The organism is Roseateles sp. SL47, from assembly GCF_026625885.1.
In the GTDB taxonomy this organism is placed as follows: domain Bacteria; phylum Pseudomonadota; class Gammaproteobacteria; order Burkholderiales; family Burkholderiaceae_C; genus Roseateles.
Window position 1 is genome coordinate 513,836 of sequence record NZ_CP113068.1, and the last position, 56,845, is coordinate 570,680.

Annotated in this window: 49 protein-coding genes and 1 pseudogene (1 of these 50 only partly in view); 18 read left to right on the top strand and 32 right to left on the bottom strand. The window is 66.3% G+C overall.

Going from position 1 to position 56,845, the window contains the following annotated elements:
• The 7 genes from tsaB to purE all read right to left on the bottom strand — a co-directional run.
• On the bottom strand, window positions 1-731 hold the 5' portion of the coding sequence (gene tsaB / locus OU995_RS02155; RefSeq protein WP_267833701.1) for a tRNA (adenosine(37)-N6)-threonylcarbamoyltransferase complex dimerization subunit type 1 TsaB. 73 nt of this gene lie to the left of the window's left edge; only the first 731 of its 804 coding nucleotides appear in the window; it begins with the start codon at window positions 729-731; its stop codon lies beyond the left edge, outside the window.
• A gap of 49 nt (window positions 732-780) precedes the next feature.
• A complete protein-coding gene (locus tag OU995_RS02160; protein ID WP_267833702.1) occupies window positions 781-1,479 on the bottom strand; it encodes an OmpW/AlkL family protein in 699 nt (232 codons plus the stop codon).
• A 28-nt stretch (window positions 1,480-1,507) separates the two neighbouring features.
• Window positions 1,508-2,884, bottom strand: coding sequence for an alpha/beta hydrolase family protein (locus tag OU995_RS02165; protein WP_267833704.1), 1,377 nt, complete (start codon window positions 2,882-2,884; stop codon window positions 1,508-1,510).
• Between the two features lie 483 nt (window positions 2,885-3,367).
• A complete protein-coding gene (locus OU995_RS02170; RefSeq protein ID WP_267833705.1) occupies window positions 3,368-4,306 on the bottom strand; it encodes an SGNH/GDSL hydrolase family protein in 939 nt (312 codons plus the stop codon).
• Window positions 4,303-5,358, bottom strand: coding sequence for an L-threonylcarbamoyladenylate synthase (locus OU995_RS02175; RefSeq protein WP_420714796.1), 1,056 nt, complete (start codon window positions 5,356-5,358; stop codon window positions 4,303-4,305). The genes OU995_RS02170 and OU995_RS02175 overlap by 4 nt, the downstream gene beginning before the upstream one ends.
• Window positions 5,359-5,372: 14 nt before the next feature.
• Complete coding sequence (locus OU995_RS02180; protein ID WP_267833706.1) at window positions 5,373-6,533, bottom strand: 5-(carboxyamino)imidazole ribonucleotide synthase; 1,161 nt, start codon at window positions 6,531-6,533, stop codon at window positions 5,373-5,375.
• On the bottom strand, window positions 6,533-7,057 hold the full coding sequence (gene purE / locus OU995_RS02185) for a 5-(carboxyamino)imidazole ribonucleotide mutase (protein WP_420714797.1): 525 nt from the start codon (window positions 7,055-7,057) through the stop codon (window positions 6,533-6,535). Before purE ends, OU995_RS02180 begins: the two co-directional genes overlap by 1 nt.
• 200 nt (window positions 7,058-7,257) lie before the next feature.
• On the opposite strand from purE, the gene OU995_RS02190 reads away from it, so the two are divergent.
• On the top strand, window positions 7,258-8,214 hold the full coding sequence (locus tag OU995_RS02190) for a tetratricopeptide repeat protein (protein ID WP_267833707.1): 957 nt from the start codon (window positions 7,258-7,260) through the stop codon (window positions 8,212-8,214).
• Window positions 8,215-8,218: 4 nt separating this feature from the next.
• Here OU995_RS02190 and OU995_RS02195 read toward each other — a convergent pair whose 3' ends face one another.
• Window positions 8,219-8,986, bottom strand: coding sequence for a DeoR/GlpR family DNA-binding transcription regulator (locus tag OU995_RS02195; protein WP_267833709.1), 768 nt, complete (start codon window positions 8,984-8,986; stop codon window positions 8,219-8,221).
• A 241-nt stretch (window positions 8,987-9,227) separates the two neighbouring features.
• On the opposite strand from OU995_RS02195, the gene OU995_RS02200 reads away from it, so the two are divergent.
• The 7 genes from OU995_RS02200 (at window position 9,228) to OU995_RS02230 (ending at window position 17,924) form a co-directional block, all read left to right on the top strand.
• Window positions 9,228-11,486, top strand: a complete 2,259-nt coding sequence (locus OU995_RS02200) for a TonB-dependent receptor (protein ID WP_267833710.1) — start codon at window positions 9,228-9,230, stop codon at window positions 11,484-11,486.
• A 74-nt stretch (window positions 11,487-11,560) separates the two neighbouring features.
• On the top strand, window positions 11,561-12,772 hold the full coding sequence (locus OU995_RS02205; RefSeq protein ID WP_267833711.1) for an alkaline phosphatase D family protein: 1,212 nt from the start codon (window positions 11,561-11,563) through the stop codon (window positions 12,770-12,772).
• Window positions 12,769-13,860 (top strand): ABC transporter substrate-binding protein, encoded by a 1,092-nt coding sequence (locus OU995_RS02210; protein WP_267833712.1) that lies wholly within the window; start codon window positions 12,769-12,771, stop codon window positions 13,858-13,860. The genes OU995_RS02205 and OU995_RS02210 overlap by 4 nt, the downstream gene beginning before the upstream one ends.
• 245 nt (window positions 13,861-14,105) lie before the next feature.
• Complete coding sequence (locus OU995_RS02215) at window positions 14,106-15,083, top strand: alkaline phosphatase family protein (RefSeq protein WP_267833713.1); 978 nt, start codon at window positions 14,106-14,108, stop codon at window positions 15,081-15,083.
• Window positions 15,080-15,910: an ABC transporter permease gene (locus OU995_RS02220; protein WP_267833714.1), complete on the top strand. Its 831-nt coding sequence runs from the start codon at window positions 15,080-15,082 to the stop codon at window positions 15,908-15,910. The genes OU995_RS02215 and OU995_RS02220 overlap by 4 nt, the downstream gene beginning before the upstream one ends.
• A complete protein-coding gene (locus tag OU995_RS02225) occupies window positions 15,907-16,794 on the top strand; it encodes an ABC transporter permease subunit (RefSeq protein WP_267833715.1) in 888 nt (295 codons plus the stop codon). Before OU995_RS02220 ends, OU995_RS02225 begins: the two co-directional genes overlap by 4 nt.
• An 86-nt stretch (window positions 16,795-16,880) precedes the next feature.
• Window positions 16,881-17,924 carry an ABC transporter ATP-binding protein gene (locus OU995_RS02230; RefSeq protein ID WP_267833716.1) on the top strand — a complete coding sequence of 348 codons (1,044 nt, stop codon included), beginning with the start codon at window positions 16,881-16,883 and terminating at the stop codon, window positions 17,922-17,924.
• A 22-nt stretch (window positions 17,925-17,946) separates the two neighbouring features.
• Here OU995_RS02230 and OU995_RS02235 read toward each other — a convergent pair whose 3' ends face one another.
• Genes OU995_RS02235 through fba form a run of 4 tightly spaced genes read right to left on the bottom strand, consistent with a single transcriptional unit; the run spans window position 17,947 to window position 21,574 of the window.
• Window positions 17,947-19,086, bottom strand: coding sequence for a hypothetical protein (locus tag OU995_RS02235; RefSeq protein ID WP_267833717.1), 1,140 nt, complete (start codon window positions 19,084-19,086; stop codon window positions 17,947-17,949).
• Between the two features lie 13 nt (window positions 19,087-19,099).
• Window positions 19,100-19,996 carry a phosphoribosylaminoimidazolesuccinocarboxamide synthase gene (locus OU995_RS02240; RefSeq protein WP_267833718.1) on the bottom strand — a complete coding sequence of 299 codons (897 nt, stop codon included), beginning with the start codon at window positions 19,994-19,996 and terminating at the stop codon, window positions 19,100-19,102.
• A 51-nt stretch (window positions 19,997-20,047) separates the two neighbouring features.
• Window positions 20,048-20,485 carry a gamma-glutamylcyclotransferase family protein gene (locus OU995_RS02245; protein ID WP_267833720.1) on the bottom strand — a complete coding sequence of 146 codons (438 nt, stop codon included), beginning with the start codon at window positions 20,483-20,485 and terminating at the stop codon, window positions 20,048-20,050.
• Window positions 20,486-20,509: 24 nt separating this feature from the next.
• Window positions 20,510-21,574: a class II fructose-bisphosphate aldolase gene (fba, locus tag OU995_RS02250; RefSeq protein WP_267833721.1), complete on the bottom strand. Its 1,065-nt coding sequence runs from the start codon at window positions 21,572-21,574 to the stop codon at window positions 20,510-20,512.
• A gap of 349 nt (window positions 21,575-21,923) precedes the next feature.
• Between fba and OU995_RS02255 the strand changes: the two genes are divergently transcribed.
• Window positions 21,924-22,943: an STAS-like domain-containing protein gene (locus OU995_RS02255; protein WP_267833722.1), complete on the top strand. Its 1,020-nt coding sequence runs from the start codon at window positions 21,924-21,926 to the stop codon at window positions 22,941-22,943.
• A 492-nt stretch (window positions 22,944-23,435) separates the two neighbouring features.
• Here OU995_RS02255 and pyk read toward each other — a convergent pair whose 3' ends face one another.
• Together pyk and OU995_RS02265 are read right to left on the bottom strand one after the other, a co-directional pair.
• Complete coding sequence (gene pyk / locus OU995_RS02260) at window positions 23,436-24,866, bottom strand: pyruvate kinase (RefSeq protein ID WP_267833723.1); 1,431 nt, start codon at window positions 24,864-24,866, stop codon at window positions 23,436-23,438.
• Between the two features lie 132 nt (window positions 24,867-24,998).
• Window positions 24,999-27,317, bottom strand: a complete 2,319-nt coding sequence (locus OU995_RS02265; RefSeq protein ID WP_267833724.1) for an NADP-dependent malic enzyme — start codon at window positions 27,315-27,317, stop codon at window positions 24,999-25,001.
• A gap of 301 nt (window positions 27,318-27,618) precedes the next feature.
• On the opposite strand from OU995_RS02265, the gene pstS reads away from it, so the two are divergent.
• A complete protein-coding gene (pstS, locus tag OU995_RS02270; protein ID WP_267833725.1) occupies window positions 27,619-28,725 on the top strand; it encodes a phosphate ABC transporter substrate-binding protein PstS in 1,107 nt (368 codons plus the stop codon).
• Window positions 28,726-28,867: 142 nt separating this feature from the next.
• Here pstS and OU995_RS02275 read toward each other — a convergent pair whose 3' ends face one another.
• From OU995_RS02275 to def, 8 genes and pseudogenes are all read right to left on the bottom strand, one after another.
• Window positions 28,868-30,061 carry a phosphoglycerate kinase gene (locus OU995_RS02275; protein ID WP_267833726.1) on the bottom strand — a complete coding sequence of 398 codons (1,194 nt, stop codon included), beginning with the start codon at window positions 30,059-30,061 and terminating at the stop codon, window positions 28,868-28,870.
• Between the two features lie 84 nt (window positions 30,062-30,145).
• A complete protein-coding gene (locus tag OU995_RS02280) occupies window positions 30,146-30,475 on the bottom strand; it encodes an AzlD domain-containing protein (protein ID WP_267833727.1) in 330 nt (109 codons plus the stop codon).
• Window positions 30,472-31,215: an AzlC family ABC transporter permease gene (locus OU995_RS02285; protein WP_267833728.1), complete on the bottom strand. Its 744-nt coding sequence runs from the start codon at window positions 31,213-31,215 to the stop codon at window positions 30,472-30,474. The genes OU995_RS02280 and OU995_RS02285 overlap by 4 nt, the downstream gene beginning before the upstream one ends.
• A 173-nt stretch (window positions 31,216-31,388) precedes the next feature.
• Window positions 31,389-32,177 (bottom strand): head GIN domain-containing protein, encoded by a 789-nt coding sequence (locus OU995_RS02290; RefSeq protein WP_267833729.1) that lies wholly within the window; start codon window positions 32,175-32,177, stop codon window positions 31,389-31,391.
• 143 nt (window positions 32,178-32,320) lie between these two features.
• Window positions 32,321-32,857, bottom strand: coding sequence for a hypothetical protein (locus OU995_RS02295; RefSeq protein ID WP_420714798.1), 537 nt, complete (start codon window positions 32,855-32,857; stop codon window positions 32,321-32,323).
• Window positions 32,858-32,895: 38 nt separating this feature from the next.
• Window positions 32,896-33,741 (bottom strand): zinc metalloprotease HtpX, encoded by an 846-nt coding sequence (gene htpX / locus OU995_RS02300; protein ID WP_267833730.1) that lies wholly within the window; start codon window positions 33,739-33,741, stop codon window positions 32,896-32,898.
• A 212-nt stretch (window positions 33,742-33,953) separates the two neighbouring features.
• On the bottom strand, window positions 33,954-34,919 hold the full coding sequence (gene fmt / locus OU995_RS02305; protein WP_267836152.1) for a methionyl-tRNA formyltransferase: 966 nt from the start codon (window positions 34,917-34,919) through the stop codon (window positions 33,954-33,956).
• A gap of 89 nt (window positions 34,920-35,008) precedes the next feature.
• A pseudogene (gene def, locus OU995_RS02310) lies at window positions 35,009-35,528 on the bottom strand (peptide deformylase).
• A gap of 213 nt (window positions 35,529-35,741) precedes the next feature.
• Between def and OU995_RS02315 the strand changes: the two are divergent.
• The 3 genes from OU995_RS02315 (at window position 35,742) to OU995_RS02325 (ending at window position 38,655) form a co-directional block, all read left to right on the top strand.
• Window positions 35,742-36,899, top strand: coding sequence for a LysM peptidoglycan-binding domain-containing protein (locus tag OU995_RS02315; RefSeq protein WP_267833731.1), 1,158 nt, complete (start codon window positions 35,742-35,744; stop codon window positions 36,897-36,899).
• Between the two features lie 170 nt (window positions 36,900-37,069).
• A complete protein-coding gene (gene dprA, locus OU995_RS02320; protein ID WP_267833732.1) occupies window positions 37,070-38,110 on the top strand; it encodes a DNA-processing protein DprA in 1,041 nt (346 codons plus the stop codon).
• Between the two features lie 92 nt (window positions 38,111-38,202).
• Complete coding sequence (locus tag OU995_RS02325) at window positions 38,203-38,655, top strand: DUF494 family protein (protein WP_088454524.1); 453 nt, start codon at window positions 38,203-38,205, stop codon at window positions 38,653-38,655.
• A 270-nt stretch (window positions 38,656-38,925) separates the two neighbouring features.
• Here the strand turns inward: OU995_RS02325 and OU995_RS02330 are convergent, their stop codons facing one another.
• The 4 genes from OU995_RS02330 to yajC all read right to left on the bottom strand — a co-directional run bounded on the left by OU995_RS02330 (window position 38,926) and on the right by yajC (window position 44,911).
• Window positions 38,926-41,379, bottom strand: coding sequence for a DUF1631 family protein (locus OU995_RS02330; RefSeq protein ID WP_267833733.1), 2,454 nt, complete (start codon window positions 41,377-41,379; stop codon window positions 38,926-38,928).
• Between the two features lie 34 nt (window positions 41,380-41,413).
• Window positions 41,414-42,445: a protein translocase subunit SecF gene (gene secF, locus OU995_RS02335; RefSeq protein ID WP_267833734.1), complete on the bottom strand. Its 1,032-nt coding sequence runs from the start codon at window positions 42,443-42,445 to the stop codon at window positions 41,414-41,416.
• A gap of 41 nt (window positions 42,446-42,486) precedes the next feature.
• Complete coding sequence (gene secD, locus OU995_RS02340) at window positions 42,487-44,409, bottom strand: protein translocase subunit SecD (protein WP_267833735.1); 1,923 nt, start codon at window positions 44,407-44,409, stop codon at window positions 42,487-42,489.
• A 178-nt stretch (window positions 44,410-44,587) separates the two neighbouring features.
• Window positions 44,588-44,911, bottom strand: a complete 324-nt coding sequence (gene yajC / locus OU995_RS02345) for a preprotein translocase subunit YajC (protein WP_267836153.1) — start codon at window positions 44,909-44,911, stop codon at window positions 44,588-44,590.
• 236 nt (window positions 44,912-45,147) lie between these two features.
• Between yajC and OU995_RS02350 the strand changes: the two genes are divergently transcribed.
• The 3 genes from OU995_RS02350 to OU995_RS02360 all read left to right on the top strand — a co-directional run bounded on the left by OU995_RS02350 (window position 45,148) and on the right by OU995_RS02360 (window position 48,606).
• A complete protein-coding gene (locus OU995_RS02350) occupies window positions 45,148-45,813 on the top strand; it encodes a GntR family transcriptional regulator (RefSeq protein ID WP_267833736.1) in 666 nt (221 codons plus the stop codon).
• Complete coding sequence (locus OU995_RS02355; RefSeq protein WP_267833737.1) at window positions 45,810-46,811, top strand: proline racemase family protein; 1,002 nt, start codon at window positions 45,810-45,812, stop codon at window positions 46,809-46,811. The genes OU995_RS02350 and OU995_RS02355 overlap by 4 nt, the downstream gene beginning before the upstream one ends.
• A gap of 64 nt (window positions 46,812-46,875) precedes the next feature.
• Window positions 46,876-48,606: a glycine betaine ABC transporter substrate-binding protein gene (locus tag OU995_RS02360; protein WP_267833738.1), complete on the top strand. Its 1,731-nt coding sequence runs from the start codon at window positions 46,876-46,878 to the stop codon at window positions 48,604-48,606.
• Here the strand turns inward: OU995_RS02360 and OU995_RS02365 are convergent.
• The 4 genes from OU995_RS02365 to OU995_RS02380 form a co-directional block, all read right to left on the bottom strand.
• Window positions 48,563-49,759 (bottom strand): HDOD domain-containing protein, encoded by a 1,197-nt coding sequence (locus tag OU995_RS02365; protein ID WP_267833739.1) that lies wholly within the window; start codon window positions 49,757-49,759, stop codon window positions 48,563-48,565. The genes OU995_RS02360 and OU995_RS02365 overlap by 44 nt on opposite strands.
• A 495-nt stretch (window positions 49,760-50,254) precedes the next feature.
• The gene (locus OU995_RS02370; RefSeq protein ID WP_267833740.1) at window positions 50,255-51,028 is read right to left on the bottom strand and encodes an ABC transporter ATP-binding protein; all 774 of its coding nucleotides are present in this window, start codon (window positions 51,026-51,028) and stop codon (window positions 50,255-50,257) included.
• A gap of 1 nt (window position 51,029) precedes the next feature.
• Complete coding sequence (locus OU995_RS02375) at window positions 51,030-52,787, bottom strand: branched-chain amino acid ABC transporter ATP-binding protein/permease (RefSeq protein ID WP_267836154.1); 1,758 nt, start codon at window positions 52,785-52,787, stop codon at window positions 51,030-51,032.
• Between the two features lie 79 nt (window positions 52,788-52,866).
• Complete coding sequence (locus tag OU995_RS02380; protein ID WP_267833741.1) at window positions 52,867-53,904, bottom strand: branched-chain amino acid ABC transporter permease; 1,038 nt, start codon at window positions 53,902-53,904, stop codon at window positions 52,867-52,869.
• A gap of 149 nt (window positions 53,905-54,053) precedes the next feature.
• Here OU995_RS02380 and OU995_RS02385 point away from each other — a divergent pair, with 149 nt between their 5' ends.
• Entirely contained in the window at window positions 54,054-54,815 is a 762-nt protein-coding gene (locus tag OU995_RS02385) for an enoyl-CoA hydratase/isomerase family protein (RefSeq protein ID WP_267833742.1), read from the top strand.
• A gap of 36 nt (window positions 54,816-54,851) precedes the next feature.
• Here OU995_RS02385 and OU995_RS02390 read toward each other — a convergent pair whose 3' ends face one another.
• Window positions 54,852-55,373: a GAF domain-containing protein gene (locus tag OU995_RS02390; RefSeq protein WP_267833743.1), complete on the bottom strand. Its 522-nt coding sequence runs from the start codon at window positions 55,371-55,373 to the stop codon at window positions 54,852-54,854.
• Between the two features lie 595 nt (window positions 55,374-55,968).
• Here OU995_RS02390 and OU995_RS02395 point away from each other — a divergent pair.
• On the top strand, window positions 55,969-56,208 hold the full coding sequence (locus OU995_RS02395) for a hypothetical protein (protein WP_267833744.1): 240 nt from the start codon (window positions 55,969-55,971) through the stop codon (window positions 56,206-56,208).
• Window positions 56,209-56,271: 63 nt separating this feature from the next.
• Here the strand turns inward: OU995_RS02395 and OU995_RS02400 are convergent, their stop codons facing one another.
• The gene (locus tag OU995_RS02400; RefSeq protein ID WP_267833745.1) at window positions 56,272-56,832 is read right to left on the bottom strand and encodes a thymidine kinase; all 561 of its coding nucleotides are present in this window, start codon (window positions 56,830-56,832) and stop codon (window positions 56,272-56,274) included.
• Window positions 56,833-56,845: the final 13 nt, after the last annotated feature.

Here is a 56,845-nt window from a genome sequence, read left to right on the forward strand (position 1 = left end):
ACGGTAGCGGCTGCCGCTGCGGTTGCGGCCTTGATGGCCTCACGCTCCGCCGTGGTCTGGGCGACCTTGTCCCGCACGTACAACGGCAATGCCAGAGCCGGGTCCTGCGCCAGCCCCTGGGCCCAGGCCTGCAGCGCCAGGGACCCCAGCGCCTGGGCGCGGGACTGGGTGTGTTCGATGCGCAGGGCGGTGCCGCTGTCCAGGCCCAGGGCCCGTAGCGCGGTACCGGCCACGGCATGGGCGGGATGATCGGCCCAGAGGGCTTGCAGCGGGGCCGGGTCCACCAGCATGGGAGCGTCCAGCACCGCCCAGGCCTGCCCCGACCAGCGGTAGCGCCCGGCGTAGATCTGGCCCATGCGGGCATCCATCGCCACCCAGATGTCCAAGGGCTGCATGGACAGTCCCGCCAGCCCTTGCAGCCGGGCGTCTTCCGCCACCAGCATCAGGCTGTCCAGCGCCAGCACGGGTTTGTTGGCCCCGAAGGCCAGGCCCTGGGCGACCGAACAGGCGGTGCGCAGGCCGGTGAAGGCGCCCGGCCCCTGCCCGAAGCCAATGGCCGCCAGGGCGCTCAGGCCCAGCCCAGCCTCACGCAGCAGCCGCAGGGCCTCCGGCACCATGTGCTGGGAGGCCTGTGCGCCGCCATCGGCATCCACAAAAGCAGAATGGCCCTGACCCACGAGGGCCAGAGCCATGTGTTCGGTGGAGCTATCCAGGGCCAGTAACACGCTCATGCAGCAAGTGTAGTGGCCCCGGCAGGCCCGGGAAGGGCCTCCCCCTCGTTTAGAAGGAGTAGCCGAGGGACAGCGAATACACCATCGGGCGGAAATTGATGCGCGTCCGCAGCGTTTCCTCGCCGTCATTGGTGGTGGTCACCGAACGCATGTTGCTCTTCACATCCGCATAGGCGGCCGTGCCGACCAGCGACCAGTGCTCGTTGTAGCGCACGGCGAAGCCCACGTGGGCGGCAGCGCCCCAGGAGTTGGTCAGGTAGATCTTGGTGGGGCCGCCCGAGACCGCATTGCCGGTGGCCGTGCTGCGGGTCTTCTCGAAGTAGGTGTAGTTCACACCCAGGCCCACAAACGGATAGAGCTTGGGCAGCAGCGGACCGAAGTGGTAGTTCACGAATGCCGTCGGCGGCATCTGCCGGACCACGGCGATCTGACCCACGTTCTGCAGCACGCCGGAGCCATAGACCTTGTGCGAGGGCGGAATGCCCAGCACCAGTTCACCGCTCCAGTTCTCGGCAAAGCGATAGACCAGGCCAAAACCGGTCGTTGTCTGGTCACCCACACGGATCTTTGCACCCGGATCCGGGAACGACTTGGAACCGCCGGACAGGGCCGGGGCCTTGCTGTTCACGTCGATGTGGGCCAGGCCCAGGTAGACGGTGGTGGTGCCAACCGCCGTCTCTTGTGCGCTGGCCAGGCCACTCAAGGCCAGCAGTGCGGCGCCAGCGAGGATCGAAATGTTCTTTTTCATGGTGTGTGTCTCCGAATCTGTTCAACCATCAACCGCCGGCTGCCAGCACGCGCTGGAAGTAGCTGCGCACGACGGCGTTGCAGAACGGAGGTACCAGGGTGCCGTGGTAGGCGGACTGGACCGCGGTCGCGCCGGCCGTGCCACCGCCAGCGGCCGTGCTGGTGGACGCCTTGGCCTGGGCAAAGCCACCATAAACGGTGGCGCCGACGCTGGTGGCGTCTTCCAGGTTGTAAGCCGTCACGGCCGTGCCCAGGGCAGCCTTGGCCGCAGGGGTGTTGACCGTGTAGAACACCGTCGGGTCATTGGCGCCACCGCACAGGGCCACCGGATGCTTGGGCACCCAGTTCAGCAGCGTGTTGGTCTCCAGGGCCTTGCGGAAGTTGGAGGTGGCGTAACCGCTGCGGAAGCTGTCGGTCAGCAGGCCGCCCGTGCCAAACAGCTTGGTGAAGGTGGTGTCGGCCGGCAGCTTGCCGGCCGCCATCAGGTCCGCCAGCGACGTGTCGGTCGGGAACAGCGTCTCGGCCGTGGCCGCGTAAGGCGACTGGTAGACGTCGGTCGTGGCCGAGTAGATGTTGCCGTAGGCCTTCTGATAGCTGGTCAGCATCAAGGGCAGGAACAGCGTGGCGCCCGCATTGACCTGGCCCGACGGCGACACAATGATGTCGCCGAAGCCCACCAGGTTGTAGGGGCCGGACATCGGACCGGAGGCCGACACGGTGAATTCGCTGGCGTAATCGCGCTCGATCACCTTGTGCGTGGCCATGGCCACATGGCCGCCTTGCGAGTACCCCGCGATCAGCAGCTTGCTGGACGGCTGGGTGGTGGTGCCGGCGGAGGCCAGGTAGCTCTTGGCGGCGCGCAGGCCGTCGATCATGTCGACCGCCGATGCCTCGGCATTCAGGTAGGGCGTGTAGTTCAGGCCCGAGCGGTCATAACCGAGGTAGTTGGGGGCCACCACGATGAAGCCCTGGGCGGCGTAGAACGCCATCACCAGCGAGGCTTCGGTATTGGTGGTCACCTGAGCCATGTTGAAGCTCTTGGTGGTGGTGGTGCCGTGGGCGTACAGCACCACCGGACGGCTGCCGGTGCAGCTGGCGTCGGTGCCGCTGGGCAGCAGCACGGCGGTGGAAGCCGTGGCCGGGTTGCCACCGGGGTCGCGGGTCATGTAGTAGACGTAGTGCACGTCCACGCCGCACTTGGCCGTGCCGGTCAGGCTCTGGATGTTCTTGGACGAGGTGCCCGCATCGATCTGCGCCGTCGTGGCGGAACCACCGAGCTGGCCCAGCACCACAGTGCCACGTGCCACGGGTGCGTCATCGGAGGCGGGGCTGCTGCCACCGCCGCAGGCGGTCAACAGCACCGAGGCGGCCAAAGCCAGGCCAGCCAATGGGAAATGGCGATTCATTCAGACTTCTCCAGGGTTGTCTCCGTCGGTTGTGCTCCCGGAGAGGAGTTGGGGGCACTAAATCGAACGGTCGTTCGTTTTTCTCAGCGGTCACTATAAGCTCAGGGGTCAAGACGTACTTAAACGTAAAAACCCTGACATGTCGCAGCATGCCAGGGTCCAGCGCACACAAATACAAACTCGCGGCGTGCCAGCAACACTCTGAAGATCGATGTGCGGTTGAGACTGAAGAAATAGAGCGAATTCGCCGTGTTGGTGCAGAGACAGGGGGGGGGGGCAGACGTTGCGTCCATCGGACACACAATGAACGCCACGACATCCCCAGGGTGTCCGTCGGCGTGTCAGAAATGACAAAAGGGACAGGCATTGCCTGTCCCTTTTGTTTGGGGATGAATCCTGCGGTGCGTCAGCGGCTCGGCAGGGTGGGCACCCGTGTCGGTGCCGCCGTCTCAACGGCGGTTAGATCGGGTGTCAGAGCAGGTGTCAGAACGGGTTGTTGCTGGCCCGGGTCTGTGCCAGGGAAGCAATACGCGCCTGCACCGACGGTCCGAGCAGCGTCTCGCTGGCCCACATGTAGCTCGACGACGTGGCCGCGCTCACCAGCGTTTTGTCCGTGCACAGCGGCGGCTGGTAGGCGTCCAGGCAGGCCGCATCGGTGGAGTTGGACAGGCTGTAGTAGCTCGGATATTTAGCGGCGTTCTGGATCAGTTCATCGGTCAGGATCAGGCCGATCTTGTGGCCGTCATTGATGATGTTCAGGCGCAGGCCGAGGTTGAACCGGGTGGACAGCTCGGTCAGCAGCTTGGCGCGGTCGGTGTCCGCATGCGAAGCCCGCTCGGTCACCGCAAACGGGGTGACGCCCATGTCCGGCACGGTCGAGACAATCACCTTGCCGCCGGCATTGGCAATTGTGTTGATGGTGTCCGCCAGGGCCTTGCCCCGAGCTTCCGCCTCGTCCCCCAGGATTTCCTCGCTCTGGGCACCGTACGAGGCATACAGCTCCAGGATGTCATTCGCGCCGGCCAGCACGGTGACCAGGTCCTTGCCGTTGAAGCCGTCCAGGGCGAACTGCTGGTTCATCTGGGTGGCCACATCCGCCACCTTGGCGCCCGACGTGGCGTACATCACCGCCGTGGTGGCCGCCAGGTTGGAGGTGTTGCACTGTTGAAAGACCAGGCCGTAGTAGGACGCCAGGGTCTGCACCCAGATCGGGTTGGAACTGCAGGCAATGGCGCCGGTGGTGGTGTCGGTCGCGTTGATGGTGTACTTGCTGCCATCCGACCGCAGGGCGCTGCTTTCGTCACCAAAGGCGAGCAGACGCGTCGGCTTGAAAGGATCAATCTGCGAGCTGCCGCCGCCACAGGCGGACAGCAATGCGGTCGCCCCCAGCAGGATGGCCAGGTGGCGCTTCAAACTCTTCATGAATTCTCCAAATCGTCAAACTCCGGCGCCGCAAATGCCGCCGCCGCACGGGACAAGCGGTCCCGAATACCGTCCCAGGCCGCCTCGACCGGCGGCGCCTCAACCCAGATCTGCGCCGCACCGGCCGCATCCAGTTCACGCAGCACCGCAAACAATTCGCGGGCCACGGCCTTGGCCTGTGCAGGCATGTGGCGATACAGCACACCACTCAGCCCGGCCGGCAAGTCAGTGCGGGAATATACCGCCAGCCCAGCAGGTGTCGGAGCAGCCAGCGCCTGCTGCAAGGCTTCGGAACTCAAAAGCCGGACCCTTGCGCGTGGCGCGTAATGCGCCGCCAGCGTGCCGGAGGCCTTGGGGGCGTGCCGGTCCGACGCGCGCAGGGGCTCGCCAGCGGCTGCTTCCAATTGCGCCGGGGTCAGCACACCCGGGCGCAGCAGCACTGGATGGCCCCGGCTGCAATCCACGATGCTGGATTCAATCCCGACCTCACAGGGGCCGCCATCCAGCACCAGCAGGCCGGGGCCGAATTCCTCGGCCACATGGGCGGCCAGCGTGGGGCTGACACGGCCGAAACGGTTGGCACTGGGGGCGGCAAGGCCTTGCACCCCGAGTTCGCGGCAGGCCGCCATCAGGGCGCGGGCGACCGGGTGCGAGGGGCTGCGCAGGCCGACGGTGGGTTGGCCGCCGGCGGCGGCCTGGGCCACCCCGTCGCGCCGCGTCACGATGAGCGTCAGCGGGCCCGGCCAGAAGGCTTCGATCAGCCGGTGCGCCACGGGCGGCAGGTCGTCCGCGAAGACACGAGCGCCCTGCTCGTCCAGCACATGCACAATCAGCGGGTGGTCGCTGGGGCGGCCCTTGGCGGCAAAGATGCCGGCCACGGCTTCGTCCTGATCGGCCCGGGCGGCCAGGCCATAGACGGTTTCGGTGGGCAGGCCCACCAGGTGGCCATCCGCCAGCGCACGGGCCGCCAGCGCGATGGCCTCGGCCGAATTGCCGTCCTTCACCGCAGTGCCGTTCACCGAGATCCCATCCACACGCATCCCCACGCTCATGTCCTGCGGCTGTTTCACCATTCAGCCGGCAGACCCAGCAAGGCGCAAGCCTGGCGGGCGCTGGCACGGGCAGCCTCAGGGGTGGCGGCCACCAGGTTCAGGTGGCCCATCTTGCGGCCCACGCGGGCCTGGGCCTTGCCGTACAGATGCAGCGAAGCGCCCGGCAGGGCCAGCACGGCCGCCCAGTCCGGGGTGCGTTCCTGCCCCTGGGCATCCAACCACAGGTCGCCCAGCAGGTTCAGCATGACCACCGGGGAATGCAGACGCGGCTCGCGCAGCGGCAGGCCTGCCATGGCGCGTACCTGCATCTCGAACTGGGAGATGTCGCAGGCGTTCATGGTGTAGTGGCCGGAGTTGTGAGGGCGCGGGGCCATCTCGTTGACCACCAGCCGGCCATCTTTCAGCACGAAGAACTCCACACACAGCACACCCACATACCCCAGGCCCTGCGCAATGGCGACGGCACTCTGGCGGGCCTGGGTCTGCAGGGCGTCAGGAACAGCGGGGGCCGGGACTTCCGTGACGGCGAGAATGCCGTCCCGATGCAGGTTCTGCTGCACCGGATACGTCACCGCCTGGCCGTCGGCGCCACGCACCACCAGCACGCTGAGTTCCAGCGCCAGGGGCAGCATCTGTTCCAGGACACATTCCACCTCGCCCAGTTCCTGGAAGGCTGCGACCAACTGCGTCCGGTCGGCGACGCGGCGCTGGCCCTTGCCGTCATAACCCAGCCGTGCCGTCTTCAGGATGCCCGGGAGCAGCTCGTCGCCGACGGCGGCCAGGTCCGCCTTGCTGCGCAGCACGGCATACGGAGCGCAGGGCACACCACTGGCCACGAAGTGGGCTTTCTCGCGGGCACGGTCCTGGCAGACGGCCACGGCACTGCCGGCCGGTGCCACGGTGCGAGTGGCCGCCAGCGTCTCCAGGGCGCGGGCCGGCACATTCTCGAATTCCGTGGTGATGGCGTGGCAGCGCTGGGCCAGTTGGGCCAGGGCGCTGCCATCCAGATAGTCGGCCTTCAGATGAGCCTGGGCCACGGCTCCGGCCGGGCTGGCGGCATCCGGGTCGAGCACGACGCAGGTGTAACCCAGCGACTGGGCCGCCTGCACGAACATGCGGCCCAGCTGGCCGCCTCCCAGCACCCCCAGGGTGGCTTCACCGGGCAACAACGGCATTAGCGCAGCTCCTCGGTCATGGCGGTCGCCACAGCGGTCTGGCGCTTGCGGAAAGCGTCCAGTTGGTCACGCAGCTGCGGGTTGTCGCGGGCCAGCAGGGCCACCACAAACAGCGCGGCATTACCGGCGCCGGCGGTGCCGATGGCAAAAGTGGCCACCGGAATGCCCTTGGGCATCTGGACGATGGAGTGCAGCGAATCCACCCCCTGCAGGTGACGGCTGGCCACCGGCACGCCCAGCACCGGCACCAGCGTCTTGGCCGCCAGCATGCCGGGCAGATGGGCCGCACCGCCGGCCCCGGCGATGATGGCGCGCAGGCCACGGCCCTCGGCCGCTTCGGCATAAGCGAACATCTCGTCCGGCATGCGATGCGCCGAGACCACCCTGGCCTCGAAGGGGACGCCGAACTCGGTGAGAATGTCGGCGGCGTGCTTCATGGTCTCCCAGTCACTGCTGGAGCCCATCACCACGCCGATTTGCGGAGCGATGAGGGGAGCGATGTCGGGAGTGGTGGCGCTGCTCACGGGTTCGGTCCTGATTCGTCTAATCCAGAAACCTTGAATTGTAGGCGGCCAACCTCAGTTGCCATGTTTCCGGCCATTGCCGGGCTGCATAGAAAGCGTGTTCGCACCAAAATGCGCCGCTGCCGGACCGTCATTTGCCTGCACGCCGGCCACAGATCCACCGATGGCTCCACCGCCCAACGTTCCCAGTTGAACCCGACATGACCGACATCACCCTGCAAAACTTCGAATCCGAGCTGTTGCAAGCTTCCATGCAGCAGCCGGTGCTGCTGGACATCTGGGCCCCCTGGTGCGGCCCCTGCCGTACGCTGGGCCCGATGCTGGACAAACTGGAAGTGGCCTATGCCGGCCGCTTCAAGCTGGCCAAGCTCAACAGCGACGACCAGCCGGAAATCGCCACCCAGTTGAGCCAGGCGTTTGGCGTGCGGTCCATTCCGTTCTGCGTGATGTTCGTGGGGGGCCAGCCCGTGGACGGCTTTGTGGGCGCCCTGCCCGAAGCGCAGATCCGCGAATTCCTGGACCGCCATGTGCCCACCGGCGAGGCGCTGGAAGCGGAAGAAGATCTGGCCGAGGCCCAGGCGCTGATGGAAGAAGGCGACAGCGAAGCCGCCCTGCAGAAGCTGCATGCGGCGGTGCAGGCGGACCCGTCCAACGAAACAGCACGGTTCGACCTGGTGCGGGCCCTGCTGGAAGCCGATCTGCTGGATGACGCCAAGGCCGCTTTTGCGCCGGTGGCCGCTCAGGCGGCCGACACCATCACGCCGCATGCGCGTTTTGCGGCGCTGACGGTGTGGATCACCGCTGCGGAGCGTGCCGCCCAGGGCATGGACCCGGCCGGCCTGCAGGCCGCCATTGCCGCCAACAAGCGGGATTTCGACGCCCGCTTCACGCTGGCCCAGGGCCTGCTGGCTGGCCGGGACTTCACCGGCGCCATGGATGAGCTGCTGGAGATCATCATGCGGGACAAGACCTGGAACGACCAGCTCGCCCGCAAGACCTACGTGGCCATCCTGGAGCTGATGACCAAGCCGCCTGCGGCTCATGCGGCTGCCGCCGAGAACAAAGCCGGGCTGCAACTGGCCGGCCCGAGCGCAGTCGCTTCGGCCGATCCGCTGCTGGATCAGTACCGTCGCAAGCTGAGCATGGCGCTGTTCTGAACCTTCAGAACAGCACCTCCCCGATGCCCGCCTGCCGCAGCCGCGCCAGCTCCTGCGGGTCGGCGTCGGCATCGGTGATCAGCACATCGATATCACTGCAGCGGCAGACCTGCATCCGGCTGCCCTGCCCCAGCTTGCTGGCATCGGCCAGCAGCACACGCTGGCGCGCCTGCCCCAGCATGGCCTGCGCCAGGGCCACCTCGGCCCAGACATAGCTCGACGCCCCCATGGCGGCGTCCAGCGCGGTGGGCGAGATGAAGGCCAGATCCACCCGATGGCGGGCAATCTCCGCGATGGTGAATGCACCAAAGCTCGCCTGCACATCGGGGTGATAGTCGCCCCCGAGCAGCATCACCTCATGGCTGCCCTGCCCGGCCAGCGCGTCGGCCACCGCCACTGAATTCGTGATCAGCCGCAGGCCGTGCAGCCCCGGCTGCTGCGCCAGCACCTGCGCCAGCGCCCGGGTGGTGGAGCCCGCATCGATCAGGCAGGTGCTGCCCGGCCTCAGCAGGCCGGCGGCCACCCGTCCCATGGCCTGCTTCTGCCGCTGCCGGGACTGGGCCCGTTCCGCATAACTCGCTTCCACCGCTACGGCGGTCGGCACCGCGCCGCCATGCACCCGGCTCAGCTTGCCGTTCTGCTCCAGCTCGATCAGATCTCGCCGCACGGTCTCCTTGGACACGCCCAGCTCGCGCGCAGCGGTTTCGGTGGTGACCCGATGCCGCTCATGGAGCATCGAAAGAATCCTGTCGTGTCGTTCCTGGGACCACATGGGGGTCACTGTCTCCTGTCTTGTGCGGGCGCCGTTCACGCCTGCATTGGCGCAGGTGTGAACGCCATCTTCATGACAGTTTGAGGATTTTTCTGTGATGTTGTGGATTTCCAGCGGCAGCCTGTGTTTTCAGTGTTGTCGTTGTGTTGTCTTGTGTGTTTGTGACAGTGCGCAGCGACACGCCGGTCCGGGCCGGCCGAAGTCCTCCTTCATCGCTCCACTCCATCACCGAGAACGACCCATGAAACATCCGCTGATGCCCACCGCCCTGGTCCTCGCCCTGGGACTGCTCCATGCCTGGCCTGTTGCCGCCCAATCGACCGACAGCACCAGTAGCGCCGACAGCAAAGCCGCCACCGAGCTGGACCGTGTGACCGTCAATGTCGGGCGCGGCATGCTGCGCTCGGTGCAAAGCCTGAGCCAGAGCGAATTCGAGAACGCGCCGGCCGGCACCAGCCCGCTGCAGACCCTGTCGCGCCTGCCCGGCGTGAACTTCCAGGCGGCCGACGGCCTGGGCAACTATGAATGGTCCACGCGCTTCACCGTGCGCAGCTTCTCCCAGAACCAGGTGGGCTTCACCCTGGACGACGTGCCGCTGGGCGACATGTCTTATGGCAACTTCAACGGTCTGCACATCAGTCGCGCCATCTCCAGCGAGAACATGGGCCGCGCCTCGTTGTCGCAGGGCGCAGGTGCCCTGGAAGCCGCGTCCTCCAGCAACCTGGGCGGCACGCTGCAGTTCTATTCGTCCGACCCCTTGGACCAGTTCGGCGCCCGCGTGTCGCAAACGGTGGGCAGCGACTCGGACCGCCGCACCTTCCTGCGCCTGGACAGCGGCAACACCGCCTTCGGCCAGGCCTACATCAGCTACACCAACCAGAACACCGACAAGTGGAAGGGCCACGGCGAGCAGCGTCAGGAGCAGTGGAACCTGAAGTGGACCCGCGCCATCGGCGACAGCCGGGTGTCCGCCTTCCTGAACACCTCGCGCCGCAAAGAGGTCGACTACCAGGACATGTCGCTGGCCCTGATTCAAAGCAAGGGTGACACCTGGGACAACTTCTACCCGGATTTCGGGGCTGCCGTGAAGGCCGCCAACACCCTGTGCGGCGCCAACGGCAGCACCTATGTGGCGGCCTGTGACGACGCCTACTATGCGGGCGCCGGCCTTCGCAATGACGAACTGGGCGGCGTGTCCCTGGACCTGCGCCTGGCGGATCACACCACCTGGAAGACCACGGCCTACTATCACCACAACAAGGGGGCCGGCCTGTGGTTCACCCCCTATCAGGCGTCTCCGGATGGCACGCCGATTTCGCTGCGCACCACGGAATACAGCATCCATCGCTGGGGCGTGGTGTCGAATGCAGAAATGGAGCTGGGTGATCACCTGCTGAAGGCCGGTGTCTGGTTCGAGGACAACGACTTCGACCAGGCGCGCCATTTCTATGCCACCAGCGCGGCGTCGATCCCCAGCGTCTATGAGTTCCCGAGCAACCCCTTCCTGACGCAGTGGCAATACGCCTTCAATACGAAGACGTCGCAGTTGTCTCTGTCGGACACCTGGACGGTGGCCAAGGACCTGACGCTGGGCGCGGGCTTCAAGTCACTGCGGGTGGCCACCGACGGCGTGCTGGAAAAGGGCACCGGCATGCCCTCCGGCAAGATCACCGCCAAGAAGGGCTTCCTGCCGCAGCTGGGTGTGAACTGGCGTCTCTCCGACACCAACGAGCTGTATGCCACCGTGGCCCGCAACATGCGTGCCTACCAGGCCGCTGCCACCGGCACCTCGCCCTACGCCACCACCGCCGCCGGGTTCGATGCCATCAAGGGCTCGCTCAAGCCGGAAACCTCGGACACCTATGAAGCGGGCTGGCGCACCAGCGGTCGTGGTTATGAAGGCTCGGTCAGCGCCTACCTGGTCAACTTCCACGACCGTCTGCTGAGCGTGCAGCAGGGCTCCGGCATCCAGGGCAACCCGGTGGTGCTGTCCAACGTGGGTGACGTGCGCGCCACTGGCATTGAAGGCTCCTTGTCCTTCCGCCTGAGCAGCACGGTGAGCTGGTACAACAGCGTGAGCCTGTCCAAGGCGGAGTACCGCGACAACGTGGTCAGCAACAACGTGGTGGTGGCCATCCAGGGCAAGCGGGTGGTGGATGCCCCCGACACCATGTTCAAGTCGCAACTGGGCTATGACGACGGCGCGCTGTTCGGCACGCTGGGTCTGGACTACCTGTCCAAGCGCTACTACACCTACACCAACGACAACTCGGTGCCGGACCGTACCCTGGTCAATCTGACGGCCGGCTATCGCATGAAGAACGTGGGCATGCTGCGCGAGATCAGCCTGCAAGGTGGGGTGAACAACCTGCTGGACAAGCACTACATCTCGACCATCGGCAGCAACGGCTTCACCAACAGTGATCCGTCCGGCACCTACGCCACGCTGCTGCCGGGCGCCCCCCGCCAGGTGTTTGTGACGCTGACCGGCAAGTTCTGACCATGGACGGCACGCCTCTCCCCAGAGGCGCGGAGGGCGCTGTGGCGCCTTCCACGCCGGATTCAAGCGCCTCCTTGACCCGCCGCCAGCTGATGGTGGCGGGCTCGCTGGCGGCCGGGCCACTGGCTGCGGTGGGTCAGGCCCTGGCGGGACCGGCCACATCGGCAGCCCCACAGCCCGGCAGCGGCGCTGCGGACCCCGCAGCGGTTCCTCCCAAGCGCATGCGGATCGCCTTTGGTTCCTGCGCCCGGCAGACCAAACCGCAGCCGATCTGGCAGGCGATTGGCGCCGCGCAGCCGGACCTGTTCATCTTCCTGGGCGACAACCTCTATGCCGATGCCCGCGACGAGGCCACACTGCGCCAGCGTTATGCGGAGTTCATGGCGGTGGAGCCGCTGCAGGCCTTCCGGCGGCAGACGCCGCACATCGCCATCTGGGACGACCACGACTATGGCGACGACGACGAAGGCGGCGACTACCCGCTCAAGCGCCTGTCCCAGCAGTTGTTCTGTGATGCCTGGCAGGAGCCGGCCGACTCGCCGCGCCGCCGCCAGGCCGGCGTTTATGCGAGCTATCGGTATGAAGTGGCCGGCCGCCGTGTCCAGGTGATCTTGCCGGACCTGCGCTTCAACCGCAGTGCGCTGACCACCGACCCCAAGCTCAAGTCCAGTTATGGCGCCATGGTGCTGCGCGCCAAGCTGAGTGGTCAGCCCATGACCGGCTGGTATGTGCCGGACCCCTCGCCCACCGCCACGATGCTGGGCGAGGCTCAGTGGCAGTGGCTGGAAGCCTGCCTGCGGGAGCCGGCCGATGTGCGGCTGATCGGGTCCAGCGTGCAGTTCGCCGCCGAAGGCAGCGGCTGGGAATGCTGGGCCAATTTCCCGCATGAGCGGGAACGGCTGACCCGGTTGATTCAGGAGACCGGCGCAGAGGGTGTCGTGTTCATCAGCGGCGACATGCATTACGCGGAGATGTCGCGCCTGGAGGTGCCGGGTGCGTATCCATTGTGGGATGCCACGTCCAGTGGCCTGACCGAGGTCTGGAACATTCCCACGCCCAACCGGAATCGCCGGTCCGAGGTGATCGCCGCCTGCAATTTTGGTCTGCTGGACATCGAGGCCAGCGGCGACGACACGCTGCTGCGCTTCTCGTTGTGCGACGCGCAGGGCGTGCCGAAGGTGACGCAGACGGTGGCCGTGTCGACGCTGCGGCTGCCCGCTGGGAAGACTGCTGAAATGGCCGCCCCCACCGCGGCGGCCTCGGGAGCCTCGGGAGCCTCATCATGAGGGCGCCGCTGTCACGCCGCCGCCTGCTGCAGGCCGGGTCCGCGCTGCTGGGCAGCATGCCCGTCGCGGCCCTGCAGGCGCAGGCCAATCCCGCCGGACAGCCTTCGGTGCAGGACCTGATCGCCGGAGCGCGCCGCGAAGGCCGCATCCACAGCCTGGGCATGCCGGACGACTGGGCCAACTGGCGCGCGGTCTGGGCGGATCTGCAGCGGCTGTATGGGCTGGTGCATGTCGACACCGACATGAGCAGTGCGGAAGAGATTGCCAAGATGGAAGCGGAACGGACCAACGCCAGCGCCGACATCGGCGACGTGGGTTTTGAGTTCGGCCCGATTGCCAAGGCTCGTGGCATCACCCGCCCCTACAAGCCGACGGTGTGGGCACAGGTGCCGGACTGGGCAAAGGATGCCGACGGCCATTGGGCTCTCGCCTACACCGGCACCATCGCCTTCGCGGTGAATCGCCGACGGGTGCGGGACGTGCCGCGCAGTTGGCAGGCCCTGTTCGCCGGTTCGTTCCGGGTGCTGATTGGTGAAGTGGGCCGGGCGGCGCAATCCAATGCGGCCGTACTGGCGGCCGCGCTGGCCCTGGGCGGTGCTGAAACCCGACTGGCGCCGGCGCTGTCGGCCTTTGGCAGGCTGGCGGCCGATCGCCGCCTGCTCAACGTCAATGCGAGCCCGGCGCTGATGGAACGCGCCGAGGCGGACGTGTTCCTGCTGTGGGACTTCAATGCGCTGAGCTACCGGGCGCGTTTGCCCAATGCCGCCGACTATGAGGTGCTGATTCCCTCCGACGGATCGGTGACCAGCGGCTACACCACGCTGCTGAACCGTTGGGCCCCGCATCCGAATGCGGCGATGCTGGCACGGGAGTTCATCTTCAGTGATGCGGGCCAGTTGCACCTGGCGCGCGGGCATGCACGCCCCATCCGCATCGGCCAGTTGAGCCTGCCGGCCGATCTGAAAACCGAGTTGTTGCCCGAATCGCAGTACGCGCGCGCCCAGGCGCTGAAGCCGGCCCTCTGGACCGAAGAGGTCAAGAAGCTGCCGCGCGCCTGGCAGCGCGAGGTGCTGGGAGCGGCGCGGTGAGGCCCGCTGTGGGGCCCGCAGGGATGCCCGCAGTGATGGCTGCGGCGAGGCTCGCGATGAGGCCTGCGGTGTCGGCCAGCACGGGGTCGGAAGGGCTGCCCGACTCAAGTCGGCTTCTGAGCGACCTGGATGGCGGTCTTCATAGGGACCTTCATGGCGCGCCTGATAGCGCCACTCATAGCGCCACTGATAGCGCCCTTCATGGCGCCCCTCATAGCGGCCTGCAGAGCGGCCGTCGGCTGGTGATGCTGCTGGCGGACGGCTTGCGAGCCGATACGGCGCGGGATTACATGGGTTATCTGCATGCTCTGCACGACGCCGGGCGCGCGCAATGGGCGGAGCTGCGTTGCGAAATGCCCAGCCTGTCGCGGCCGCTGTATGCGACGCTGCTCAATGGTGAGCCTCCGCTGGCGCATGGGATTCTGGGCAATGGGCACGCGGGGCAGGTGGGGCAGGCATTGCCGCGTCATCTGTTCCAGGTGCTGCAGGCGCAGGGCCTGCGCAGCGCCGTGGCGGCCTATCACTGGTTCTACGAACTGCTGAGCGGGGAGGTGTTTGATCCGACCCGCCATCGCGACGCACTGCCGGCCGGCACCGGGATCGTGGGCGCCCGCTGGTATTGGGAAGACGACTATCCGGACAGCCATCTGCTGGCCGATGCAGAGTCTCTGCGCAGCACGCATGCGCCCTCGCTGCTGTTTGTACACCCGATGGGGCCGGATCTGGCCGGGCATGTGCATGGCGGCGAATCCACGGCTTATGCCATGAGCGCGCGCAAGCTGGACATGCTGCTCGCCCAATACCTGCCACGCTGGCATGCCGCCGGGTATGACCTGCTGCTGACCAGTGACCACGGGATGAATGCAGACCGCATGCACGGAGGTCCGCTGAGTGTGGAGCGCGAGGTGCCGTTGATCTGGGTGCCTCATGACGCCGGAGCGGCGGGTGGTGTGGGTGGTGTCGCCGCGGCGAGTGCGGCGGGTGCGTCCGATGCAGCGGGTGATGCGGATGCTGATGGCGCTGCGGGTATAGCGGATACAGCGGCTACAGCGGTTGATGGGCGTGGCGCAGAGGCGGCGAGTCGAGCGGATGACAAGAGTCACCGTGCCGCCCCCCCAGCGTTGCGCCCCCCGTTGCCCAAGCGCCAGACCGAGATCGCCGCCTGGGTGCTGATGCAACTGGGCCTGACGCCGCCGGACTCGATGAAGGCCTTCCGCGCATGAGGTTCAGTCGCCGCTCGGCCTGGGGATGGGCTCTGCCGCTGATGCTGCTGATGGGCGGTGCCCTGGTGCTGCCCTTTGTCTGGCGGACCGCCGGGCTGCTGTCGGACTGCATCACGCAACCGGGCGGATGCGCCTTCGCGGATCTCACGTCGGACGGCTATTACCTCCAGGCCGCCTGGAACACCTGGTGGCTGTCCTGCACCTCGGCCCTGGTCGGGCTCCTGATCGGCCTGGGCGCGGCCATTGCGTTGCAGCAGCATCCCCGTGGGGAGCGATGGGTGAGCGGCCTGGCGAGCCTGGGTGCGAACCTGTCCGGTGTTCCGCTGGCCATGGCGCTGTTGTTGCTGTTCGGCTCACAAGGGGCGGTCACACTGGCCGGCCAGGCCCTGGGCCTGACACTGGGACCGGACCTGCAGGGACTGGGCGGCCTGCTGCTGGCCTATGTGTGCTTCCAGGCGCCACTGGCGGTGCTGCTGCTGATGGCGCCGGTACGCTTGATGGAAGGGTCGCTGGCGGAGGCTGCTGCCACGCTGGGCGCTTCGCCCTGGCGGTTCTGGCGCCAGGTGGGGCTGCCCTTGCTGTTGCCCAGTCTGGTGGAGACCTTCGGCCTCTTGTTTGCCAATGCCGCAGCGGCGTTTGCCACGCCGTTTGCCCTCGCCGGCACCGCCGCTCATGTGCTGGCGGTGCGGATCGCCTCGCTGGTGACTGGCGACATCTTTGCGCAGCCGGAGTTGTCTGCCGTGCTGGGGCTGGTGCTGTTCCTGATGATGGCAGTGATGCTGGGAGCGAGCCGATGGGTGGCCGCGTGCTTGAGGCGGACCTCATGAATCGCGTGAATCAGCCCGACACGGGGGGCCGCATGCGCCAGCGCGGGGTTTGGAAGTTCTCCTCGCTGGCCTTGCTGGTGCTGGCGGGGCTGGTGCTTGTGCCCATGGCCACGCTGCTGCTGTATGCCATGAGCGAGCGATGGGACCGCCACTGGTGGCCGGAATCACCGACGCTGGAGTGGCTGAGCGACGCCGTGCGGAACCCTCGTGTGCAGGCCGCAGCAGCGCGAACCGCCGGGTTGGCCTTGTGCAGCGCCGTGCTGGCGCTGGTGTGTGGCGCACTGGCGACGTTGCCGGCGGTGTTGTCCACCCAATTGGAACGCGAACACCGCCGTGGCGGGCTGGTCCGCCTGCTGGATGCAGCGGCCTTGCTGCCGTTTGCCATCGCGCCGGTGGTCATGGCCATCAGCGCCCTGGAGCTGTTTGTCGGGCGCTGGGGACAGTGGTCGCCGTTGCCGTTGCCGTTGCCGTTGGTGTATGTGGCCGTGGTGGCGCCGACCCTGTTCCCGCTGGTCCACAAGACCCTGCAGTCAGCCCTGCATCAACTCCAGGCCGCATCCCTGATCGAGGCAGGGAGAACGCTCGGCGCCAGTGACGGCCAGGTGCTCCGGCAGGTGCTGCTGCCCTTGCTGGCCCCCAGCCTGCTGGCGGCGTTGATGCTGGCCTGGGTGAGCGCCGCCATGGAGTTCGCCATTGCAAATCTGTTGTTGGGTGGCGAGCAGGAACTGCTGCAACCCTTGATGAACAGCCTGCGAAACGTCAATGGCCATCAGGCTGCCGCACTGATGGTGCTGACGCTGGTGGGCATGGCGGCCCTGATGGCGCTGGCCGGGCTGATGAATGCCTGGCGCCAGGCAGCCGGCGCTTCTGCACATTCAAAGTGATGACGACCTCCCCTTTGCTTCCCCACCGCGAGGCCCACCCGGCGCCTCCTCGTCATTCTGGCCCTTCCGCCCCGTTGGAGGCGCCCTTGGAGGGACGCTGGGAGGCGCAGCTGGACGTGACGGACGCGCGCCTGGCCCTGGGGGGGCGCTGGGTTCTGGAGGATGTGGCGCTGACGGTGGCACGGGGTGAAAGCGTGGTGCTGCTGGGGCCGTCAGGCTGCGGCAAGACCACCTTGCTGCGGGCCATCGCGGGGCTGCAGCCGCTGGATAGCGGGCATCTGCACATGGCGGGCCGGGAGGTCGGCCGGCTGCCGCCACAGGCGCGGGACATCGGCATGATGTTCCAGCACTACGCGCTGTTTCCGAATCTGAGCGTGCGCGAGAACATTCTCTTCGGCATGAAGGCGCGTGGCATGGCGCCAGATGCGGCGCAAGCCCGTCTCCAGACGCTGCTGGCCATGATCGATCTGCAATCGCTGGCGGGGCGGCTGCCGGCGGCCTTGTCGGGCGGTCAGCGCCAGCGGGTGGCCTTGGCGCGGGCCTTGGCGACCCAGCCCCGGCTGCTACTGATGGATGAGCCGTTTTCAGCGCTGGATGAGCATTTCCGACTGCCGCTGCGGCGACAGTTCCGGCAGTTGCAGCGCAGCCTGGACCAGAGCTGCCTGATCGTCACCCACGACCGCGAAGAGGCCTTTGAACTGGCGGACCGGGTGGCGGTGATGCTGAATGGCCGGATTGCACAATGCGCCTCGCCGAGGGACCTGTGGCGGGCACCCGCGAGTGTGGCGGTGGCGGATTTCCTGGGCGTGTTCAACCGGTTCGATGCAACGCGATTGCCAGGGGGCTGGCAGCGCGACCGGGGCCATTGGCTGGCCCCGATTGAAGCGATGCAGGTGGTGGCCGCTGACGCGCCGTGGCCGGAGGATGCCTTGCAACTGCACGGCACCCTTCAGGCGGCCTATTGGGGCCAGCAGCGCGTGGCGCTCGAGTTCATGCCGTCAACGGGTCCCGCGCAGGCCTGCGCGGGTGTGATGACGGCGTGGTGTGACCATCAGGCGACCCTCCCCGCCACCGGGCAGACGGTGCGGCTGGCCGTGCCAGCCCGCGCGTTGTGCTGGTTGCCGCAATAGGACTCAGCAGTGATGCGCCGGATCAGCCGGTCAAGCCACTCTGTACCAGCGCCTGCCGCCAATGCTGCTGGTGGGTGGCAAACTGAGCCCACACCTGCGCAGCCAGGGCTTCATGCCGCTGGGCGTCGGCGGTTTCACCAAGCAGACCGAACACCTGCGCCAGGCGGCTGTGGGTGATGGCGCGGTCGTCCAGATCGCAGCTGGGGTCCAGCTCCACTTCGGCCTCGCGGGCCTGACGCAAGGCCAGGTCCTGCTGGCCGCTGTTGGCGCGGCACCAGGCCACGTCCGAGAGCAGGCTGCTGCCGAGCCGCTCCAGCCCCAGTGACATGGCCTGCGGCAGGTGCTGCTCATACAAGGTGCGGGCCTCTTCGAAGCGGCCTTCCACGGTGAGCACCTGCGCACGCAGCACGGGTGTCAGCTCGTTCATCATGGCGGCGCCCACGGCAGCGTCATAGTGGCCGATGGAGTCCACGCTCAGCAGCATCTCCTGCACCCGCACCTTGCCGGCCAGGCTGTCACGGCGCAGCTGCGCCACCCGCATGGCGGCCATGTTGTACATGAGCGCCGAGAGGGTGGTGTCGTCGCCTTCTGCGGCAGCATGCAGGCGGGCGCGCTGGTACCAGCGCTGTGCCGTTTCCCCGTCCCCCGTGAAGTGCCAGGACACGCCCAGCGCCATGCTCAGGCGAGCCAGGGCGCCATGGTCTTCGTCGGGGCGTGCCAGCGCCAGGCAGCGGCGCGCATGGGTGATGAGCCCATCCAGTTCATGCCGCACAAAGGCCAGCTGCGCCAGCCAGGCATCCGCCAGCACCTGCACCTCTTCCAGGCCGGGATGGGTGGAGGCAATGGCATAGGCGCGCTGGATGCGCTCCTGTGCCGGCTGTAGCGAGAAGCCGTTGTAGTAGGCCATCAGGCCTTCGGACAGGTGCAACCAGGCGCCGATGTCGGCATGCGGATGCTGGAAGGACAGCTGATGGAGCAGCGTCAGCGCTTCGCGGGCTTCGGTCAGCGCGCCGTGGCGGGCCAGCTGCATGGCGCGGCGGGCACGCGGGCCCACCGAGGCCATGGGCGATGGCGCGGACGCCACTTGCTGGTCCAGTTGCTTGAACAGCCGGGACTTGGGCGTCGCGGGCGACGCGCCGGAGCCGTGTGTCGGGTCTTCCATGGCGGGGCCGGTCTCAGCGCGTCAGCCGTTCCAGCGCTTCCTGGTACTTCGCGGAAGTGTTGGCAATGACCTCGGCCGGCAGGGTCGGCGGCGGAGCCACCTTGCCCCAGGGTTGACTGTCCACGGTGGCCTGTTCCAGCCAGTCGCGCAGGAATTGCTTGTCGTAGCTGGGCGGGTTGCTGCCGACGGCATAACTTTCGGCGGGCCAGTAGCGGGAGGAGTCGGGCGTGAGCACCTCGTCCATCAGCGTCAGGGTGCCGTCGGCATCGAGGCCGAATTCAAACTTGGTGTCGGCAATGATGATGCCCTTGGTGAGGGCATAGTCGGCCGCACGGCGGTAGAGCTGGATGGCGATGTCACGCACGCGCTCGGCCATGTCGCGGCCGATGATGCTGGCGCAGCGCTCGAAGTCGATGTTCTCATCGTGGTCGCCCATGTCGGCCTTGGTGGCAGGCGTGAAAATGGGCTCGGGCAGCTTGCTGGCATTGTGCAGGCCGGGCGGCAGTTGCACGCCGCAGACGGTGCCGCTGGCCTTGTATTCGGACCAGCCACTGCCTGCGAGGTAGCCACGCACCACGGCCTCGATGGGCAGCGGCTTGAGGCGCTTGACCAGCATGGCGCGGCCACGAACCTGGTCTTGTTCGGCCGGGGTGACCACGGAGAGCGGGTCGTCACCGGTGAGGTGGTTGGGGACGATGCCGTCGAGCTTGTCGAACCAGAAGAGCGCCATCTGGGTGAGCAGCGCGCCCTTGCCCGGGATCGGCTCGTTCATGATGACGTCGAAGGCCGAGATGCGGTCCGACGCGATCATGAGGATGCGGTCCTCCCCCACGGCATAGTTCTCGCGCACCTTGCCGCGCGCGATGAGGGGAAGGGATGTGATGGAGGAGGTGTGCAGGGCGGCAGTCATGGACGGTACGCACGGGGCAGTGCGGGACGGGTGCGGGGGAACTTCGGGATTCTAGGGAAGTTCTGTGTCCGTGCCGAATCCGGCGTAACGCGTGACGAAACGGGCCTTGCCTTCGCGCTCAAAGCGGGCTTCATCCCAGTCGCCCGGGTCCAGGAGATGGGCCCGGTCGGCTTTGAAGAGGTAGGTCCAGGCCCGTAGCGGCACGCCGTCGGGCCCGGTGATGAGAACTTCGCTGCGCTGGTAATCACTGCCCTCGAAGGCGTCGAGGCGAGGCCAGGCGGCCTCCGGCAGGTCGATGTAGACGCAGCCGGAGACCTCCGTTCCGGTGTGGGGCCGCAGACCAGGATAGTCCTGCCCGCGCACTGGATGGCGGGCGTGGTCCGAGAGCCGGGCGGGTTGCGGGGGATGGGCCGGCGTGGCGTCGGGTCCGCAGACCCGGGCCATGATGTCGGCCCACATCAGCGAGCCGTAGGCAAACAGGTGTGCCACGCGGTGGCGCCCTCCCCGGCCGGTTTACTGGACCACCTGGGCCAGTTCGCCGTTGGCGTAGGCCTTGGCGGTGTCCACCAGGCTGCGCGGCTTGATCTTGCCGGCCTGCCCTTCGCAGCCGAATTCGACATAACGTTGCTTGCAGACCAGCTTGGCCGCTTCACGGGCCGGCTTGAGCCATTCGCGGGCGTCAAACTTCTCGGGATTTTCGTGCAGGAACTTGCGCACGGCGCCGGTCATGGCCAGGCGGATGTCGGTGTCGATGTTGATCTTGCGGACGCCGAACTTGATGGCTTCCTGGATCTCTTCCACCGGCACGCCGTAGGTTTCCTTCATGTTGCCGCCGTACTGGCGGATGAGCTCCAGCAGTTCCTGCGGGACGCTGGACGAGCCGTGCATCACCAGGTGGGTATTGGGGATGCGGGCGTGGATGTCCTTGACGCGGCTGATGGCCAGGATGTCCCCGGTGGGCTTGCGGGTGAACTTGTAAGCGCCGTGGCTGGTGCCGATGGCAATGGCCAGGGCGTCCAGGCCGGTGGCCTTGACGAACTGGGCGGCTTCTTCAGGGTCGGTCAGCAGGGCGGCATGGTCCAGCACGCCTTCGGCACCGATGCCGTCTTCTTCGCCGGCCATGCCGGTTTCGAGTGAACCGAGGCAGCCCAGTTCACCTTCCACCGTCACACCGACGCGGTGGGACAGTTGCACGACCTGGCGGGTGACTTCGATGTTGTAGTCGAACGAAGCAGGGGTCTTGCCGTCGGGCATCAGGGAGCCGTCCATCATGACGGAGCTGAAGCCGAGGTCGATGGCGCCCTGGCAGATGGCCGGGGTCTGGCCGTGATCCTGGTGCATGACCAGGGGGATGTGGGGATACGCTTCCACCGCCGCCTGGATCAGGTGCTTGATGAAGCTTTCGCCGGCATATTTGCGGGCGCCCGCGCTGGCTTGCAGGATGACGGGGGCATTGACCTCGTCGGCCGCAGCCATGACGGCCTGGACCTGCTCCAGGTTGTTGACGTTGAACGCGGGAATGCCATAGCCCTGTTCAGCGGCATGGTCCAGCAGTTGGCGCATCGAGACGAGTGCCATGAAGGTTCTCCGGAGAAGTGAAAAATTCTTGGGGGGCAGGCTCGCACAGAACAGGCGATGTAACCACGCCGTAACTGCAACGATTCTAGCCAGCCCATGTGTCGAGACCTGTAACGCCCCCCAAACAAGTGCTGCAGGCCGGTGGGGGCATCGGGCGCCTGGCTTGGGGGTCTGTTCGCTTGCACACCAAGCAGGGCGGCCGGTACCCTTGAGGACGTGGAGCCAGGGTGGGGGCCAGATGGGCGGGCATGGGCACCGCTGAGGCGGAAGTGAGCAAACTTCGTGCCTTGGCATGCCGGTGCCGTGCAAGCGGTACCCTCCCCGCTGCCGCTGTAACCCCTGGAGTTTCATGACCCGTCTTGTGCTGGACCAGCTGACGCTGTGGATCACCGCCGCCGCCCACGAACATGGGCTGGATCTGGCCTCCCACGTGGAGGAACGCACCGGCGCCAGCCGTCGGGCCGCGTTGGCCGCCTTGAAGCGGCTGGTGGACGCGCAGTGGCTGGTGCGCAGCGGTACCAGCCGTCGGCCGGTGTACTCCCCAGGTGCGCTTCGGCAGGTGGTGCGCAGTTTCACGCTGCACCAGTTGCAGGAGGATGTGGCCTGGCAGCGGGATTTCGCGCCCCATTTTGAGTTCCCGAAACATGTGCAGCGGATGGTGCAGCATGCCTTCACCGAGTTGGTGAACAACGCGATTGATCACAGCGGCGGCACCAGCGTGACGGTGTCGCTCCGCCAGACACCGCGTCATGCGCAGTTGTTGGTGTCGGACGATGGCTGCGGGGTGTTCGAGAAAATCTGCGGGACCTATGAGCTGACGGATGCCCAGCATGCGATGCTGGAACTGAGCAAGGGTCGGTTGACAACACAACCCCAGGCGCACACCGGGCGCGGGTTGTTCTTCAGTTCGCAGTTGGCCGATGTGTTCGATATTCATGCGAACGGGAAGGCCTTTCAGCGGCGAGCCTGGGAAGGCAACGCGTGGCAGCCAGGACGCGGGTTGCCCAGGCAAGGCAGCTCCATCTACATGGCCGTGGCGCTGGATACCTCCCGCACGCTGGAACAAGTGCTCGGGCAGTGGAGCATCGACGGCAGCGGCATCACCTTCGATCAGACCCGGGTGTTGCTTCAGCTCGTCGTCGGGCCAGGCCAAATGCTCGATTCCCGCGCACAGGCTCGGCGCGTCGCCACCCGCCTGCCACAGTTCAAACGCGTCGAAATCGACTTCACCGGCGTCGAGGACGTCGGACATGCGTTCGCGGATGAGCTGTTTCGGGTTTTCGCGCGGGCGCATCAGGAGGTGGATCTCGTGCCGCTCAATATGGCTCCGAGAGTCGCAGCATTGGTACAGGCAGTCAGGAGCGCTTGAGGGGTTCGGGGCTCGCGGCTCGATCCCGCATGCGGGAGGCAGAGCGCAGAAGCAGGATGGGAGCGGGCGGCGGGGAGTGAGTCCGGAGGTCTTGAGGGCCCCGCCCTCAAGACTCCCCTGCGGTGCTCAGGAGTCGGGGCGGGCCCAACTCGCTTCGCTCACCTTCGGCTCGCTCCGCTCAAACAGCCGGTCCCTCTCGCTAGTCATTGATGCGCGCTCCGCGCGCTCCCCGACTCCCTCCGCTCCTCGGCTCCTCCCACACTCCCCGCCGCCCGCTCCCATCCCGCTTCCACTCCCACCCAGTACCTCCCCCAGTCCCCCCAGCACCCCGACAGCCCACATCGAGGTACGCAGGTCGGGGTCGGGGTCGGGGGCGGGGGCGGGACGGCCACGACTTGAATGATTGGCTGGCCCTAAGCCGGTCAGGCAGGCAGGTGGGTGGTTGGGTGGTTGGGTGGTTAGGTGGGTGGGGACGCCAGGCGCGGAGGTGGCTTAGCCGACGCGGCAGACCTTCAGCATGTTCGTGCCGCCGGGGTAGCCCATGGGCTCGCCGCAGGTAATGGCATAGGTGTCCCCCGGCTTCAGGATGCCCCGAGCCACCAGCAGGTCTTCCGCAGCCTTCAGCGCCTGGTCTCGATCATCAAAATTGGGCATCAGCACCGGCGTGACGTTGCGGTACAGCGCCATCTTGCGGTGGGTGAGAACCTGCGAGGTCAGGGCGTAGATCGGAACATGGATGCGGTGGCGGCTCATCCACAGGGCCGTCGATCCCGATTCGGTCAGCGCCACAATGGCCTTGCAGCCCAGGTGGTGCGCCGTGAACAACGCACCCATGGCAATCGACTGGTCAATGCGGCCAAACTGGCGGTTCGCAAAGTCGGTGTCCAGGCTGACGAATTCAGCGTTCTCCGCCTCCAGCGCAATGCTGGCCATCTGCTCAATGGTCTCCACCGGGAAGCGGCCCGCCGCCGTCTCCGCACTCAGCATGACCGCGTCAGTGCCATCCAGCACCGCATTCGCCACGTCCGACACCTCGGCACGCGTAGGCACCGGGTTGACGATCATCGACTCCATCATCTGCGTGGCGGTAATGCAGAGCTTGTCCAGCTCCAGCGCCATGCGGATCATCCGCTTTTGCAGGGCCGGCACCGCCGCATGCCCCACTTCCACCGCCAGGTCCCCACGCGCCACCATGATGCCGTCACTGGCCTTGAGGATGGCCTCCAGATGCGGAATGGCTTCGTAGCGCTCGATCTTGGCAATCATTCCGGGCTTGTGGCGCCAGCGCTCACCCGCCACATTGGCCAGTTGCCGCGCCATTTCCATGTCGGTCGCATTCTTGGGAAAACTGACCGCCAGGTATTCACACTGGAAAGACATCGCCGTTTTGATGTCCTCCATGTCCTTGGCCGTCAGGGCCGGCGCCGTCAGGCCCCCACCCTGCTTGTTGATGCCCTTGTTGTTGGACAGCTCTCCGCCCTGCTTGACGATGGTGTGCACCTGCGAGCCACGCACCGATTCGACCGTCAGCACCAGCAGGCCATCATTGAGCAGCAAGGTGTCGCCAGGCTTCACGTCACGGGGCAGTTCCTTGTAGTCCAGGCCCACGCACTGTTCATTGCCCAGTTCGGTACGGTCGGCATCCAGCACAAACGGCGTGCCGTTGATCAGCTCGATCTTGCCGTTCTCAAACTTGCCCACACGGATCTTGGGCCCCTGCAGGTCGGCCATGATGGCCACTTCCTTGCCCGCACGCGCCGCTGCTTCCCGCACCAGCCGCGCACGGTCGATGTGGTCCTGCGCCTTGCCGTGAGAGAAGTTCAAGCGGACAACGTCCACGCCCGACTGAATCATCCGCTCCAGCACCTCCGGTGAGGACGATGCTGGACCCAGGGTGGCGACGATCTTGGTGGCGCGGAACATGGCGTTGTCTCGGTCTGAAATTTAGTTACAGCGGCCGATTATGGATCGCATCCGGGTCGGCGAGGGGTTCCCGAAGGTTACCAGCGGGTTTCCAACAGGGGGAACACGGCAAGACCGGTTCCCCCTGACCCTTCAACCGCGGCTCGCCTGGACGTCCACCACCGCCAGCGCCGTCATGTTGACAATGCGGCGCACGGTGGCGGAGGGCGTCAGGATGTGGACCGGGCGGGCAGCGCCCAACAGGATCGGCCCAACCGTGACGCCCTGGCCGCCCACAATCTTCAGCACGTTGAAGAGGATGTTGGCTGCATCCAGGGTGGGCAGCACCAGTAGGTTGGCTTCGCCCTTGAGGGTGCTGTCCGGCAGGAAGGTGTGGCGCACATCTTCCGAGAGGGCCGCGTCGCCGTGCATTTCGCCGTCGCATTCCACGTCGGGATGCTGTTCCACAAAGAGGTCCCGGGCTTCGCGCATCTTCACCGCCGAAGGCCGCTTGCTGGAACCGAACATGGAGTGCGAGAGGAAGGCCAGCTTGGGCGGCAGGCCAAAGCGCTTCAGTTCGTCCACCGCCTGGCCTGCGATTTCGGCCAGTTGCTCGGCATCCGGGTCGTCGTTGACAAAGGTGTCAGCAATGAACAGGGTGCGCTGTTCCAGCATCAGCGCATTCATGGTGGCGAAGTTGCGCACGCCCGGCTTGAGGCCGATGAGGTTGCTGACGTGCTCCAGGTGCGAGTCAAAACGCCCCACCAGGCCGCAGATCATCGCGTCGGCATCGCCCAGGTGGATGGCCAGTGCACCAATGGTGGTGTTGGAGCGGCGCACGGCCGACTTGGACATCTCCGGCGTGAAGCCTTCCCGGCCCATGATCTGGTGATAAGCCTCCCAGTACTGGCGGAAGCGGGCATCGTTCTCAGGGTCGATGACGGCCACGTCCTCCCCCAGCTTCAGGCGCAGGCCGGCGCGCTGGAGACGCATCTGGATGACTTCGGGGCGGCCGATGAGGGTGGGCTTGGCCAGACCTTCGTCCAGCGCCACCTGCACCGCGCGCAGCACCCGTTCGTCTTCACCTTCGGCATAGATGACACGCGCCGGGGCTGCCTTGGCCGAGGCAAACACCGGACGCATGAACATGCCGGTCTGGTAGACAAAGCGCGAGAGGTGCTCGCGGTAGGCGTCCATGTCTTCGATCGGGCGGGTGGCCACACCGGATTCGGCAGCCGCCTTGGCCACGGCCGGCGCAATGCGCAGGATCAGCCGGTTGTCAAAGGGCTTGGGAATGATGTAGTCCTGCCCGAAGACGAGTTCCTGGCCGGCATAGGCGGCCGCCACTTCCGGCGGCGTTTCGGCCTTGGCCAGCGCGGCAATCTCGCGCACGCAGGCCAGCTTCATGGCTTCCGTGATCTTGGTGGCGCCACAGTCCAGGGCCCCACGGAAGATGTAAGGGAAGCACAGGACGTTGTTGACCTGGTTGGGATAGTCCGAACGGCCCGTGGCCATGATGCAGTCCGGGCGGGCCTGCTTGGCCAGTTCCGGACGGATTTCCGGTTCGGGATTGGCCAGCGCCAGGATGATGGGCTGGCGCGCCATGGTGGCGACCATCTCGCCCGTGAGCACGCCCGCTGCGGAGCAGCCCAGGAAGACGTCCGCATCCTTGACCACATCGGCCAGGGTGCGGGCGCTGGTGGTCTGGCAGTAACGGCGCTTGGATTCGTCCAGCTTGCCCGCATCCGCACGCTCGGTCTGGATGACGCCCTTGGAGTCCACCACAAAGATGTGCTCGCGCTTGACGCCCAGGCCCACCATGACATCCAGGCAGGCAATGGCCGCCGCGCCCGCGCCGGACACCGCCACCTTGACCGCACCAATGTCCTTGCCCACCAGCTCCAGGCCGTTGAGCAGCGCTGCGCTGGAGATGATGGCCGTGCCATGCTGGTCATCATGGAAGACCGGGATGTTCATGCGGGCGCTGAGTTGCTTCTCGATGTAGAAGCACTCCGGTGCCTTGATGTCTTCCAGGTTGATGCCGCCCAGCGTCGGCTCCATGGCGGCAATGATGTCCACCAGCTTGTCCGGATCGCGCTCGGCCAGTTCGATGTCGAAGACGTCAATGCCGGCAAATTTCTTGAACAGGCAGCCCTTGCCTTCCATCACCGGCTTGGCGGCCAGCGGGCCGATGTCTCCCAGGCCCAGCACCGCCGTGCCGTTGGTGACCACGCCCACGAGGTTGCCCCGCGAGGTGTATTCGGCCGCCAGGGTCGGGTCTTTTTCAATGTCCAGGCACGGATAGGCCACACCCGGCGAATAGGCCAGGGAGAGGTCGCGCTGATTGGACAGGGCCTTGGTCGGCGTGACGGCAATCTTGCCGCGCGTGGGGAAACGGTGATAGTCCAGCGCGGCATCGCGCAGGGCCGCTTCGGCAGGACTGAGGCCAAGGCCGTTGTTGTGTTCACTCATGCGGGTTCTCCGTCGCGACCAATCGCGAATCTGGATCTGACAGGGGCTCTCATTAGACAGGAGCCCCTCGTTAAGCAAATGGGGGCACGAAGCTTAATGGCTGTTGCCCCGTCCTGCCGATGCTTTGAGTTTTAACTCGCATGCAAAGATGGCAATGCATCGGGCGCTCACCAGGCCACACCTGTCGGCATTCGCACAACAGGTCGGGAGATCTCCCCAGAACACGGGCCGTTCCAGACATCTTCCGCGCACGCCACCTCCCTAGAATCGCGGCGCCTCCAGCCTTCGTGATTGCCCTAGCATGCCTTTCAAGTCCGTCCCTGCTCCCTTCACCCCAACACACGCTGCCACCGCAGGGGGCTCGCGCCGTGTTCTGCGCGGCCTCTGGCTGGGCGCATTGCTGACCCTCGCCTCCAGCGCGTTTGCCCAGGTGCAGGGCGCAGGCGCGTCCTTCCCTTCGCTGGTCTACGGACGCTGGGCCCTCGCCTATGAAAAGAGCAACGGCGGCCAGGCCGTGACCTACAAGGCCACCGGTTCGGGTGATGGCGTCAAGCGCATCACCGCCCGCGAGGTGCAGTTCGGCGGCAGCGATTCCCCCTTGTCGGCCGAGGAACTGGCGAAGCGGCATCTGGTGCAGATTCCGATGCTGGTGGGCGGCATCGTGCCGGTGGTGCAGTTGCCCAGCGTGCCCGAAGGGCGGCTGCAACTCAGCGGCGAGGTGCTGGCGGACCTGATGGCCGGCCGCATCCGCCAGTGGAATGACCCGCGCATCACCGCCCTCAATCCGGGTCTGCCACTGCCTGCCCTGGCCGTTCGCCGGGTGGTGCGCGCCGACAAGTCCGGCACCAGTGAAGGCTTCACCCGCTATCTGAGCGAGGTCTCGCCCAGCTTCGCCGCCGAGATCGGCACCAATGCCCAGCCCAAGTGGCCGGGCGAGGTGGAGCGCGCCGAGGGCAACGACGGCATGGTCAAGGCCCTGAAGGCCGCGCCCGGGTCGATTGCCTATGTCAGTTATGACCGGGTGCAGGCCGAGCGCCTGAATGCGGTGAGGCTGCGCAATGCCGCCGGCCAATGGGTGAGCGCCAACGAAGCAGGCTTTCGCGCCTCCATCGCCGAAAGCGAGCTCTCCCGCAAGGGCGACGATCTGGCCTCGCTGATGAATCGACCGGGCGCCAGCAGCTGGCCCATCACCATGACCAGCTTTGTCCTGATCGATGCCACGCCAGCCAAGGGCGATGAGGCCTCTCCCGTGATGCGCTTCCTCTACTGGTGCTTCATGCACGGGGACGACCTGACGCGCGGCACCGGCTTTGCGCCGCTGCCGCTGACGCTGCAGTCCAAGCTGGCCGCGCGTTTTGGCGCGGTGAAAGCACAGGACGGCAAGGTGCCCCACTACCAGGCGATGTAAACGCCGGGCCGGGAAGGCCTTGCCGCATCAACAAGGGGCGCCGTGGCGCCCCTTTGTTGTTGGCAACCCCGCGAACGGCGGATGCAACCAGCGCTCGTGGCGCCTGTCAAAGATCAGGCACTGCCCGTGGCGCTCAGGCCTCTCAGCCCGCCGCGCGGCGGCTCAGGATCTCGAAGGCGGGCAGGGTCTTGCCTTCCAGCACTTCGAGGAACGCCCCGCCGCCGGTGGAGATGTAGCCAACATCCTTGTCGATGCCGTATTTGGCAATCGCCGCCAGCGTGTCGCCACCGCCGGCAATCGAGAAGGCGTCCGACGCAGCAATCGCGCGGGCGATGGTTTCGGTGCCATGGGCAAAGGCATCAAACTCGAACACACCCACCGGGCCGTTCCAGACGATGGTGCCGGAGGCCTTGAGCTGTTCGGCCAGTTGGGCCGCCGTCTTCGGGCCGATGTCCAGGATCAGATCATCATCGGCCACATCGGTGGCTGCCTTGACGGTGGCCGGCGCATCGGCGGCAAAGGCCTTGGCCGTCACCACATCCACCGGAATCGGCACCGCAGCGCCGCGGGCCTGCATGGCATCGATGACGGCCTTGGCTTCACCCACCAGGTCCGGCTCGGCCAGCGATTTGCCAATCTTCAGGCCTGCGGCCAGCATGAAGGTGTTGGCAATGCCGCCGCCCACGATCAGACCGTCCACATTGTTGGACAGCGACTTCAGGATGGTCAGCTTGGTCGAGACCTTGGAGCCCGCAACGATGGCCACCAGCGGGCGCTTCGGATTGGCCAGCGCCTTGGTGATGGCATCGATCTCGGCCGCCAGCAGCGGTCCGGCGCAGGCGATCTTGGCGAACTGGGCAATGCCGTAGGTGGATGCTTCGGCGCGATGCGCCGTGCCAAAGGCATCGTGCACAAAGATGTCGCACAGCGCCGCCATCTTGCGCGACAGCTCTTCGCTGTTCTTCTTTTCGCCCTTGTTCACCCGGCAGTTTTCCAGCAGCACCACCTGGCCCGGGGCCACGTCCACGCCGTCCACCCAGTTGACCTTGAGCGGCACGTCACGGCCCAGCAGTTCACTCAGACGGCGCGCCACCGGGGCCAGCGAGTCTTCAGGCTTGAATTCGCCTTCGGTCGGACGGCCGAGGTGAGAGGTCACCATCACCGCCGCGCCGGCCTTGAGCGCCATTTCAATGGCGGGGATGCTGGCCCGCACGCGGGTGTCCTCAGTGATCTCGCCGGCATCATTGAGCGGCACATTGAGGTCGGCGCGGATGAACACGCGCTGGTTGGCAACCTTGCCAGCACTGACCAGGTCGGCGAAACGCAAGACATTCATGATGAATCGACTGAAGTTGTGGGAAATCTGTTGCGGTTGGCAAGCAGCCGCAGTGATCGGGCGAAGCTTACCAAGAGCGGACCGTCACCACCCCAGACCGATGCGCAAGGCAAGCATCACCACCGTGCCGCTGACAATGGTGCCCAGAATGCCGCGCTTCCAGAAGAAATAAGCCGTACCGGCGGCCACCGCGTAGAGGCGCGCGTCCTTCCAGGTGGAGATCAGCTCGCCCTGGGTCATGACGATCTCCGGCACGATAACCGCCGCCAGTGCGGCCAATGGCGCATAACGCAGGCCATCGCGCAGCCAGCCCGGCATCGGCACCTCACGCTCGGGAATGAGGAAGAACGCCCGGGTGAGGACCGTGATCAAGGCCATGCCGGCAATGCCCAGCACCGTTTCCCAACCGCTCATGCCTGGCCTCCATGGCCTGCGTTGCGGGAAGTGCCCGGTGGCCAGCGCTCCATCATCAAGCCGGCAGCCACAGCCGCCGCAATCGCCACGAGGATGTTCAGGCGCAGCGGCAAGCCGTACGCCGCCACCGCCGCACACGCCGCCACGGCCGCAGAGACCCAGGTGGTGCGGTTGCCCAGCAGCGAATAACTCAAGCCCAGCAGGGCGAGCACACCGGCAAAACCGAGGCCCCAGTGGGTCGGGATGCGGTCAGCCAGGAAGATGCCCGCAATGGCCGGCACCTGCCAGGCACACCAGTTGATGGCCACGCCGCCCCAGAAGTAAGGGACCTGCCGCTCCGGGTCGGACGTCATGTCCGGAAAGCGCTTGAGAAAGGCAACGTAGTTGAGGTCGGCCGCAAAGTACGCCATCCAGAGGCGTTGCCCCCGCGGCAGAGGGGCCAGGTAGTGACGCCACTGGGTGCTGAAGATCACAAAGCGCAGGTTCACGCAGAAGGACGTGGCCCAAAGCACCCACAGCGGCGCACCGCTGGCAATCAATGGGAGGGACGCCAGCTGGGAACTGCCGGCAAACACCACCAGGCTCATGAACAGCGCCATCCAGACGCTCAGCCCGCTCTTGACCATGGCCACCCCCGTCACCAGGCCCCAGGCGGAAATGCCCAGCGTGATGCCCAGCATGTCCTTGGCACCTTGCCGGAATTCGGGATGGCGCCAATGCGCGGGGAGGAGTTCGGCCATGGCCGGATTGTCGGCGCTCCACTGTCCCAGGTGTCGCCCCTCGCCCACGTTCAGCCTGGAGCGGGTCCGGCATTCGCCCGGCATCGGCATGCCGCCGGGTCTTGCGGCTGGGCGGGGTGCGCCCGGTTGAATGGGCGCTGATGAAGGCACCCGGAATGAGGTGGGCCGCCCCGTCAGTCCTTCAGGCGACGCACGCTCCCGGAGCCCGCGTTGGACAGGCTGATCTCAGGGCTCCCGACATAACCGACATCCCCGGAGCCGGCGATGCTCACATCCAGTCGGCGGCGCGCCTGCACCGTCACATCGCCGCTGCCGGCAATGCTGACCTTGGCGTCATCCACGGCCAGTTCGCGTGCCTTGACATCACCGCTGCCGGTCACGCTGACGCCCAGGGCGCCCGCCTTGCCGTTGGCGACGATGTCGCCGCTGCCGGACACCCGCAGCCCGACACGGTCGGCTTCCACGCCGGAGAGGCGGATGTCACCGCTGCCCGCGATGCTGGCGTCCAGCGTGCCGCTGACCTTCATGTTCTCCACCCGGATCTCACCCGAGCCGCTGATGGAGACCCCCCGCAGTTGCCGCAGTTCCAGCGTGATCACCGGCGTGCTGCTGCTGTTGAGCTGGTAGCCCCGCTTGGAGGAGATCTCCAGCGTGCGGCCCTGCCGGCCCTCCACCACCCGGGTCTCCAGGTAGGGCTGGAGATTGCTGTCGGTGCGCACTTCCACCTTGTCGGTGTCAGCCTGGCGCACCACCACCCTGAAACTGCTGCTCAGTGCCACGGCCTCGAAGCTGCCGGTGTCCCGCTTTTCCGAGGTGACCGTCCCGTTGCCTTCCACCCGCTGGGACCCGCCAAAGGTCCAGGACCAGGCGTGCGCAGAACCGGCCGCCGCGAGTCCAAGCAGCGTGAAAGCGACAAAGCGGCGGGTGGAGCGGCCTGTGTAGCGGCGGGCGGTCTTGTTCATGGATGCAATCTCCTGGGATTCGGAATGATCGCATCATCGGCCTGCCCCCCGGGAGGGCGCCAGCACGGGGTGACGAACTGCATCCAGACCGGGACGATCTGCAGCAGCACGGGCATGAAGCTGCCGCAGTGGCGGTGGCGGCCTCAGCCGGCGTTCTTGCCCTTGCCGGCCTTGTCGGATTTATCGGCCTTCTCCGTCTTGTCGGCCTTGTCAGACTTGCTGCCCTTGGCCGACTCTTCGGCATCCCCCGCGTCCGCCGACGCGTCCGCCGGCTTGCTGGCGGCGCCATGGGCCACCACCGGGCGGGTGCCTTCCAGCTTGTTCTCGCGCATGTATTCGTCCATCTCGCGCCAGCCGTCATACACCGCCGCCTTCTGGGCCTTGGGGTTGAGGGCATAACAGTCTTCGATGGCCCGCATGGCATTGCGGCAGGCGCCGCCAATGGCTTTGCCCTCGGCTTCCTTGGCCGCCGCCACCTTGGCCGGGTCTTCAATGCCCAACTGGTCACAGCCGGACATCAGCAGCAGCCCCGCCACGGCCGCCGGCATCAGCGCCAGGCGCAGCCCCCGCCCGCAAGCAGAGGCAGCAACGGAAACGGGCCCCACAAAGGGGCCCGCAAGGTCCGCCGCCGCCTGCGGGCGGCGAGCGGAGGACAGGAGGGACGCACAGAGCTTCATCATCTCGATATCGGCCGGCCGTGACGCCGCTTGAGCTGGAGTTACCGGCGCACCATCGCCATCAGGCGCGCAATGCGCTCTTCGGTGGCCGGGTGCGTGCTGAACAGGCCTCGCAGCCCACCGCCAGAGAGCGGGTTCATGATCATCATCTGGGCCGTTTCCGGATGGCGCTCGGTGGCTTCCAGAGGAATGCCCTGAGCATAGCGGTGGATCTTGTCCAGCGCCGAGGCCAGGGCCTGCGGGTCGCCGGAGATTTCCGCACCGCCACGGTCGGCTTCGAATTCACGGGCACGGCTGATGGCCATCTGGATGAGGCCAGCCGCGATCGGTGCCAGGATGGCCACCAGCAGGCCCACCAGCGGATTGGACGGACGACCTTCACTGTCACGACCGCTGAAAAACACCGCAAAGTTGGCCAGCGCAGAAATCGCACCCGCCATGGTGGCGCTGATGGTGGAAATCAGGATGTCCCGGTGCTTCACGTGCGCCAGCTCGTGCGCCATGACACCGCGCAGCTCCCGCTCACTGAGCACCCGCAGGATGCCGGTGGTGGCGGCCACCGCCGCATGCTCCGGGTTGCGGCCGGTGGCAAAGGCGTTGGGGGCGTCTTCCTGGATGAGGTACACACGCGGCATGGGCAGCTGCGCCCGCTGGGCCAGCTCACGCACCATGCGGTAGAACTGCGGCGCACTCGCCTCGTCCACCTCCTGCGCGTTGTACATCTTCAGCACCATCTTGTCCGAGAACCAGTAGCTGAAGAAATTCATGGCCAGCGCAAACACCAGCGCAATCACCATGCCCTGCTGACCTCCAATGACGGACCCGATCACCACAAACAGGGCGGTGATGGCGGCCATCAGGATGGCTGTCTTCATCAGGTTGAACATGGCTGGTCTCCTCGATCCTCGCAAAAAGGGCTGAATGGCAAACGGTCAAACGTCAAACGTCAAACGTCAAACGTCAAACGGCACACGGTCGAACCGACACGTGGACATGTGGACAGTACACCGTCCTGAGGAACCATGTGGCGGCGCGGGCCGCAGGTTCAAGTCGAAATCCCCTGCGGACAGGTGCGGAAGGACCGATGCTGGCGCGGCGTTCAGCTCAGCCGTTCGCCAGGCCGCAGCGGCCGGGACTGCAGGAAGGCCGCCGCCGGCAGGCGCTTGCCACCGGCACGTTGCAGTTCCAGCAGGCGAACAGCGCCTTGACCACAGGCCACCACCGGGCCCTCGGCGGTGACCGACAGGATGTCGCCGGGCTGGGTGGAGGCCGGCAGGGCGTCCACCGATGCGACCACTTCCGCACGCCAGATCTTCAGCGACTCTTCGTCCAGTTGGGCCACACCACCCGGGAAGGGATCAAAGGCCCGCAGACGGCGCGCGATCTGGCTGGCGTCATCGGTCCATCGAATCTGGCTTTCGGCCTTGTCGATCTTGTGCGCGTAGGTGACACCCGCCTCCGGTTGGCGGCGGGGTTGCAGACGACCGGTGGCCGCCTGGGCCAGCGCCGTGAGGATCAATCGTCCCCCCATGGCCGCCAGACGGTCATGCAGGCGGGCGGTGGTGTCGTCCGCCGCAATGGGCTCGCGGTCTTCCAGCAGCATGTCGCCGGTGTCCAGGCCCTCGTCCATCTGCATGATGGTGATGCCGGTTTCCGCATCCCCGGCTTCAATGGCCCGATGGATCGGGGCCGCACCGCGCCAGCGCGGCAGCAGGGATGCGTGGATGTTCAGGCAGCCCAGACGCGGTTGGGTCAGCACCCAGGCGGGAAGAATGAGGCCGTAGGCGGCGACCACCAGCACGTCCAGCCGGGCCGCTTCCAGCGCCGCACGCCCGGTTTCGGCCTCATCGGCGAACTTGCCGTCCAGGCGGAGACTGCGCGGCTGTGCGACCGGAATGTCATGACGCACCGCCAGTTGCTTGACGGGAGAGGCCTGCAGCTTCATGCCACGGCCGGCTGGCCGGTCCGGCTGGCTCAGCACCAGCGGCACCGTGATGCCGGCGTCCAGCAGCGCCTGCAGGGCCACGGCGGCGAATTCCGGGGTGCCGGCAAAACCGACACGCAGACCCGCGAGCGCTGCACGGTCCACCGCACTCAAGGACTGCACCGCCGGGCCCGCCGACGATGCGGGGCTGGAACCGTTGTGCTCCGTCATCAACGACCCTTTGAGTCTTCGCGTGCTTTTTTCACGAGCTTGGTCTTGATGCGTTCGCGTTTGAGCGGGCTGAGGTATTCCACAAACACCTTGCCGGCCAGATGATCCATCTCATGCTGCACGCAGACGGACAGCAGGCCTTCCGCATCGAACTGGAAGGTGTTGCCGTCGCGGTCCAGGGCCTGCACGGTGACGTGGCGATGGCGCATGACCTTGTCGTAGATCGTCGGGACGGAGAGGCAGCCCTCTTCACCCTCGATGAGCTCGTCAATCGCTCTTGGCCACGAGCTCCGGATTGACCAGAACCAGCGGCTGATTGCGCTCTTCCGAGACATCCATCACGAGAACACGCTCATGCACATCCACCTGAGTGGCGGCCAGGCCCACCCCTTCGGCGGCATACATGGTTTCGAGCATGTCGTCCGCCAATTGACGGATGCGGTCGTCCACCACTGCCACGGGCTGGGCCACAGTGTGCAGGCGAGGATCGGGGTAACGAAGAATGTTGAGTTTCGACATGGTAAGGACGTGTGCGCTTGTGGACACAACACAACGCCGGTTTGTAAGGGCTTGCAAGCGGGGGCGGCTCCCTTCATTGCGGGTACCCCTGAATCTGGGCAGAATCGCCGCCAGCGATGAGTGGATTTTCGCCGATTTGCGAAGACCCGCGATTCGCTCGCATGAAAGCGCCACTGGCCACGAGGGGCCTTCACTACGGCGGGAGAACAAGGAATGACGCAACGGCGGCCGCTGGGCTTGACGACCATTTATGCAGCGCTGCTCGCCGGCGCTCTCATCAGCACGCCTGCAATGGCGGCCGGTGACTACCCCATCACGCCCAAGCAGCGGGATACCGCTCAAAAGGTGGCCCAGGCGGGCGTTCCCCTGTCAGAGCTGGCGCCCAACGCGCCAGACACCTACACCGTCAAGCGTGGCGACACGCTGTGGGGCATCTCCAGCATCTTCCTGAAGTCCCCGTGGCGCTGGCCCGAACTCTGGGGCATGAACAACGACCAGATCCGCAACCCTCACCTGATCTACCCCGGACAGGTGCTGGTGCTGGTGAAGGCTGATGGCCGCGCCCGTCTGCAACTGGGCCGCGAAGTCGGCGGCAGCGGCACCAATGGGGATGTGAAGCTGTCGCCCCGCGTGCGCTCCACCGATCTGAACGACGGCTCCATCTCCTCCATCCCGCAGCATCTGATCGAGCCCTTCCTGAACGAGGCCATCGTCCTCAACACCAACGAGCTGGCCACGGCGCCTCGTGTGGTGGCCGCCCAGGAAAACCGGGTGTGGATGACCAAGGGTGAGCTGGCCTACGCTCGCGGCGAATTCAGTGGCGACACCGAATACCGCATCTTCCGCCAGGCCAAGCCGCTGCTGGACCCGGTGACGAAGGAAGTGCTGGGTTACGAAGCCGCCTACGTGGGCACGGCCGATGTGGTCCGCCCCGGCAGCGGTGCTGGCACGCCGCAAGAAGTGCCCACCACGCTGAAGGTCGGCCTGGTGCGCCAGGAAGTGGGTGTGGGCGACCGTCTGGCGCCGATCCCGGCCCGCGGCTACACCAGCTACATGCCGCATGCCCCGGCCAATCCGGTGGATGGCTTCATCATCTCGGTCTATGGGGACGCCATCAACGCGGGCCAGAACCAGATCGTGGCGCTGAATCGCGGCGCGGCGGACGGCATGGAACGCGGCCACGTGCTGGCCCTGTGGCGTGCGGGTCGTGTGGTCAAGGACACCACCACCGAATCCAAGGACGCCATTCGCCTGCCGGATGAACGCCATGGTTCGCTGTTTGTCTTCCAGGTCTTTGACCGGGTCTCCTACGCCCTGGTCCTGACCGTGCAGGAACCGGTCACCACCGGCGACCGCTTCACCCAGCCCTAGCATGGGCTGAGGCTGACCCCGACGCAGGACAGCGATGCAGCACGAGGACCTCCGGACCTGGCTGCATCTGCTGGACAGCGTCGGCCGCGCCGCCGCCCGGCGGCTGCTGACCCGCCACGGCGACCCTGCGGCAGTGCTCAAGGCGGGGCCCCGCCGGCTGGACCGGCCTGGTGACCGCCGCCGAGCAACAACGTCTTCGCGACGGCCCTCCCAAGCTGGAACAGACCTGGCGCCGAACGATGGCGTGGCTGGAGGGCACTGAGTCAGGCTCCGCCTCCTCACCGGCGTCCCGCAGCCTGCTGCTGCTGGGTGACCCCGACTATCCCACGGCCCTGCTCAACACCGCCGACCCACCCTTGCTGCTGCACCTGGAGGGGCGACGCGAGTTGCTGCAGCACCGCTCGGTGGCCGTGGTGGGCAGCCGCCACCCCACGCCGCAAGGTGAGGACAACGCCCGTCAGTTTGCTGCGGGTCTGGGGGAGGCAGGCTTCTGTGTGGTGTCGGGTCTGGCCGCCGGCATCGACGGCGCCGCCCATGAGGCCGCGCTGAACACCGCTGGCGGCACCATGGCCGTGCTGGGCACAGGCCTGGATCAGGTCTATCCCCTGGCCCACGAAGCACTGGCCCGGCACATCGGGCGACGCGGGTTGTTGATCAGCGAATTCTTCATCGGCACGCCGCCGCTGGCACCGAATTTCCCGCAGCGCAATCGCATCATTGCCGGTCTCACAGAAGGCTGCCTGGTGGTGGAAGCGGCGGTGAAATCAGGCTCCCTGATCACCGCGCGCATGGCCAGCGAGGCGGGCCGCGAGGTGTTTGCCATTCCTGGCTCCATTCACGCGCCACAGTCGCGGGGCTGCCACCATCTGCTCAAGCAGGGCGCCTGCCTGGTTCAGACCCTGGAGGACCTGCTGTGTGAACTGCCGCCGATGAACGCGGCGGCTGGCGCGCAAGCGGAGTCCGCGCTCACCTCCGTTTCTTCGCCCACCACGGCCGCCCCCGCAAGCCGTGGATCGACCCAGGACAGTGCGGCCGAACCCCGGCATCCCCTCCTGCGCGCCCTGGGCCACGACCCCTTGTCGCTGGAGCAATTGAGCCAACGCACCGGCTGGCCGATAGACGAGTTGTCTGCCGCACTTCTGGATCTGGAACTGCAAGGCGCGGTGGCGCGGCTCCCTGGCGCCCGCTTCCAGCGTCGCGTCCGCGCCTGAGCGCCTCGGGCCCGCCCTATCCGGGAATATCCGCGCCAAGGCCCTTTCATTTCGCTCCGGAGGGGTTTCAGGCCCTGGGGTATAGTGCCTCTATGTTTGACGTGCTCGTCTATCTGTACGAAACCTACTGGCGGCCTGACGCCTGTCCGGATCACGCCCAGCTGACCCGGAAACTGTCAGCCGTGGGGTTTGAGGACGACGAGATCCGTGACGCCCTCTCCTGGCTGGACGGGCTGGCCGCTTCCGCCCAATCGCATCATGCCGAGCCGGGTGAACGCAGTCTGCGCATCTATTCCCGGGACGAACAGGAACACCTGGGTGACGCCTCCATGGGCTTCATCAGCTTCCTGGCCTCGGCCGGGGTGCTGCCCACCGCCATGCGTGAAATGGTCATTGACCGCGCCATGGCCATCCCCGGTGGCCCGCTGGACCTGGAAGATCTGAAGATCATCGTGCTGATGGTGTTCTGGAGCCTGGGGGAAGAGCCCGATGCACTCATCCTGGACGAGCTGTTTGTGGCGCCAGAAGAACGGCTGATCCACTAGCAGCCTCCCGACTTGGCAACAAAAAGCCTCAGGCGTACTTAGGAGTATCGCGCTGAGGCTTTTTTGTTTGGGGCGGGCACCTTCTGGGGGGCCGACTGCGAGGTGCGGCCTGGGTTGCGTGGCCTGAGGTTCTCACCGTGAGCCGTGAAATGTGCGAGCCAGGATTCGTGGCCCCGAGCCTGACCGCCCGAGAGGGCTCGCGCGAACGAGTCCTCGCTCAAGCCGTCTGACGCTCAAGCCGTCTGACGCTCAAGCCGTCCGAGGCTAGGCTCAAGCCAGCAGGCGGCTCGGATCCACTTCCAGCTTGGCCAGCGCATTGCGGGTGGCCTTGACGGTGAGCGACTCGTCCTGCGCGGGCAGCATCAGCCCCGCTTGCAGGAAGGCCGCCAACCGGCTGAGCTGGAACAGCACCCCACGCCCCTGCGGCGAGACAAACAGAATCAGGTGGTGGCGCATGCCGCGCCACACCAGTTGCACCGGCTCCACCCGGTTGCGGTAGTCCAGCATGTACCAGCTGCCCACCTGCAGTTCACGGGCCCAGGCCAGCATGGCCGGCGTGGGCGCGGTGCCGCCTTCGGCCACCACTTCCAGCCCGTCCACCTCATGGCTGGACAGGTCTCGCACCAGCGATTCGTTGACTTCCACGCCGGCTTCGGTGTTGGGCAGCATGGCCTCCAGCGTCTCCAGCTGGCCCATCAGCTCATCCAGACGCTCGCGCGGGATGGCCGCGGTCTTGGCCGTGAACGCCGCAGCCAAAGCATTGTTGAGCGAGCGGATCTGCTCATCCTGCCGGTCGGTGGTCATGCCCGCATGACCCATGCCGTCGCGCAAGGTCTTGAGCAAGGGCGGCAGGCGGCGGATGACCTCGGCCCGATCCTCACGGGACACCTTTGCACTGGCCGACCAGATGAGATCGGCCGCTGCCCGCTTCATCAGCTTGGTCTGATCGGCATGCGGGCCATACCGCACGCCGGTCACGGCCAGCACATCGGCCCAGATCTGGAAGAGGAAGTCCCGGACACCGTCCTGCACCGGGACCTCGGACAGCATCTTGCGCAGTTCAATCGTGTATTGAATGGCCAGCGTTTCGCGCTGCTCCACCTGCTGCGCCAGCGAGACACCCTTTCGGGAGACTTCGTTTTCCTGCTGGAAGTAGTGGTCGAGGAACTTCTCGAATTCGGTCAGCACCGTCTGGAAAACGCGGCGACCGGTGTCCGGATAGGCTTCCACCACCTGCACCACGCGTTTGATTTCTCGCTCCAGGGCATCACCGATGTCGGCGGCCGAGGCACTGAAACCCATGACGCAGGCGCCCATGCGGTCGATGAGACGACGCGCCGGATGATCTTCCGCAGCAAAGAAATCGGGTTCGCCGATGGCCACGCGCAGCACCGGCATCTGCAGCCGGGCAAACCACACACGCAGCGACGGCGGGATACGCTCCTCTTGCAGGATGGCCTGGAACAGCAAGGCCACCAGTTCAATGGTGGCGCGCTCGGCGGGCGTATCTGCGGCCTGTTTCAGGGCCGATTTCAGCACCTGGTTGCGCTGCCGGATTTCGTCCAGCGCCTGGGGCGCGGTCATGTGGATGTCCACGCCGGGAGCGTCCGCCTGCTCGACCCGCCGCTGCACGGTCTCCTGCGCCATGGTGATGGCCGCGCCCAGCCGCTGGGAATGCCGCGACAAGGGAGCGCCCATCTGGGTGGGCGACGGGCTGGTGATGGTAGCGCGGCCGGTGGCCGGCCCCAGTTGGGCGGAGCGGGACATCGGCGGCGGTGGCGGTGGCGCCGGTGCACGGGCCAGCTCGGGGACATGACGTGCCAACACACGTTGCAACTGCGCCATGACCTGCTGGGCCGACTGCGCTGCTGGCGCCATGACGGCTCCGGCGGCCGATGAGGCGGCGGAAGCAGCCGCCGAAGCAGCCATTGACGCAGCGGCGGAGGATGGGGGGGCGATGCCAGGCGTTGCGTAAGCACCATGCGAAGGCCCATGGCCCCCGCTCTGCGGCGCAGCCGTGCCGGCCGGTGCCGCCGGGCCTGCACCAGGCGCCGATGGCTGCAGCCCGGACGCATTGCGGCGGATCAACGGCCGCAGGTCCACCTCGGGCATCACGCCCTGCTGGAGCAGCCAGTGATTGCTGTCGTGATAGGCCTCGCTCAGCAGTAGCGACAGTTCCTGATGCAGCGGACGCTGCAGCATCTGCCAGATGGAGCTGGTGAGGCCGGACTCAAACCAGGCGTCCAGCACCAGGCGGGAGAAGACCTGCGCGCGCAGCAGATCCTGATGGGGCAGGTCTTCCAAGCCCTCCAGGCGCTGCAACCGGTTGCGCAGGTCGCTGAATTCCCAGCTTGCCTTGTCCAGCATGGCCAGGGCCAGGCGAGAGGCGATGATTTCCCGCTCGATGGTGTCGTCATCCACCAAGGACAGATTCTGGGGACGGCTGGAGAGCGACGCGGACCGGGAATCGCCCGGCCCGTGGTGATACACATGCCGCAGCGACTTGCCCAGGCGGGCATGCCAAGGCGTGGCACACCGCTGCCACGCTTCAAAAGCGTCGCGGCGGGCCATCTGCAGCGCGTGCTCGGCAGGCTGGGACCGCAGGTCCTGCACTGCCGTGGTGAGGGAGGCCACCACGGCAGGCAGGCCCCGCAGCAGCACTTCCGTGTGAACGCGCCGCGCCTGGGAAGCCAGTGCCTGTGAACGAGCGTCTGCGGCGGTCATCGAGAGAAAAAGTGAAGAACTGCGGCTGACTCTACTACACCACCGCGCCAGCGTTCGGGTCGTCCGGGTCCTCCCGCTTGGAGGACTGCTTGATCAGGTCTTCCCGCTTGACACCCAGCCACATCGCGATGGCCGCTGCCACAAAAACGGACGAGTAGATGCCAAACAAGATGCCGATCGTCAGCGCGATGGCGAAGTAATGCAAAGTCGGGCCGCCGAACAACAGCATCGACAGCACCATCATCTGGGTAGAGCCGTGGGTGATGATGGTGCGGCTGATCGTCGAGGTGATGGCGTGGTCGATGACCTGATGGGTGTTGAAAGTGCGGTATTTGCGGAATGCTTCACGCACCCGGTCAAAAATCACCACCGATTCGTTCACCGAATAGCCCAGCACCGCCAGCACCGCCGCCAGCACCGCCAGTGAGAATTCCCACTGGAAGTAGGCGAAGAAGCCCAGGATGATCACCACGTCGTGCAGGTTGGCGATGATGCCGGCCACGGCGAACTTCCATTCGAAGCGGAAGGCCAGGTAGAGCATGATGCCGATGACGGTGGCTGCCAGCGCATAAGCCGCGTTGGTGGCCAGCTCCGCCCCCACCGACGGCCCGATCAGCTCGCTTTTGGACAGCGCCAGCGGCTCGGCCTGCCCGACCACGCAGGTGGGCTTGCTGACCGCCTCGCCTTGCGGCGTCACCGACTGATGCTGCTCCACCTTGCCGTTTTCGGCGGTGCACAAGGCCTCGAACACCTTGCTGACGATGACGTCCTGCTTGACCTCCGGCTTCACCGGCAGACGGATCATCACATCACGGGTGGTGCCGAAGTTGGTGACCTGCACCTCCCCGAACCCCATCTGCTCGACCACATGCCGGGTCTTGTTGATGTCCGCCGGCTGGGCATAGGCCACCTCGATGGAGGTGCCGCCGGTGAATTCGATGGAGAAGTGCAGCCCGCGCGTGACCAGGAAGAACACGGCAGCGGCAAAAGTGAGGAACGACACGACGTTGAACACCAACGCGTGCTTCATGAACGGGATGTCCCGTTTGATTCGGAAAAATTCCATGGCGTGCTTCGCTCGGTACTGGGTGCAAGGGGTGCGAGGCCTCAGCGGGCCTTCGCGACCTCGTTGGCTTCGCTGCTGCCGGCACCCACGGTGCCGGGTTCAGACGTGGGTTTCCAGATGGTGCCGATGGACACACCCTTGAGGCGCTTGCGGCGCCCATACCAGAGGTTGACCAGCGCCCGAGAAAACATCACCGAAGAAATCATCGAGGTGATGATGCCCAGACAGTGCACCACGGCAAAGCCCTTGATGGGGCCAGAACCGAAGGCCAGCAGCGCCATGCCTGCAATCAGCGTGGTGACGTTGGAGTCCAGGATGGTGGCCCAGGCACGTTCGTAACCGGCATGGATGGCCTGCTGCGGTGCCAGGCCGGCCCGCAGTTCTTCCCGCACTCGCTCATTGATCAGCACGTTGGCGTCAATGGCCATGCCCAGCACCAGCGCAATGGCCGCAATACCGGGCAGGCTCAGCGTGGCCTGCATCAGCGACAGCACCGCCAGCAGCAGCAGCAGGTTGAAGCCCAGGGCCAGCGCCGAGAACACGCCAAACATCATGTAGTAGATGCACATGAAGACGGCGACCGCCACAAAGCCCCAGGTCACCGAGGCAATGCCCTTGTCGATGTTTTCCTTGCCCAGGCTCGGGCCGATGGTGCGCTCTTCGATGATGTCCATCGGCGCTGCCAGCGAACCCGCGCGCAGCAGCAGCGCGGTGTCGCTGGCCTGCTGGGTGCTCATCGAGCCGGTGATGCTGAAGCGGTTGCCCAGCTCGCCACGGATGGTCGGGGACGTGACCACCTCACCCTTGCCCTTTTCGAACAGGATGATGGCCATGCGCTTGCCGATGTTCTCGCGCGAGACGTCCTTCATGATGCGGGCGCCCTTGGCATCCACGCTCAGGTTGACGGACGGGTTGTGGCTTTCGTCGAAGCTCGGCTGCGCATCGTTGAGGTTGTCACCGGTGATGATGACGGGGCGCTTCACGATGATGGGAATCATCTGGTCGTCGCGACGCTCCAGATAGCGCTCGGAGCCGAACGGCACCGGGCCCGTGCCGCTCAGCGCGGCCTGGGCTTCGGCACTTTCGTCCACCATGCGCAGTTCCAGCGTGGCGGTGCGGCCAATGATGTCCTTGGCCTTGGCCGTGTCCTGCACACCGGGCAGTTGCACGATCACGCGGTCGCGGCCCTGCTGCTGGATGACCGGTTCGGCCACGCCGAGTTCGTTCACCCGGTTGTGCAGCGTGGTGATGTTCTGCTTGATGGCGGCGTCCTGCACCGCGATCACGGCGGCCGGGGTCAGCGCGCCAGTCAGACGCAGTTCGCTGCCTTCGCCGGAGGCGGTCCAGGTGACTTCGGAGGTCTGGCCTCGCACCGCATCCAGTGCCTGGCTGCGGGTGGCATCGTCGCGGAAGTTGATGACCACGCTGTTGCCGTCCCGGGAGATGCCGGCATGGCGGATGTTCTTGTCACGCAGCAGCGTGCGCACATCGCTGGCCAGGGCGTCCGCCTTCTTGGTCAGCGCGGCCTTCATGTCCACCTGCATCATGAAGTGCACCCCGCCGCGCAGGTCCAGGCCCAGATACATCGGGAAGGCATGCAGGGCGGTGAGCCATTCCGGCGAGCGGGACACCAGGTTCAGTGCCACCACGTAGGGCGGCTCGCTGGTCTCGCTGCCGTTGAGGGCGCGGGAGATGACGTCCTTGGCCTTGAGCTGGCTGTCGGTGTCATTGAAGCGGGCGCGCACCGAGCTGGCCTCCAGATGCACGAAGTCGGGCTTCAGGTTGGCCTGGGCCAAGGCCTGTTCGACCCGCTGGCGGACGTTGTCGTCCACCTTGATCGTGACCTTGGCGCTCGACACCTGCACGGCCGGCGCTTCGCCGAACAGATTGGGCAGGGTGTAGATGAAGCCCACAAGCAGTGCCACGAGCAGCACCGCATATTTCCAGAGCGGGTAACGGTTCATGAGGACATCCTCTGAAAACCAGGCAGGGCGGCGAGCCGCCACCTAAAGCGGACCCGGCCGGTGCCAGGGCACGGGCCGGGTCGTCTGGGCGTCTCGACCGAGGTGGAGACGCCCGGCAGGTCCGGTGGATCCGGTGAGGGATCCGGTGACGCCGGCCACCCGGTGACCGGCACATCCATCACTTGGTGACGGTTCCCTTGGGCAGCACCTGCAGCACGGCAGAGCGCTGCAGCTGGACCTCGACGCCGTTGGCGATTTCCACCGTCAGGTAGACCTCGCCCACCTTGCTGATCTTGCCCAGGATGCCGCTGTTGGTGATGACTTCATCGCCCTTGGACAGCGCTTCCACCAGGGCGCGATGCTCCTTCTGACGCTTCATCTGCGGACGGATCATCACAAAGTACATCACCACAAACATCAGCACCAGCGGCAGCATGCCGAGGAAGCCTCCAGTGGGATCGGAACCAGCCGCAGTCTGGGCGTAAGCGTTGGAAATAAACACGTCGATATCCCTCAGAAATGGGTCGCCCCGCAGCCGGCCTTGCGCCTGCCGCTGGACGAATGAGCCCATGATTGTATGCGTCCGGTCCGGACGTCCCGCATGGCGTCTGACGCCGATTTAATTGGGGATGTCCATCGGAAACCCAAGGCCGGGTCCGGCCCCGGTCGTCAAGTCGGGGGAAGCGAGCGGGCCGACGCCTGCGGGCGGCCACGGGGGAACTGCGATGATGAACCCCCATGACTTCAGACACCCTCGAACAACAAGAACAGGACAAGCGCCGGCAGGCGGACCAGGCCTACGACGCCATCGAGAACATGATCGCCACGCTGGATCTGCGGCCTGGTACGCCGGTGGTGGAGTCCGAACTGATTGCCCGTATCGGCCTGGGGCGCACCCCCACGCGGGAAGCGCTGATGCGACTGGTGGCCCAGGGGCTGATCGTGCAGTTGCCCCGGCGCGGGCTGATGGTGAGCGACATCCAGGTGTCCGACCAGTTTGACCTGCTGGATGCCCGGCGACCACTGGAACGCCTGATCGCCTGCTGCTCGGCACGCCGGGCCAGCCCGGCCCAGCGCGAGGCGCTGCTGACCTGCGCCGCGCGGATGGCCGACGCGGCCGAGCGGGAAGACCTTGAAACCTACATGCGGGCGGATCAGGCCCTGGACCGGGTCAACCATGCCGCCTGCCGCAACCGCTTTGCCGTCGGGGCGGTGGTGCCGATGATCATCCAGTGCAGACGCTTCTGGTACGCTTATCGGCACCATGGCGACGTGGCCGTCGGCGCACGTTGCCATCAGCGTCTGGCCGAAGCCATTGCCAGCGGCGACGGCCCGGCGGCAGCAAAGGCCACCGATGCGCTGATCGACGCCCTTCGTGAGTTTGCCCAACAGGTGATCGCATGACGCTTTCCGCCCTTCCGCTGGGCCTGCCTCCGGGCGTGCTGCCCACCGGGCTGGACACAACCACCCGCGTGGTGGATTCACATACCGGTGGCGCGCCCACCCGGGCGGTGGTGGGTGGCGGGCCGGCGTTGTATGGGGTCACCATGGCGCAGCGGCTGCAGGAACTGCGGGACCATCACGACGCCTGGCGCCGGGCACTGGTCACCCCACCACGCGGTCATGTCGGGTTGGTCGGCGCCCTCCTCACCGAACCCGAACGGCCCGGCAGCCAGGCCGGGGTGATTTTTTTCGACGCTACCGGTTATCTCGGCATGTGTGGCCACGGCACCATCGGCGTCGTGGCGTCTCTGGCCCATCTGGGCAAGCTGCGACCGGGCCCGCTGTGGCTGGATACGCCGGTGGGCACGGTGCATGCGGAATTCATGCTGGATGGCAGCGTCCGCCTGGAAAACGTCCCGGCGTACCGGCACCAGCAGGCGGTGGCCATCGAGATCGACGGCCGTACGGTGCATGGCGATGTGGCCTGGGGCGGCAACTGGTTCTTCATTTGCGAGGACCACGGGCTGGCGCTGGATCTGGCCCAGGTGACGACGCTGGTGGACTTCTGTCAGCGCCTGCGCGAATTGCTGGCGGCACAGGGCATCACGGGCGCCCAGGCCGCGCCCGTGGATCACATCCAGCTCACCGGGCCGGCCCTGGACCCGGCGCATAGCGGCCGCAATTTCGTGCTGTGCCCGGGTCTCGCCTGGGACCGCAGCCCCTGCGGCACCGGCACCAGTGCGCGGGTAGCCTGCCTGGCGGCCGACCAGCGGCTGCTCTCCGGCGAGATCTGGCGCCAGGAAAGCATCACCGGCAGCCTGATGGAAGCGAGCTGGCAGCCGGCTCCCACGGCGGGGCAGGTGCTGCCCACGCTGGTCGGGCGGGCCTATGTGACGCTGGAAGGCTCGGTGGTGATCCAGCAGGACGACCCGCTGGGCTGGGGAGCCGCTCCTGCCTAAGTGGTGCCACGCGGAGCGATTGGCGCTGTTGCGGGCGCTTGAGCTGGGAAGGCTGCAAGTCCGGATGCTGGGATCATGGCTGCGACGGGTCAGAGACCGGATCAGCGGCCAAATCAGTCGGTGGGTCCACCTGCTGCTCCGCGCGCTCCTGGTGGCCGTTCCCGCTCTGGCCCTCGCCCAGCCCCAGGACCCACCGATCAAGGTCGGGTCGAAACGCTTCACCGAGAGCTACATCCTCGCGGAGGTGCTGGCACAGACCGTGCGCGCGGCTGCGCCGCACACCCGCGTGGAGGTCCGACAGGGGCTGGGCAACACCGCCATCGTGCTGGCGGCACTGAAGTCCGGCAGCATCGATGTGTACGCGGAATACACCGGCACCATCGAGCGCGAGATCCTCGGGCTGGGTGCAGGCCCTGCCCACGCGGCCAGCGCGGGCACAGCACCCCGCAGTGCCCTGACGCTGGCGCAATTACGGGCAGCACTTCAGCCGCTGGGGCTGGGGGTGGATGTACCGCTGGGCTTCAACAACGGCTATGCCTTGGCCGTCAGCGGCGCTACGGCGCGCCGACTGGCGTTGAGCCGCTTGTCGCAGCTGCGGGACCACCCAGCCCTGCGGCTGGGCCTCAGCAATGAATTCATGGGGCGCGCCGATGGCTGGCCCGGGTTGTCACAGCGATATGCCCTGCCCCAGCGTCCACAAGGCCTGGATCACGGCTTGGCGTATCAGGCCCTGCGCAGCCGCCAGATCGACATCACCGACATCTACACCACCGACGCCCAGATCGCCGCCCAGGGTCTGGTGGTGCTGGACGACGATGCACAGTACTTCCCGCGCTATGACGCGGTGCTGCTCTATCGCCTCAGCTTGCCCGAGCGGCATCCGAAGGCCTGGGCGGCGCTGAAGTCGCTGCAGGGGCGAATCCATGAGCCGGCCATGATCGCGATGAATGCCAAGGCCGAGCTGCAGGCGATGAGCTTTGAGCGGATCGCTGCGGACTTCCTGGCAGGCGGCTCACAGGGGGCGCCGAATATCGAGCCGGGCACGACGCAGCGCCCCCCGCAGAACATGGCCTCGGACGTTGGGCTTCCGCCTGGAACCCATGATCCACTCACGGCTTCTGCGGTCTCGCAGTCCGCTTCCTCGCCCACGCCGCCTTCAGCGCTTGCTGCACTCGCTGCCCGCCTCACCGGCCCGGACCTGCCTCGGCTGGCGGCACAGCATCTCTGGCTGGTGGTGGTGTCTGTCGGCGTGGCGACGCTGATCGGTCTGCCGCTGGCCATCCTGCTGCATCCCTGGCCCCGCTGGCGCGGCGCCCTGCTGGCCGTCTGCGCCTTGCTGCAGACCGTGCCGTCCCTGGCCCTGCTGGCCATGCTGATCTGGGCCCTGGGACGCATCGGCCCGGAGCCTGCCCTGGTGGCGCTGTCGCTCTATGCCTTGCTGCCGATTCTGCGCAACGCCACCGTGGGTCTGGACGAGGTGCCTTCCGGTCTTCTGATGGCAGGCCACGCGCTGGGTCTGCGTCGGACCCAGGTGCTGCGGCTCATTCAGTTGCCGCTGGCCCTGCCGGTGATCGTGGCGGGGGTGCGCACGGCCACCAGCCTGTCGGTGGGAACGGCCACGATGGCCGCGTTCATCGGCGCGGGCGGCTTTGGCGAGCGCATCGTGACCGGGCTGGCGCTGAATGACCGGGACCTTTTATTGGCCGGGGCCCTGCCAGCCGCAGCGCTGGCGCTGATCTTCGAGGCGCTGTTCAGCCTGTTGTCGCGGTGGCTGGCGCGTCGCCCGAGCCATTGAAGCGTTCTTCCAGCGCGGCATAGGCACGCTGCCGCGCTGCCGACCAGTCGCCCAGTTGCGACGGCGCAAGCCCGGGCTGCATCAGATGGCGCAGTGACACCGCGTGAGCCTCGCGCACGATCTCCGCCAGCACGGCGACTTCCGCGCCCTGGCCGCGACGCTGGCTCAGCGCTTCGGCCACTCGCGTCGGGAAGCCCCAGTGCGTGACGATGCGGGCGGACCATTCCAAGGACATCGGCAGCAGTTGCCGATGCAGGGCCTCGCGATCCAGCGAGGGACGCTGGCCCACCGGCAGCGCGTCCAGCACCCGCAGCAGGGCCATCATGCCAACCTGTGCGCCGAGGCCGGCCAGGTAAGCGGCAAAGCGCTCATCACCGGGCGGGGCCAGACGCATCGCGGCCAGCGAGCAGCGCTCGCCGAGGTCCCACAGCAAGGTGCCGGCCTGACGGCTGAAGCGGCCCTGGCGGTCCTGGTTGAAGATCGGGCGCAGCGTGGACCGCAACACCACCTGGTTCAGGCCCTCATGGCCGATGACCATGACGGCACTGGCCAGATCGGTGATTTCTCGTTCGGGCCGGTACATCGCCGAGTTGGCCATGCGCATCAACTCGCCGACCAGGCTGGGATCTCGCGACAGCAGATCCACCAGTTCACGGGAGGACAGGTTTTCACGACGCATCAGCCGCAGCAGTTGCGGCAGCACAGCGGGCAGGCGGGGCAGCAGTTCGGCCCAGTCGGACCCCGAGCGGACCTGCAGCCGTTGTAGCAAAGGCGCTTCCTGCGGATGGGGCGGCACATCGCGCAGGCGCTGGAAGCCAAACAGCCGTGCGCTGAATTGCAGCCACTCGCCAGAGGCCTGGAGCGGTGCACCGGTTGCACCGGAAGGCGCCCCCGAGGTCGCGAAAGCATGCTCGAAGGACGGGGCGGCGGAAGGGGGGACGGAAGGCGAAGCCGTGGGGATGGCACTGGCGGCGGCCGAGTGGCTGGCGCGGAAGGCGTTGTTGGGCTCGGCGCGAGGGTGAACAGCGGAGGGTGCAGGGGCAGGTGCAGACGCAGCCCCGTGCGCAGCCGTTGGCGGGAACGGCGCTGCCGACGCTGAGGACGCCTGCGGCGCCTGTGTTGCCAGCGGCGTCTGCGTTGGGGACGCGCTCAACGACAGATGCCTATCACTGCGTCGTTCGCTCAGGAGATGGCCCTGACCCGGAGCTTCCTGCTCGCCGTGCCCACCCGCTCCCCGTTCGCGCGATGCGGCAGCGGCCGTGGATGCAGCGGGGCGCTCGACGGGACGATCAGACGCACGATCACCCGAGGACGACAGAAGTTTGCGCAGGGAGTTCAGCAGGGCCATGGTGGTTGCCGCCGATTATCTGGCGGCCCCTGAGCCGAGTGTGCAGACCCAGGCACGCCTCCCTCAAGCGAGGGTGCCATTGCGGCGTGGATTTCGCACGCTGCACGCCAGCTTTGCAATCCTGGCATCAACGGGGTGCCGGCGGGGGCGGCTGATCCCCGCCAGTACCCGCCAGTACCCGCCAGTACCCGCCACAGTACCCACCAGCACCCGTCAAGACTCGCCATGACCGGATGAGACCCACTGGTACTCGCGAGCATCAGATGGAATCAGATGGCATCCGCTGTCCAGGTCGTCGCATCAGCCTGGCGTGGTCGAGGCTCTGGGCCCCGGTGGTTCGGTCGACGTGGCCCGCCTGGCGCTGCCGAGGTAGGTGTCCACCACACGAGGGTCTTTCGCCAGCGCCGCTGCCGGCCCTTGTAGCGCGATCTCGCCAGTCTCCAGCACATAGGCATGGTCGGCCACCTCCAGCGCCGCCCGGGCGTTCTGTTCCACCAGCAGGATGGAAACACCGGTCTCGCGCAGCCGCGACACGATGCGGAAGATGTCCTTCACGATCAAAGGCGCCAGCCCCAGGCTGGGTTCGTCCAGCATCAGCACCTTGGGACGCCCCATCAGCGCACGCCCGACGGCCAGCATCTGACGCTCGCCGCCGGACAGCGTGCCAGCCCACTGCGCGCGCCGTTCCCGTAGCCGCGGAAACAGGCCATAGACTCGCTCCAGTTCATCACGCCAGTCGCGCTGGCCCAGCCGCATCGGCCGGAAGCCGCCGAGGACGAGGTTGTCCTCCACCGTCATGGTGGTGAAGAGTTCGCGCTTCTCCGGCACCAGGGCCAGCCCCTTCATCACTCGCTGCTCCAGGTCCAGTCCCTGCAGGTCTTCGCCATCCAACCGGATCCGCCCTCTCGCGGGCAGTACGCCCATCAGTGCGTTGAGCGTGGTGCTTTTTCCGGCGCCGTTGGGGCCGATGACGGTGACCACCTCGCCTTGACGCAGGCGGAGGTTCAGGCCGGTGAGCACCTCCGCACGCCCATACGCCACACACAGGCCTTGCACTTCCAGAAGGTCGCTCATGTCAGTGCTCCGTGCCGAGATAAGCGGCGCGCACCGCCGGGCTGGCCTGCACCTCCTCCGGAGTGCCTTCCATCAGATGAGTGCCGAATTCCATCACCACGATGCGGTCGGTGAGGCCCATGACAAAGTCCATGTCGTGTTCCACCAGCAGGATGCTCAGCCCCTCCTGGCGCAGTTGCCGCAACACCTCAGCCAGCGCCTGCTTCTCCTTGAGGCGCAGGCCGGCGGCCGGCTCGTCCAGCAGCAGCAGCGTGGGGTCGCTGCACAGGGCTCGCGCAATCTCCATCAGCCGTTGCGGGCCGAGGGCCAGGTTGCCGGCCAGCTCATCCAGATGGTCCTGCATGCCGATGCGGCGCAGTTGCCGCTCCGCCTCTGCCAGCAGTTGGCGCTCCTCCGCCCGGTCCAGCCGCAGCATGGCCTTCAGCGTGCCGCTGCGACCGCGCAGGTAGCCACCAAGGGCGACGTTCTCCAGCACCGTCATGTCGGGAATCATCTTCACATGCTGGAAGGTGCGGGAGAGCCCCAGCCGCGCGATGCGCCGGGAAGGCCAACCGGTGATCGACGTGCCAGCAAATTCGATGGTGCCTGCGGATGCGGACAGCACCCCGGAAATCAGGTTGAAGGTGGTGGACTTGCCGGCGCCGTTGGGACCGATCAGGCCCATGATGTCGCCGGCCCGCAGGGTGAAGCTCACGTCATTCACCGCCACCAGCCCGCCAAACTGCTTGCGCAGCCGCTCCACGCGCAGCAGTGGCCTGCCGCGTTCCGGACGGGGACGGCTCGGCAACGGGGGGGCGCCCTGCCAGTCGCGACGGCGCCGTGCGTCGGGCCACAGGCGCGCCGTCAGCAGACGGGCAGCGGGCCACAGGCCCCTGGGCGCGTACTTGAGCATCAGCACCAGCACCACACCCAGCACGATGACTTCGAAGTTGCCATTGCTGCCCAGCAACCGCGGCAGCAGTTCCTTGAGCTGATCCTCGATCACCTTGAACACGCCCGCCCCCACAAAGGCGCCCCAGACGCTGGACACTCCGCCCACCACGGCCATGAACAGGTATTCGATGCCCATGCGCAATCCGAAGGGGCTGGGATTCACCGTGCGCTGCACATGGGCAAAGAGCCAGCCGGACACCGAGGCCAGCAATGCAGCGAGCAGGAAGACGATGACCTTGTACCGAAAGGTGGACACGCCCATGGCCTCTGCCATGACGGTCGCGCCGCCCAGCGCGCGGATGGCCCGGCCCGGCCGCGAATCGAGCAGATGGTGCACCGCCAGCGCCCCCAGCAGGGCGCACACCCAGATCACGTAATAGATCGAGCGGCCATCGGCCAGGCTGATGCCGAAGAACGCCAGCGCTGGCACACCCAGGATGCCGTCGTACTTGCCCAGCAGTTCGAGGTTGGCAATGGTGTAGTTGAGGCTCAAGGCCCAGGCGATGGTGGCCAGCGGCAGATAGTGGCCGGACATGCGCAGGGTGATCCAGCCCAGCACCAGCGCCACCATCAGCGTGATCATCAGCCCCGCGAAGAGCCCGAGCCAGGGCGAGACGCCGTAGCGGCTGCTGAGCAAGGCGGTGGTGTAGGCGCCCAGCCCCACAAAGGCGGCCTGGCCGAACGAGGTGAGGCCGGCCACGCCGGTCAGCAGCACCAGACCCAGGACCACCAGGGCAAACATGCCAATGTAGTTGGCCTGAGTGATCCAGAACTCCGGTACCGGAAGCAGCGGCAGCGCCGCGATCAGCAGGGCGGCGGCGCACATGCAGGCGCGGCTGGCCCACGGCGTGGTGGGGACGGTCACGGGGGGCCGTGGGCTGTTCATGGGCATCGCTCCGTGCCGATCAATGTTCTTCATGATGCGGATCACGCCAGCTGCGCCACAACAGCACCGGCAGGATGGTGGTGAAGACAATGACCTCCTTGAAAGCGCTGGCCCAGAAGGAACTGAAGGATTCGATCAGCCCCACGGCCAGCGCCCCGATCGCCGCACCGGGATAACTGGCGAGCCCGGCAAACACTGCGGCGACGAAGCCCTTCAGGCCGATGAGGAAGCCGCTGTCGTAGAAGATGGTGGTGGTGGGGCTGATCAGCAGCCCCGAGAGTGCGCCGATGAAGGCGGCCAGGGTGAAGGACAGGCGGCCGGCCGAGGCGCTGGAGATGCCCATCAGCCGCGCGCCAAGACGATTCACCGCTGTGGCCCGCAAGGCCTTGCCCTGCAGACTCTTCTCGAAGAACAGCCAGAGCGCCAGGATCAGCGCGCCCGAGGCACCAATGATGATCATGGCCTGGCCGGAGAGGATCAGCGGGCCGGCCGACAGCGTGGTCTCCCAGAAGCTCGGGTTGCGCGAGCCTTCAGCGCCAAAGAACACCAGACCCAGCCCGGTCAGCGCGAAATGCACCCCCACTGAGACAATCAACAGCACAAGCACCGACGCATCCGCCAATGACTGATAGGCCAGTCGATACAGCAGGCCGCCCATCGGCGTGACGATGGCCAGGGTGAGCAGCACCTGCGCCAGCAGCGGCAACTGCATCGGCGCCAGCCACAACGCGGCCAGGCCAATGAGCAGCGGTGGCAGCGCACGCAACAGCGGTGCGCGCAGGCGACCTCCCACCGGAGCACCACTACGCACCACCGCCACCAGGTCCAGCACCGTGGCCAGCGCAGTCAGCGCGAGCAGGAAATGGATGGTCAGCGGCGTGCGCCCCAACTGAAGGCCGGCCAGCGTGAGCGCACCGAAGGCGACGAATTCACCCTGGGGAATGAAGATGACGCGGGTGACCGCGAAGACCAGGACCAGCGCCAGTGCCAGCAGCGCATAGATGGCGCCGTTGGTGAGCCCGTCCAACATGAGGATGCCCGCAATCGTCCCGTCCACCTTGTCTCCTGTGGGGGTTGAGTGACTGTTATGTTTTGGCCGACTCTAACGACAATCGTTCGGCCCTCCCGTCAGTGGATGCCGCATTGACAATCGCTGCCCGGGTCGGCCGACCGGTCGGTTGATCCATCGCCGCTAGACTGCATCACATGGCTCAAGACACCCCCCCCTCGCTGGAGATCCACGGCCCCGTCGCGTGCATCACCCTTCAGCGGCCGAAGGTCGCCAACCGCCTCGAACTGGACGACCTGCAAGCCTTGCAGGCCCATCTGGCGGTGGTGAATGCGGATGCGTCGGTGCGGGTGCTGCTGCTGCAGGCGCAGGGGCGGCACTTCTGCAGCGGCTTTCACATCGATGCCATGCCCGGTGTGGATGCTGGCGCGCTGTTTGAGGCGTTGACCGATGCCTGGGAGAACGCCCGCCCGGTGACCGTGGCGGCGATCCAGGGCGGGGTGTATGGGGGCGCGACGGATCTGGCGCTGGCCTGCGACTTCCGGCTGGGGGTCGCCGCGTGCGAGATGTTTGTCCCGGCGGCCCGGCTGGGGCTGCACTTCTATCGGGGCGGCATGGAGCGGTATGTGCAACGGCTGGGCCTTGCCACCGCCAAGCGCCTGCTGCTGGCCTGCGAGACCTTTGATGCTCAGGCCATGCGCGACATCGGCTTTCTTGACCAGTTGCTGGAGGATGGCAATGCGCTGCAGCGCGCGGCGGACGCGTTATGCCATCAAGTGGCCGCCCTCGCCCCGCTGGCCGTGGCGGGCATGAAGCGGCATCTCAATGCCATTGCGCACGGGCAGTTGGATCGTGAAGCGCTGCAGGCCGACATCGAGCGATGTCAGGCGTCCGAGGATCTGGCCGAAGGGGTCGCGGCCTGGCAGGCGAAACGCACGCCGGTGTTTGTGGGGCGCTGACGTCGGCTGGACCTCGCCCCGCGCAGGCCCAGGCGCTCAGACCGTTTCGAGCTCGTGCTTGAGGTTGTGCAGGCGCAGGCAGGCTTTGGCGGTCGCGCGCCGCAGATCCAGCTCTTCACGCAGCGTCCAGGCACGCGGAACCTCCCGCTGTCCCAGCGCCAGCACACCAACCGTGCGCCCATTGATCTGCCCGCCCATGTCCAGCATGGCGCGCCAGGTTGGGGGCGTCAGGCCCTGCAGACGCTCGTCCAGCAGCGCGTCCTCACAACGAATGACACCGTCGCGCAGCAAGGTGTCGAAATAGCCGGGGAAGGCCTGCTGATCACAGACCGGCTTTTGATGGCTGGGGCCATCCGCTTCAAAGCTGCCCAAGCTGCGCAGCCGATAGCGGCCCGGCACGCCATCCAGCAGCCACAGGCTGGCATGTGAGCAGGTGAAGTGATGGCACAAGGCTTCACTGATCTGACTGGCGTAGGTGGCGAGACCGGCTCGGCCTTCCCAATCCAAGGTCTGCGCTGCTGTCCGCATGGCGGAGAACAACGCCTCTATCTTGTCCATTCAATGCGCTCGCTTCCCTATGTGACGCGGAGACTTCCGCCAACCGCCTCCGCCATGGACTTTCGCCAAGGTGCGGACGGCAGTTCTTGCGCTGATCGTTGCGGAGTCCTTGCGTGGACATGGAAAGCGCTCACAGAGAGCGAAATGCATGCCAAAGCTGCGCCTTGACTGGTGGGCGCCCCGAACGACTTCTTTTTGACTGCTGGTGACTGCTGCAGAGCTGACCGGTGTAAACCGGCGCAGCCGGGATTCTAGGTAGTTTCCCTAGATCACGCAGGAGCGTTACAACAATGTTCGCCAAGCCACATTTATGGGCGCCTCAGTGGCCGGGATGCGCCCAAATGCACCGCGCTGGTGTGCACAGCGACCTTAAATGGAGGGCATTAGCGATGGCCCGATACGGGCAGGGTCCCGGATGTAGGAAAATACAGCTTTTGCCGCTTGCCTTCAGGGAGGCTTGGACGTAACCGTGGGCTGTTCCCGCAAAGAACATTTCAACATCGGTACGGTATCAAAGATGCCAGCGGGGTCAAGACACCCGCAGGTTCATCGGTGGCGGCAACAGGCAATTCACCCATTCAACATCAGGAACAGCGTGGCCAAGGAAACGACCAAGACGACCATCGAAGCTGATGGTTTGCGCTATCGCTCTAAAGCTCCCGGTTCGCCGTTCGCGGCAACCTCCTCGTTTGGCGCGGCAACCATGTCGTGCTTCCTCTGCGGCAAGCATCGTCCTCGCGCGCTGCTGAAGTCGCGCAAGCTGCTGGGCAAGTCCCAGCCGGTGTGCGCTCCTTCCTGCAAGGAGCTGGAAGAGCAACTTTCAACCAAGAAGTAAGTCCCGGCTGACTCGTCAGCCTGGAAGGGATGCTGCGGGCCTGGCCCGCAGCGCCTGGTCTGCTCAGGCCGCGCGGAAGCAGCGGCCACAGACCGAGCGGTAACGGGAGTTGCCGCCGATCTCCACCTGCGCCCCTTCGGTCTGTTTACGGCCGGATGCATCGACGCGCATGTTCATGGTGGCCTTGCGACCGCAGTCGCAAATCGTCTTCATCTCATCCATTTCATCCGCCAGCCCCAGCAGCGCTGCCGAGCCGGTGAAGAGTTCCCCCTGGAAATCGGTCCTCAGGCCGTAGCAGATCACCGGGATGTGCTTCAGGTGAGCAATTTCGTGCAGGGCCCACACCTGGTCCTTGGTGAGAAACTGGGCTTCATCGATCAGCACGCAGGCAATCTTGGGCGTGCTGGCCAGCAACTGGCGGAAATCCGTTTCCCGGCCAAAGACCTCGGTAGGCCGCTGCGGCCCGAGGCGGGAGGTCACTTTGCCCTGCCCATACCGGTCGTCCACGGCAGCGGTAAAGATGCGCACCGTGTGGCCGCGCTCCTCATAGTTGTGTGCCACCTGCAGGAGCGCGGTGGACTTGCCCGCATTCATTGCGGCGTACCGAAAAAACAATTTGGCCATTGAGTGCGATTGT

Excerpts from the sequence above, each read along its gene's own strand:
- OU995_RS02160 (WP_267833702.1), bottom strand. The coding sequence starts at position 1,479 with ATGAAAAAGAACATTTCGATCCTCGCTGGCGCCGCACTGCTGGCCTTG.
- OU995_RS02165 (WP_267833704.1), bottom strand. The coding sequence starts at position 2,884 with ATGAATCGCCATTTCCCATTGGCTGGCCTGGCTTTGGCCGCCTCGGTG.
- OU995_RS02170 (WP_267833705.1), bottom strand. The coding sequence starts at position 4,306 with ATGAAGAGTTTGAAGCGCCACCTGGCCATCCTGCTGGGGGCGACCGCA.
- OU995_RS02175 (WP_420714796.1), bottom strand. The coding sequence starts at position 5,358 with ATGAGCGTGGGGATGCGTGTGGATGGGATCTCGGTGAACGGCACTGCG.
- OU995_RS02180 (WP_267833706.1), bottom strand. The coding sequence starts at position 6,533 with ATGCCGTTGTTGCCCGGTGAAGCCACCCTGGGGGTGCTGGGAGGCGGC.
- OU995_RS02190 (WP_267833707.1), top strand. The coding sequence starts at position 7,258 with ATGACCGACATCACCCTGCAAAACTTCGAATCCGAGCTGTTGCAAGCT.
- OU995_RS02195 (WP_267833709.1), bottom strand. The coding sequence starts at position 8,986 with ATGTGGTCCCAGGAACGACACGACAGGATTCTTTCGATGCTCCATGAG.
- OU995_RS02200 (WP_267833710.1), top strand. The coding sequence starts at position 9,228 with ATGAAACATCCGCTGATGCCCACCGCCCTGGTCCTCGCCCTGGGACTG.
- OU995_RS02210 (WP_267833712.1), top strand. The coding sequence starts at position 12,769 with ATGAGGGCGCCGCTGTCACGCCGCCGCCTGCTGCAGGCCGGGTCCGCG.
- OU995_RS02215 (WP_267833713.1), top strand. The coding sequence starts at position 14,106 with ATGCTGCTGGCGGACGGCTTGCGAGCCGATACGGCGCGGGATTACATG.
- OU995_RS02220 (WP_267833714.1), top strand. The coding sequence starts at position 15,080 with ATGAGGTTCAGTCGCCGCTCGGCCTGGGGATGGGCTCTGCCGCTGATG.
- OU995_RS02225 (WP_267833715.1), top strand. The coding sequence starts at position 15,907 with ATGAATCGCGTGAATCAGCCCGACACGGGGGGCCGCATGCGCCAGCGC.
- OU995_RS02235 (WP_267833717.1), bottom strand. The coding sequence starts at position 19,086 with ATGGAAGACCCGACACACGGCTCCGGCGCGTCGCCCGCGACGCCCAAG.
- OU995_RS02240 (WP_267833718.1), bottom strand. The coding sequence starts at position 19,996 with ATGACTGCCGCCCTGCACACCTCCTCCATCACATCCCTTCCCCTCATC.
- fba (WP_267833721.1), bottom strand. The coding sequence starts at position 21,574 with ATGGCACTCGTCTCGATGCGCCAACTGCTGGACCATGCCGCTGAACAG.
- OU995_RS02255 (WP_267833722.1), top strand. The coding sequence starts at position 21,924 with ATGACCCGTCTTGTGCTGGACCAGCTGACGCTGTGGATCACCGCCGCC.
- pyk (WP_267833723.1), bottom strand. The coding sequence starts at position 24,866 with ATGTTCCGCGCCACCAAGATCGTCGCCACCCTGGGTCCAGCATCGTCC.
- OU995_RS02265 (WP_267833724.1), bottom strand. The coding sequence starts at position 27,317 with ATGAGTGAACACAACAACGGCCTTGGCCTCAGTCCTGCCGAAGCGGCC.
- pstS (WP_267833725.1), top strand. The coding sequence starts at position 27,619 with ATGCCTTTCAAGTCCGTCCCTGCTCCCTTCACCCCAACACACGCTGCC.
- OU995_RS02275 (WP_267833726.1), bottom strand. The coding sequence starts at position 30,061 with ATGAATGTCTTGCGTTTCGCCGACCTGGTCAGTGCTGGCAAGGTTGCC.
- OU995_RS02280 (WP_267833727.1), bottom strand. The coding sequence starts at position 30,475 with ATGAGCGGTTGGGAAACGGTGCTGGGCATTGCCGGCATGGCCTTGATC.
- OU995_RS02285 (WP_267833728.1), bottom strand. The coding sequence starts at position 31,215 with ATGGCCGAACTCCTCCCCGCGCATTGGCGCCATCCCGAATTCCGGCAA.
- OU995_RS02290 (WP_267833729.1), bottom strand. The coding sequence starts at position 32,177 with ATGAACAAGACCGCCCGCCGCTACACAGGCCGCTCCACCCGCCGCTTT.
- OU995_RS02295 (WP_420714798.1), bottom strand. The coding sequence starts at position 32,857 with ATGATGAAGCTCTGTGCGTCCCTCCTGTCCTCCGCTCGCCGCCCGCAG.
- htpX (WP_267833730.1), bottom strand. The coding sequence starts at position 33,741 with ATGTTCAACCTGATGAAGACAGCCATCCTGATGGCCGCCATCACCGCC.
- OU995_RS02315 (WP_267833731.1), top strand. The coding sequence starts at position 35,742 with ATGACGCAACGGCGGCCGCTGGGCTTGACGACCATTTATGCAGCGCTG.
- OU995_RS02325 (WP_088454524.1), top strand. The coding sequence starts at position 38,203 with ATGTTTGACGTGCTCGTCTATCTGTACGAAACCTACTGGCGGCCTGAC.
- OU995_RS02330 (WP_267833733.1), bottom strand. The coding sequence starts at position 41,379 with ATGACCGCCGCAGACGCTCGTTCACAGGCACTGGCTTCCCAGGCGCGG.
- secF (WP_267833734.1), bottom strand. The coding sequence starts at position 42,445 with ATGGAATTTTTCCGAATCAAACGGGACATCCCGTTCATGAAGCACGCG.
- secD (WP_267833735.1), bottom strand. The coding sequence starts at position 44,409 with ATGAACCGTTACCCGCTCTGGAAATATGCGGTGCTGCTCGTGGCACTG.
- OU995_RS02350 (WP_267833736.1), top strand. The coding sequence starts at position 45,148 with ATGACTTCAGACACCCTCGAACAACAAGAACAGGACAAGCGCCGGCAG.
- OU995_RS02355 (WP_267833737.1), top strand. The coding sequence starts at position 45,810 with ATGACGCTTTCCGCCCTTCCGCTGGGCCTGCCTCCGGGCGTGCTGCCC.
- OU995_RS02360 (WP_267833738.1), top strand. The coding sequence starts at position 46,876 with ATGCTGGGATCATGGCTGCGACGGGTCAGAGACCGGATCAGCGGCCAA.
- OU995_RS02370 (WP_267833740.1), bottom strand. The coding sequence starts at position 51,028 with ATGAGCGACCTTCTGGAAGTGCAAGGCCTGTGTGTGGCGTATGGGCGT.
- OU995_RS02375 (WP_267836154.1), bottom strand. The coding sequence starts at position 52,787 with ATGTGCGCCGCCGCCCTGCTGATCGCGGCGCTGCCGCTGCTTCCGGTA.
- OU995_RS02385 (WP_267833742.1), top strand. The coding sequence starts at position 54,054 with ATGGCTCAAGACACCCCCCCCTCGCTGGAGATCCACGGCCCCGTCGCG.
- OU995_RS02390 (WP_267833743.1), bottom strand. The coding sequence starts at position 55,373 with ATGGACAAGATAGAGGCGTTGTTCTCCGCCATGCGGACAGCAGCGCAG.
- OU995_RS02400 (WP_267833745.1), bottom strand. The coding sequence starts at position 56,832 with ATGGCCAAATTGTTTTTTCGGTACGCCGCAATGAATGCGGGCAAGTCC.